Source organism: Neorhizobium tunisiense, assembly GCF_039631515.1.
GTDB lineage: Bacteria > Pseudomonadota > Alphaproteobacteria > Rhizobiales > Rhizobiaceae > Neorhizobium.
Map to the genome: position 1 here is coordinate 1 of NZ_JBDIUU010000009.1, position 55,846 is coordinate 55,846.

Here is a 55,846-nt window from a genome sequence, read left to right on the forward strand (position 1 = left end):
GAGAAGGTCGGTCTGGCGGGCGATTTCCTGGACGATCGAGATCTTCTCGGCGATCGTGCGCATCGCGCCGACGGCACGGCCGACGGCCTGGCCGGATGCTTCCGCGTCACGGGACGACTGGCGGGCGATCTTCTCCGTCTGGGCGGCGTTGTCGGCGTTCTGCTTGATGTTCGCCGCCATCTGTTCCATCGAGGCGGACGCTTCTTCTGCCGAAGAGGCCTGTTCGGTGGCGCCTTGGCTCAGCTGCTCCGAGCTTGCCGAAAGTTCCTGGCTGCCCGAGGAGACGTTGTCGGATGCGGCAAGTGCATCACCGACGACGCCGCGCAGGCGTTCGATCATCGTGTTGACGTAGCCGAGCAGTTCGCCGATCTCGTCCTTGCTGGTGATCGAGGCAAACTTGGTCAGGTCACCGTCGGCGACGTTCTGCACTGCCGTCACCGCATTGCGCAGACCCCTGTTGATCGAAAGGGCGATCCAGAGGGCCGCCAGCACGGCGATCAGGAAGGCGGCGCTCGCGACCGAGATCATGATCAGGCGGGTCTGAGCGTAATCCAGATCGGTCTGTTTGTTGGCATCGTCGAGTCTACCTTCTTCGAGTTTGACCACGTCGGTGAGCAAATTGTCGATCTCGTTGGTGACCGCGCGGGCCTCATTGTTGGAAACATGCAGCGCCGTGGCTGCGTCTCCGCCGAGCATGGCGTTGCGGATGCGGTCGTCCTGCTTGCGGAACTCCGCCGTGAAGCCGGCAAGCTTCGCCCACAGAACCTTGCCCTGCTCGGTTGCACGGGCTTCAACCGCCTTGAGCGTCTCGTCGAACGCGCGGCGAGCTTCATCGCCCTTTGCGATATATCCCTGCATCTCGCCGGGGTTCGCCGCCAGGAGCAGGTTCTTCTGCTGACGGATCTGCTGGAGCTGCTCGTTGTTCAGGTTCTGGGCCAGTTTCAGACGCAGGGCCGGCCCCTGCAGCACATTCTCGAGCGTGTCGTTCAGGTTGCCAAGGCTGAGGATGCCGTAGGCTGCGGTCGCCAGCAGCATGATGATGATGAAACCGAATGCTGAAGCCAGCTTAAGCTTGATTGAAGCGTGCATTTTTTGAATCCATCGAAAGGGTGGTCAACCGTGGGAAGCCCCGGTCGCGGAATGGTCGTGTTGCGCGGAGAAGATTGCCTGGAGATTGGGGAGGATGATGAACTCCGCCCCTCGCTTGACGAGGCAATCGATGAAATCCGGCCGCCAGCGCATGCCCACGCTCGGCGGCGGTTCGCCGGCGGCGCGGAGTAGCGTGGTGACCTCATGCACTTTATCTGTACGGATACCGGCAAGAACCGGTTCGCCGCCGATGTTGATCACGATGACGATGATCCGGCTGTCGATCGTCGGTTTCGTCGCTTCCATGCCGAATGCAAGCCGGATATCGGCAAGCGGAATGACCTTGCCGCGGAAGTTGATGACGCTGCCGACGAAGGCTTTTGCGCCAGGAACCATGGTCTCGGGCAGGAGATCGAGGATCTCCTGTACGCTCACGGCTTCCAGCGCGAACATCTCGCCGGCGATGTCGAATGTCAGGACTTCCAGCTCGTCGCGGCCGCCCCAGAGGTTTTCGGAGATCTTTCTGACTGCTTCGTTCATCCGGCCGCGCGCAGATGCGCCTCCTGTTGTTGTCCTTCCGCCACGAGATGGCCGACGTCGAGGATCAGCGCCACGTCTCCGTCGCCGAGAATGGTCGCACCCGAGAAGGTGGCGACGTCATGGTGCAGTTTCGACATTCCCTTGATGACCGTCTGGTGATCGCCGATGATCTGGTCGACGACCAGGCCCACCCGTTCGGAACCCGTCGAGATGACGACGACCTTCTGGAAGGGATCGGGCTTGGTGCCGGTGCGGAAGAGGTCGCGAAGCCTGAGGAACGGCACCAGACTGTCGCGCAGCGAGATGAAGCTGCGGCCGCGCGAGCGCATGTCTTCTTCGATCGGGAGCTCGAGGCATTCCTCGACTGCCGAAAGCGGAATGACATAGCGGCCGTCACCGACCCGCACGAGCAGTCCGTCGATGATCGCGAGCGTCAGCGGGATGGCGAGCGAAATCTCGGAACCCTTGCCAACGTGGCTCGCAACGTTGATCGTGCCGCGCAGCGCGTCGATCGTCCGCTTCACCACATCCATGCCGACACCGCGGCCGGAGAGGTTGGTGACTGTCTGGGCCGTCGAGAAGCCGGGCTGGAAGATCAGCTGGTAGAGCTCCTGGTCGGTGAGGTTGGCGTTGGGTGCGATCAGACCGGAGGATTCCGCCTTGGCGCGCACCCGCTCCTTGTTGATGCCGCGGCCGTCGTCCTTGATGGTGATGATCACTTCGCCGGCCTGCTGGCGGGCGGAAAGCAGGATGTGACCTGCCTCCGATTTGCCGGCGGCGAGGCGTTCCTCGGGCGTTTCGAGACCGTGGTCGCAGGAGTTGCGCACCAGATGCACCAGCGGATCGGCCAGCCGTTCGATGACGCTCTTGTCGACTTCCGTGCTTTCGCCCTCGGTCACCAGTTCGATCGTCTTGCCGGTTTCATGGGCCAGATCATGCACCAGCCGGCGGAAGCGGCTGAAGAGATGGGCGACTGGCACCATGCGCAGGATCATCATCGTATCGCGCAGCTCGCCGGAAAGGCGTTCCACATCTTCCGAGACGGCCCGCAGCTGCAGGTCGCCGCTGCCGCCTGCAAGCTGGCTGAGGCGCGACTGGGCGATGACGAGCTCGCCGACCCTGTCCATCAGCTCGTCGAGCTTTTCGGCGGGGACGCGGACGTTTTCGGAGGCCTTGTTCTGCTTTGCGTCGACAGGTGCCGGAGCTGTCGGCGCAGGTGGAGCGGCCGGTGCCGTTGCAACGGCCTGTGGTGCCACGGCAGGTCGGGCTTCGGCAGCCGGGGCTTCGGCTTTGGCCGGCGTCCTGGCGGCGAGCGGAGGCTCCACCGTGACGACGTCGAGCTGCATCTCGTCCATGACGAAGATGAACACGTCGTCGATCGCCGAACGTGGCTGGGTGGTAAGAAGCTCGACTTCCCAGGAGATATAAAGATCGGTTGGGGCGAGAAGTTCGAGCGACGGGATGGCGGACCGGTCTGCCACGATCTCGCACTCGCCGAGCTCGCGCAGTTCGTCGAGAAGCGGCAGCGGATTGGTGCCGTTTGCCATCGCGTTCTGCGGCAGGCTGAAGCGGATCTTGAAGTGGTTCCGGCCCGCTGCAGCCTTGACGGGGCTGGCCTCGCCCGGGTTGTTGGCGCCATCGACGGCGGCCCGCAGATTGGCGAGGAGCGCTTCGCCCGTCGCCTCATGGTCGCCATTCGGCGTGTCGACCAGGGCACGCATGTGATCCTTGGCTTCCAGAACCGCGGTGACCAGTTCCCGGGTTGCCGGAACCTCGCCCTTGCGGACGCGGTCGAAGGCCGTCTCGCAGTGATGGGTGAAAGCGGCAAGGGCATCGAAGCCGAACATGGCTCCCGATCCCTTCAACGTGTGGAGGCCGCGGAAGACCGCGTCCACCTGATCCTTGTCGCCGAGGTTCACGTTCAGGTCGAGAAGCCCTGCTTCGATCTGTTCCAGAAGCTCGGCCGCTTCTGTCCTGAAAACCGCGATAGGATCGGGAAAGCTCATCTGCCAAGTACCTTCCGGACGATCTTGACCAGGCTTTCCGGGTCAAATGGTTTGGTGAGCCAGCCGGTGGCACCGGCGGCCTTGGCTTCCTGCTTGATGTCGTTGTCGGACTCCGTCGTCAGGAAGATGACCGGAACGCCCATATGGGCCGGCATCTTGCGCAGTTCGCGGATCATCGTCAGGCCGTCCATGTTCGGCATGTTGAGATCGGTGACGATCAGGTCGAACTGGCTGGTCTTGAGCTTGGCGATACCGTCCAGTCCATCGACTGCCTCGGTGATCTGATACCCGGCATTGCTGAGGGCGACGCGCGTCGTCAGCCGGATGCTGGCGGAATCATCGACTGTTAAGATGCTGGCGCTCATTGAATACCCCCTTGATGAAGCCAGAATTTCAGGTCTTCAGCAGACATCCCTTCGAGGAAGCCGCTGCGCTTCAGGACATCGAGCGTCGAACCGCTGGCGGGACGGGCCAACGCGATGCGCTTTCCGGCTGTATCGGCATAAATGCGAGCCGCTTCCATGAGCTGGATAAAGCTGGTGTCCACTTGGCAGTCATCGTCGAGTTCGATGGTTGCGGACGCGGTCCCGTCGAGAAATTGCAGTATTTCCTGCTGGACAGTGGTGATCGCGCGAACGGTCAGGTTCTGCGGCAGGCGAAGGCAATCTTCTTTAACATCGGAAGCAGGCATTCTTACCTCAACGTAATTCCGAAAGAACTGAAATAGCTGGCCGAATTTGGACTTGCATCGTTAATGGTGAGTTAATCGGTCATGGCGATTTTTTGCGAAACAATACTTATAGGTTGTATTTCGCCTCGCCGAGGAACGGAAAAATTAACCACAAGTCGCAAATGAGAACGAGTATTCCGTCAGAATTAACCCCTGGGCGCTCACAGTATCTCTCGCACAGGACAAACCGTATCGGCAATCTGCCGGTGCGGGTCGTTCCAGAACAATACAGACGAGTCATCGTCGCTATCTTCAGCAGGCAGAGGTCCCGCGGGACCTGAAAGGTGAGGCAAAGTGGCTGTCAGGGCATCCATTTTCGACATCGCGAGTAGTTCAACGGGCGTTGTTGCCTTCGTCGACCGGATGGAAACGGCGCGGTCACGTATCGAGGAACGCTTTCTCGATGGCGGGGCGGCGCTCCTGTCGATCCTTGACGTGCTGAACAAGCTGATCAGCTCCCTCGACCAGTTGACCGGTTCGCTGGATGAAGGAACGGCAAACGCCACGATGGCCGAACTGAAGAGCACGGTCGAGCGGCTGTCGCACCTGACCAGGCTCGAATCCGGACGACAGATCGGCTTCCAGGAAATCGCCTGCGCGGAGCGCAAGCTCCGGCCCCAGATCGAAGAGATGCAGGAGACGCTGCGCTATCTGCGCACCTTCGCCGTGACCGCCAAGATCACCGGTGCCGGCATTGCCGATTTCGCCGGCTTCGCAGAGGAAATTCTCGCAAGGATCCAGGAGGGCTCGCGCCAGGTCAACGATCTGGCCGGCAAGCTGAGCACCCTCGGTCACGGTCTCGGACCGGTGATGGTCAAGGGAAAGGCGATCCTGGCGAGCTACGATCAAACGGTGCCGCAGATCGTCGTCGGCCTCTCCAACGGCGCGGCGGAGATCGGCAAGCACCGCAAGCTGCTCGTCGAGCGCGCCGCAAGGGTACGTACCGTCGCAAGCGGCATCCAGTCGAAGCTCGCCTCGACGCTGTCGGCCATGCAGGTCGGCGATATCACCCGCCAGCGCATCGAACATTGCCAATCGAGCCTGCGCATCCTGTCCGATTATCTGGAGTCGCCTGCTGCCGCCAGACTGACCGGCGACCAGCGCGAAAGCCTGTCGCTGACCATCCGCAAGCTTGTGTCGCTGCAGCTCAATCAATCAATCTCCGACTTCGATCGCGATACCGCAAAGATCGTTGCCATCGTCGCAAGCTTCCGGTCCGATCTGTCGCAGATCGAGGCGCTGCGCGCGACGATGACCGATGCCGACAGCGGCGACAACGACAATGCGATCCGGCAGCTCGAGAGCGGCGTGGCCGCAGCTCGCGGTGCCGTGCGCGAAATCGAGGAGGTTGCCCACCACGCCGGCGAGCTCAGCCGGTCGACCAGCGATACCGTCCGCGAACTTCTCGACGGCATCGGCATCGTCAAGGTCGTGCGCACCGACATCCATTATATGGCGCTCAACACCAACCTCCGTTGCGGCAAGATCGGTGAGGAGGGCAGGGCGATCAACGTCGTGACCGCCGAACTGCGCAACTTCGCGGCGTTGCTCGACGAGACGGCCGAAAAGATCCTGGTCGAACTCCAGACGCTCGAAATCGCGGCCAACAAGCTGACTGGCGTACATGGCGAAGAGAGCGAGCAAAGCCTCGACCAGCGTCTGGAAAACGCGCTCGAAAACATCCGAGCCGTTGGCGACCGGATGGATGCCCAGATGCTGGCGCTCGGCGATCAGAGCAAGACGGCGGTCAGCGAAATGGACATCTCGCTCGCCCGGCTGAACTTCAACGCCGAACTCGGCGAGGTGCTGCGCTCCTGCGCCAATGAGATGGAACTCGATGAGGACGTCTTCGAAGCGCCGGGTCTCGAAGAGGCGCTTGCGGACGTCGGCGGCCGCATTGCCCGCCTTTATACAATGGTGAGCGAACGCGAGCTGCATGCGGCACTGCTCGGCACCGAGCCGCCGGTGGAAGCCGCTGCCGTCACGACCACAATGTCTGACGACGATATCGACGACGCCCTGTTCTGATCGGCCAGCACCTGCGGGAGCCGGTTGAATGCTGCATTCGGCGGCTTACCCTGCTAAGATAAAGCGGATAGGGCGCCCTTGACCTTTGGGCGCACCTGGGTCATGTGACCGCCTTTGCCGACGCAGCGCTTGGAATACGGGACGAACCCCGCAAGTGCTCTAGAAGAGAAACAAAATGAGCAAGCCAACATCCTCGGCGCCCTCCCAGCGCATGCTTCGCGTTGGCGAACAGGTCCGCGCCGCCATAACCCAGGTCCTGCAGCGCGGCGAAGTGCGCGACGACTTGATCGAGAAGACCGTGATCTCCGTATCCGAAGTGCGCATGTCGACGGACCTCAAGATCGCCACGGCCTACGTGACACCCCTCGGCCTGCCGGATCACGCGGCGGTCATCGAGGCGCTGAACCGCAACGCCAAATATATTCGCGGCCGTATCGGCGGCCAGCTCCGGCAGATGAAATACATGCCGGAAGTCCGCTTCCGCGACGATACCAGCTTCGACAACTACAAGAAGATCGATGAGCTGCTGCGCTCGCCGGAGGTCCAGCGAGATCTTGAAGGCGACAGTGAAGACAAAGAATAATCAAGAGAACGCATGTCCAAACCCCGCAAACCAAAGGGCCGCCCGATTTCCGGCTGGCTGATCCTCGACAAGCCGGTTGATTTCGGCTCGACCGAAGCCGTCTCCAAGATCAAGTGGCTGTTCAACGCCCAGAAGGCCGGGCACGCCGGCACCCTTGATCCGCTCGCCTCCGGCATGCTGCCGATTGCACTCGGCGATGCGACCAAGACGGTGCCTTACGTCATGGACGGCCGCAAGATCTATGAATTCGCCGTCAGCTGGGGCGAAGAGCGCTCGACCGACGACCTCGAAGGCGAAGTCACGGCTTCGTCGGACACGCGTCCCGACGAACAGTCGATCCGCGATCTGCTGCCGAAATATACAGGCACGATCAGCCAGATCCCGCCGCAGTTCTCGGCGATCAAGATCGCCGGCGAACGGGCCTATGACCTCGCTCGCGACGGCGAAACGGTCGATATCCCTTCCCGTGAAGTGGAGATCTTCCGGCTGACGCTGCTCGGCGTCACTGCGGACAAGGCGCATTTCGAGGTGGAGTGCGGCAAGGGCACCTATGTGCGCGCGCTCGCCCGCGATTTCGGCCGCGATCTTGGCTGCTTCGGCCATATTTCCGAACTGCGCCGCACCTTCGTCGCGCCGTTCGCCGAGGAAAAGATGGTGCCGCTCGCAGATCTCGTGGCGCTTGAGGAGATCGAGGATCGCGACGAACGCCTGGCGGCGCTCGATGAGTTCCTGATCGATACCGCCGAGGCGCTGTCCAGCCTGCCGCATCTGCCCGTCACAGACGATCAGGCGCATAGGCTGAAAATGGGCAATCCGGTCATCCTGCGCGGCCGCGATGCGCCGCTTGCGGAGGCCGAGGCCTATGCGACGGTACGTGGCAAGCTGATTGCCATCGGCGAGATCGGCCAGGGCGAATTCCGGCCGAAGCGGGTCTTCGGCTGAGCAGAACATCGCTCTTCCAATCCGGGCATGAATAGTTTATAGGCAGCGCCAGCAAGAAGGCGGCCTCTGGCGTTCATTTTGCTTTCATGGCCAATGCTGGACGACATCCCGGCCTTTGGCGTCCCTGTTTCCTCTCAAAAGAAAGGACATCCGATGTCGATCACTGCCGAGCGTAAGACTGCGCTGATCAAGGAATATGCAACTGTCGAAGGCGACACCGGTTCTCCGGAAGTCCAGGTTGCGATCCTGACCGAGCGCATCAACAACCTGACCGAACATTTCAAGGGCCACAAGAAGGACAACCACTCCCGTCGTGGCCTGCTGACGATGGTTTCGAGCCGCCGCTCGCTTCTTGACTATCTCAAGAAGAAGGACGAAGGCCGCTACACCAAGCTGATCACCAGCCTGGGTATTCGCCGCTGATAAATCTTCCGGCGGGCCTGGAGACAGTGCCCGCCGGACGCCTTTTCGGGCATAGGCCCGACAACGATATGCTGGCGCCCCGCTATAAAGACTTGCGTGGCGAACTCCCGGCGGACCCGGATGGGCCGGATCTGCCAAACAAACCGTTGACCTGTCATGGGGCAGGATTGCCGGATGCTTTCGGCCAAAGCCCTCGGGGCTTTAGCCGCGGCTCCTTTTGAGGATGCCGATGATGAAAAGCCTCCCGTTGTCTTGCCCATGATGTGTCACATTGATTGCGGTCGACTGTGCGCTGCGCCCGATATCGGCGATGCGTGTGCTCCCGCATTGAAGGACAAGACATGTTCAATACACATTCCGTCGAAATCGAATGGGCAGGCCGCCCGCTGAAGCTGGAAACGGGCAAGATCGCCCGCCAGGCTGACGGCGCGGTACTGGCCACCTACGGCGAGACCGTCGTTCTCGCTACCGTCGTTTCCGCCAAGGCTCCGAAGCCTGGCCAGGATTTCTTCCCGCTCACCGTCAACTACCAGGAAAAGACCTACGCCGCCGGCAAGATCCCGGGCGGCTATTTCAAGCGCGAAGGTCGTCCGTCGGAAAAGGAAACACTGGTTTCCCGCCTGATCGACCGTCCGATCCGCCCGCTCTTCCCGGAAGGTTACAAGAACGATACCCAGGTCGTCGTCACCGTCGTCCAGCATGACCTTGAAAACGATCCGGACGTGTTGTCGATGGTTGCGGCCTCGGCTGCGCTGACGCTCTCCGGCGTTCCCTTCATGGGCCCGGTCGGCGGCGCCCGCGTCGGTTACATCAACGGCGAATACGTTCTGAACCCGCATCTCGACGAGATGGACGAGTCGGTCCTCGATCTCGTCGTTGCCGGTACCGGCGATGCCGTCCTGATGGTTGAATCCGAAGCCAAGGAACTCAACGAAGACATCATGCTCGGCGCCGTCATGTTCGGCCACCGCGGTTTCCAGCCGGTCATCGACGCGATCATCAAGCTCGCCGAAGTTGCCGCCAAGGAACCGCGCGAGTTCGAACCGGAAGATTATTCTGAACTCGAAGCCGAAATGCTGCAGCATTTCGAAGCCGAGCTGCGCGAAGGCTACAAGATCACCCAGAAGGCTGACCGTTACGCAGCCGTCGACGCCGTCAAGGCCAAGGTCAAGGCCCACTTCTTCCCCGAGGGCGTCGAGCCGAAGTACAGCGCCGAAGTCATCGGCGCCGTCTTCAAGCACCTGCAGGCCAAGATCGTTCGTTGGAACATTCTTGATACCAAGAGCCGTATCGACGGTCGTGACCTCGAGACCGTCCGCCCGATCGTCTCGGAAGTCGGCATCCTGCCGCGCACCCACGGCTCGGCCCTCTTCACCCGCGGCGAGACCCAGGCGATCGTTGTTGCCACGCTCGGCACCGGCGAAGACGAACAGTACGTCGACAGCCTGACCGGCATGTACAAGGAACGCTTCCTGCTGCATTACAACTTCCCGCCCTACTCGGTCGGTGAAACCGGTCGCATGGGCTCCCCGGGCCGCCGCGAAATCGGCCATGGCAAGCTCGCATGGCGCGCCATCCGTCCGATGCTGCCGACGGTTGAGCAGTTCCCCTACACGCTGCGCGTCGTTTCCGAGATCACCGAGTCCAACGGCTCGTCCTCGATGGCGACCGTCTGCGGCACCTCGCTCGCTCTGATGGACGCCGGCGTACCGCTGGCCAAGCCGGTTGCCGGTATCGCCATGGGCCTCATCCTCGAAGGTGAACGTTTCGCCGTTCTCTCCGACATCCTCGGCGACGAAGACCACCTCGGCGACATGGACTTCAAGGTTGCCGGCACCAACGACGGCATCACCTCGCTGCAGATGGACATCAAGATCGCCGGCATCACCGAAGAGATCATGAAGGTCGCGCTCAGCCAGGCGCAGGGCGGCCGCAAGCACATCCTCGGCGAAATGGCGAATGCTCTTTCCGAGAGCCGCGGCCAGCTCGGCGAATTCGCACCGCGCATCGAAGTGATGAACATCCCGGTCGACAAGATCCGCGAAGTCATCGGTTCGGGCGGCAAGGTCATCCGCGAAATCGTCGAAAAGACCGGCGCCAAGATCAACATCGAGGACGACGGCACCGTCAAGATCGCCTCGTCTTCCGGCAAGGAAATCGAAGCGGCCCGCAAGTGGATCCACTCGATCGTCGCGGAACCGGAAGTCGGCGCCATCTATGAAGGCACGGTCGTCAAGACCGCCGATTTCGGTGCGTTCGTGAACTTCTTCGGCGCCCGCGACGGCCTCGTGCACATCTCGCAGCTCGCTTCCGAGCGTGTTGCCAAGACCCAGGACGTCGTCAAGGAAGGCGACAAGGTCTGGGTCAAGCTGATGGGCTTCGATGAGCGCGGCAAGGTTCGCCTGTCGATGAAGGTCGTCGACCAGGCCACCGGCCAGGAAGTCAAGAAGGCTGAAGGCGAAGCCGCCGAATAAGGCTTCTCCCCTTCCGAGACATCGAGGCGCGGAAGCTCTTCCGCGCCTTTTGTTTATCTGCTGTTACGAGACGAACCCACGAGACGAACCATGAGCCGAGACGCCCTCAAGACCCTGTTCCACCCCTTCGACACCGGCGCCGTTCCCACGCCCGGCGAAGGTGAGCGTGTGCTCTTCCTCGGCGCAGAAGGCGGAAATGCCTTGCCTGAAGGGTTTGCAGCCGAGATCACCGCGGTGCAGCCGTTCCGGCCGCTGTTCCGGACCTTGCGCGAGGGCGCCTATCCCGAGGCCGAGGGCGAAGGTTATGACGTGGGGCTGGTGCTCTGCGGTAAACATCGCGGCGAGAACGAGAACCGCGTGGCCGAGGCTCTGGAGCGCGTCAGAACCGGCGGCGTGGTCATTGTGGCCGGCGGCAAGGAGGACGGCATCCAGCCGCTCCGCAACACGCTGCTGAAGCTCGGCATCGAACTCGACTACACGCCGAAATACCACGGCGTCGCGATATGGTTCGCCAGGCCCGCCAATGCCGATGCAGCGATCAAGGCGTTGAAAAAATCGACCGTGGTGATCGACGCCCGGTTCGAGGCCGCACCCGGCATGTTTTCCCACGATCGTGTCGATGCGGGCTCCGAACTGCTCGCCGGCCGCCTGCCGACCGACTTCGACGGCAACGCCGCCGACTTCGGCGCCGGCTGGGGTTATCTGTCTGTGATGCTGGCGGAAAAGTCGAAGCGCGTGAACCGCATCGATCTTTTCGAGGCCGACCATCAGGCGTTGGAATTTGCCAAGCGCAACATCGCGCGCAACTGCCCGGACCTCAACGCCCGCTTCTATTGGCAGGATCTCGGCGCCGAGCCGCCAAAGGAAAAATACGACCTCGTCATCATGAACCCGCCCTTCCACGAGGCGCAGGCAGCTGACCCGGAGCTCGGCAAGACGATGATCCGCACCGCCGCCGCGGCGCTCAAGAACGGCGGTCGCCTGATGCTGGTAGCCAATCGCGGCCTGACCTACGAACCGGTGCTGGCCGAAGGTTTCCGCGAGAGCGGCGAAACTTGCCGCAATGCCCGCTTCAAGGTTCTATGGGCGAAGAAGTAGTCGCTAAAGGAACGATATGCTCGATCGAGCCCCGATTGTCATAGCTGACGCAGGGCCGTTGATTCGCCTCGCAGCGGCGGGTCTTCTGGATGCGATGCGACTCACCAATCGAAAAATCGTCATCGTCTATGAGGACGGCGCTGTTCCGAATCTCATAGCGGCAGCAACGGTTCCGATGACGCTTGTGACGACGCGCGCCTTCGTCAGAGAAATCGAAGAGCGTGGCTACAATCTCGATGCGGTTCAGGCGCTGGAAGCTGTTCCATACAATCTGAAGCCCGCCATACGCACCGTTATCGATGCGAACAGCGGGCCTTCAGAAAGCTTTCCCAGATAGGACTTATTCCGAATCCGCGTTCCGCAGCCGGTCGAGGCTCGGCAGCGACGTGATGTTGTAGCCGGCGTCCACATAGTGGATTTCCCCGGTCACGCCGCGGGAGAGATCGGAAAGCAGGTAGAGGGCCGAGCCGCCGATGTCTTCGATGGTCGCGGTGCGACGTAGCGGTGCGTTCTTCTGGTTCCAGGAATAGATCGCCCGGGCGTCGGAAATGCCGGCACCCGCAAGCGTGCGAACCGGGCCTGCCGAGATGGCGTTGACGCGGATGTCGCGCGGGCCGTAGTCGGCGGCAAGATAACGAACGGAACTTTCCAGCGCCGCCTTGGCGACACCCATGACGTTGTAGTTCGGGATCACCCGCATCGAGCCGCCATAGGTCAGCGTCAGGATCGCGCCGCCATCGATCATCAGGTCCGCCGCCCGTTTGGCGATTTCCGTGAAGGAGAAGCAGGAGATCACCATCGTGCGGCTGAAATTCTCGCGCGTCGTGTCGGCGTAGAGGCCCTTCAGCTCGTTCTTGTCGGAAAAGCCGATGGCGTGCACCACGAAGTCGAGCTTGCCCCAGCGTTCCTTGATCGCCGCGAAAGTAGCGTCCACCGAGGCAATGTCCTCGACATCGCAGGGGACAACGAAATCCGAATTGACCTCAGCGGCGAGTGGTTTCACCCGCTTGCCAAGCGCATCGCCTTGGTAGGTGAAGGCAAGCTCGGCCCCCTGCGCTGCAACGGCTTTCGATATCCCCCAGGCAATAGAGTGATTGTTGGCGACCCCCATGATCAGGCCGCGTTTCCCCTGCATGATTCCGGTCATGGATTTACCCGTTAAAGCGCTGGAAGACGAGCGTGGCGTTGGTGCCGCCGAACCCGAAGGAATTGGAAAGGACCGTGTCGATCTTGGCGTCGTCGATGCGCTTGCGCACGATCGGAACGCCTTCGAATTCCGGGTCCAGGTTCTCGATATGGGCGCTTTCGCCGATGAAGCGTTCCTGCATCATCAGAAGGCCGTAGATCGATTCCTGCACGCCGGCGCCGCCAAGCGAATGGCCAGTCAGCGACTTGGTCGACTGGATATGCGGGATCTTGTCCCCGAAAACGGTGCGGATCGCACCGATTTCCTTGCTGTCTCCCACCGGCGTCGAGGTGCCGTGGGTGTTGATGTAGTCGACATCGCCCTTCACGGTCGCCAGCGCCTGGCGCATGCAGCGGACAGCGCCTTCGCCCGAGGGGGCAACCATGTCGTAACCGTCCGAGGTCGCGCCGTAGCCGACGATTTCCGCATAAATCTTGGCGCCGCGAGCTTTCGCATGCTCGAGTTCTTCGAGAACCAGAACGCCGGCACCGCCGGCGATGACGAAACCGTCGCGGTCGACGTCATAGGCGCGCGAAGCCTTGTCGGGATTGTTGTTGTACTTGGTCGACATCGCCCCCATGGCGTCGAACAGGTTCGACATCGTCCAGTCGAGGTCCTCGTGGCCGCCGGCGAACATCACGTCCTGCTTGCCCCACTGGATCATCTCGGCGGCGTTGCCGATGCAATGCGCCGAGGTCGAGCAGGCGGACGAGATCGAATAGTTGACGCCGTGGATCTTGAACCAGGTGGCGAGCGTCGCCGATGCCGTGGACGACATCGCCTTCGGCACGGCGAAGGGACCGATGCGCTTCGGGCTGTTGTTCTTGATGGTGATCTCGGCGGCTTCGATCAGCGTGCGGGTGGACGGGCCGCCCGAGCCCATGATGATGCCGGTGCGTTCATTCTCGCCGATATCCTTGTCCTCAAGGCCGGAATCGGCGATCGCCTGTTTCATGGCGACGTGGTTCCAGGCGCCGCCCTGGCTGAGGAAGCGCATGGCGCGGCGGTCGACCAGCTCGGTCGGATCGAGCGTCGGCCGGCCCCAGACCTGGCACTTGAAGCCGTGCTCGGCGAAATCGGGAGAGAAGGAAATGCCGGACTTTGCCTGACGCAAGGATTCGGTGACTTCGGCGGCGTCGCTCCCGATCGAGGATACGATACCGAGACCCGTTACAACTACCCGTCTCATCTCATCAAAACCTTTTCTGCTTGTACTTCTTTGGCCGCGAAGCAGGATCAGGCGGCCTTTTCCTTCGACAGGCCTACACGAAGGTCTGTCGCCTGGTAAATGGTTTCGCCATCCGCCTTGAGCCAGCCGTCAGCGGTGCCAAGCACCAGACGACCGCGCATGACGCGCTTGAAGTCGATGCCATACTCGAGCAGCTTGGTGTCCGGGCGGATCATGCCCTTGAACTTCACTTCGCCGGTCGACAAAGCCATGCCGCGTCCGGGCTCGCCGAGCCAGCCGAGGAAAAAGCCGGTCAACTGCCACATGCCGTCAAGGCCAAGGCAACCCGGCATGATGGGATTGCCTTCGAAATGGCAGGGGAAATACCAGTCGTCGGGCTTAACGTCGTATTCGGCGCGAAGATAACCCTTGTCGAACGCCCCGCCTGTTTCCGAAATGTCGGTGATGCGGTGGACCATCAGCATCGGCGGCAGCGGAAGCTGCGCATTGCCGGGTCCGAACAGCTCGCCGTGGGCGCAAGAGAGAAGTTCTTCGTAAGAGAAGCTGGACTGCCTGGGTGCCATAAATTTCCGTTCCCCCCGTTGAACCTTAGACCTTTTGTTTCAGCAGCTTTAGTGCAAGATCGGTCGGAATTGAAGCGTAACGATGAACTTGCGCTCCGCCTGGGGATGGCAGCCGAGCCACTGGAACATGCGTTTGTTCTGGTCCGCATATAGGAAGCTAAAGACGCAAACCAGAGGCTTGTGATGGAAATTGCGCGTTTTTGGCCTTCTCGCGGCCGGTATCCTCCAGAAACTATTGAAAGTGTTCGCCGTAAAAGTTATATCGAAAAGTCAAGATACCTGATATGGGCGCAAAACGGCAGGAGCTGACGGGCAATATGGCAGAAGCCGTTACGGACATCGAGACGAGACTGCGCCATTGCGGCCTGCGTCCGACGCGGCAGCGCGTTGCGCTTGCCGACCTGCTGTTCGCCAAGGGTGACCGCCACCTGACCGTCGAGGAACTGCACGAGGAAGCCACCTTCGCCGGCGTGCACGTCTCGCTTGCGACCGTTTACAACACCCTGCATCAGTTTACCGAGGCCGGCCTCATCCGCGTGCTGGCGGTCGAAAGCGCCAGGACCTATTTCGACACCAACATTTCCGACCATCACCACTTCTTCATCGAGGGCCGCAACCAGGTGCTCGATATTCCAGTCAGCAACCTGGAGATCGGCAACCTGCCGGAAGCGCCGGAAGGCATGGAAATCGCCCATGTGGACGTGATCATCCGCCTGCGCGAAAAGAAGAGCTGACGCGCCTACTCTTTCCCTTTGTTTCCCCTCATAGCCTCGTCCTGCTCCCGCCCGGGCCGTGGCCTGTAGCGCGGCAATGTCCAGCCGTAGTGGATCGCGCCGCCGCGCAGGCCGAAGGCAAGCGCGGCACCCAGCCCCGAACTCGCGTAGAGCGGGAGACCGAGTGCATTTGCCGCAGTAAACCCGCAGGCGCCCGCGAGTGCTGCGGTGATGTAGATTTCCGGCCTCAGCAGCACCGAGGGTTCGTTGGCCAGAAGATCGCGCAGGATCCCGCCGAAGGCAGCCGTCAGCGCCCCGGTGACGATTGCGATCGTCGGCGATCCCGTGGCGGCAAGCCCTTTTGCCGCGCCGAGCACGCTATAGGCGGCAAGCCCTACCGCATCGAACCAGATCAGCAGGCGATAGCGCCATTCCACCCTATGCGCGGTGCAGAAGACGAAAGCACCGGCAATCACGCAAATCAGGATATAAGTCGGATCGAGCACCCAGAAGACCGGCATTCGTCCAAGGATAATGTCTCTGAGCGTGCCGCCTCCGAGCCCGGTGACCGCCGCGAAGAACAGGAAGCCGACGAGGTCGAGCTGTTTTCGCGAGGCGGCAAGCGCGCCGGTCGCGGCAAAAAGCGCGATACCGGCATAGTCGAGGATCATCAGCAGTGACATGTCAGACCTTGTGATCCAGCGTCGCGCAAGTGCAGGACGTTAGCATAACCGCCGATCGTCGCGTGCGTCACCCTTCGATGCGTGCCGTGAACAGATGAATTTGCAGAGGTCGACCTGTGAAAAAGCTCTTGATCATTGTCGTGCAGGCGCTCGTCCTGGTGTTTGCGCCGACGCTTGCTTTCGCTCAGCAGCCGCAGCGTTTCAGCGATCCGGAAATCTACGAGAAGGACTACTTCCGCAAGGAGTGCAAGACCGCCGGTTTCGAACCGGGCTTCATCAAGCGTTTCGACATCAACAACGACGGCATGATCGACCTCGTTTCCAACCAGTCCGAAGTAACCTGCGACGGGGTCAAGGGTCCGCGCTGCACCAGCGAAGGCTGCCCCTACAATTTCTATGTCCAGATCAAGGAAGGCGGCTACGTCATGGTCGCCACGGCCCAGCTTTATCAATACGATTTCGTTCAGTATTTCGGCAACATGGTCTTCGAATTGACCATGCATCCCCGCTTCTGCGGTCGCAAAGACGCCGCGCCGTGCGAGATGCGCGTCAGGGTGCGCGGCCTTGATTTCAATATCCTGTCGAAGAAGTAGAGCGGCCCTGGAGAAGGTTCATCCGGGAAAGATCTCGCCGATCCGCCCGGCGAGGTAATAGGCGGTCAGGCTCATCCATTCGCGGGCCGCGGTCGTGGCCAGCTGTGCATTCAGCGCCGGCTGGGTGAAATCCAGCGACGAGCGGACGATGCCGCTGGTGCGGTAATCGACCGGCCAGGGCGTGACCTTGATCCCGGCCGCCCGGAACAGGGCCATCGATCGCGGCATATGGAAGGCGGAGGTGATCAGCAGGCAGTTGTCGAGCCCTCGGGCCTTCAGAAGCTCGGCCGTATTCAACGTATTCTCATAGGTCGTACGGGACGCGTTCTCCTTCACCAGCCGATCGGCCGGGATGCCGAAGGCGGAGAAGAACCGTTCCGAAGCCTGGGCTTCGCCTTCGTAGGCGCCGCTGATCGAGCCGTCGCCGCCTGATATCACGATGCGTGCTTCCGGATGATTGCGTGCAAGCCGCAGCGCCTCCACGAACCTGTCGGCGGCCTGGTTGAGTTCGATGCCGCCACGCGCGGTCGTCACCTCGTTTTCGAGCACGCCACCAAGCACGATCATGCAGGATACCGCCTGCGGCTCCTGGGCGGGCTTCGGAAAACGATCTTCCAGCGCTTGCAGCGCCACCGTGCCCGTCGTCGTAAAAAGCGTCAGGAACAGCACCAGCGTGGTTAGGAATGCGGCAAACCCGCCGAGCCTGCGCCAGCCGGCGAAGACCAGAACTGCGGCGAGGGCGGAGAGGAGAAAACTGATCGAGAGAGGCTGGGCAAACACCCAGAAGAGCTTGGAAAGCAGGAACATCGATGTCCTTCGGAACGATCAGGCGCGGCGGCGGGCGGAGACGATCGGCTGCTGGAAATGCAGGTGCAGCGGGCGCGGCAGAAGCGCCGTCGCCAATGCCACCGCAAGGGCCAGAACCGAAACGATCCAGAGCGCATGACTGCCCGCATATTTCGTCAAAAAAGCGCCCGTCACGGCACCGCATGCCATTCCGGTCCAGGGAACCGTCTGGATCAGCCAGCCGGTCGGATTGCGGTCGCCGATCAGCCAGCGGCCGATGCCGCGGCCGAAGCGGGAAAGCGCGCCCGTCACATAGGTAAGCCCGATCGGCAGCCCTTCGATATGCTCGACAGTCGCGTTGATCATGCCCATCGACAGCACGACCAGATAAAATTGCAGCCGCGGAAAACCGGCCGTGGGGACCATGGAAGCGGCAGCCAGGAGGAGCGAGACGCCCGAGAGCACCACGAAGGTGCGGCGCGCCGAGACCGTGTAGGCGAGCACGATGCCGAGCGCGTTGCCGAGGATGAAGACCCAAAGCGCGATGAAGAGGATGATCGCATGGCTATAGTTGCCGTCGGCAAAGGCGATGGCTGCGCGGGTCGTGTTGCCGGTCATGAAGGAGACGAAGTCGCCCGAGAGAAGCAGGCCCACTGCATCCGTCATCCCCGCCACGAAGGAAATCGCGGCAACCAGCACAAGACCCGTCATGGTCCGTCGCCTGCGGATGATGCGTCTTCGTCTTTCCCTGGTCATGGAGCCCTTTCCTCCGCGTAGAACTGCGCGAATCGCGCCCCGAGGCGTTGATCTAAGACAATGCCGGACAACTAGACAAGAAATCGCAAATCGCGCGCCGAAGCGAGTCCTACCGCGCGTGCAACCAAGCCTCGATGCCTTGTGCCGCGGCCCGGCCCGTGGCAAGGCATGCGGTCAGCAGGTAGCCGCCCGTCGGGGCCTCCCAGTCCAGCATTTCTCCTGCGGCGAACAGGCCCGGAAGCGGCTTCAGCATGTAGTTTTCGTCAAGATCGCTCCAGGCGATGCCGCCGGCTGACGAGATCGCTTCCGCGATCGGCCGCGGACGGACAACCGGGATCGGCAAAGCCTTGATCAGCCGCGCCAATTCCTCCGACGCCACGCGGTTGGCATCCGGAAGGAGTTCGCGAAGCAGTGCGGCCTTCACGCCCTCCAGCCCGGCGCCCTTGCGGAGGCGGTTGGAGAAACTCGCCTTGGCATTCTGCCGGGCAAGGTCGCGGGCGAGCCGTTCCGGTGTGCGGCCTGGTGCGAGATCGACCGTCAATGCGGCCTGCCCTTGGGCGAAAAGTCGGTCCCGAAGGGCTGCGGAATGGGCATAGACGAGGCTGCCTTCGATCCCGTGTTTCGAGACCACGAATTCGCCCTGGAACGTGCCGGCGTCTGAGGTTGTGGAAACTGATTTCAGCGGCCCGCCGGCGAAACGTTCGCAAAACGCCTCGCTCCAGGCGACATCGAAACCGCAATTGGCCGGCTTCGGATCGATGACTTCAACGCCCTTGGCGCTCAGCCACGGCACCCAGGCGGCATCCGATCCAAGCCGGGGCCAGCTGGCGCCTCCCAGCGCCACGAGGGCAGCATCGGGCTCGACAATGACCGGCCCTTCCGGCGTTTCGAACCGATAGCCGTTTTCGGCAAACCCCACCCAGCGATGTCGTGTTTTGAGCGCCACCCCCTGAGCCTCCAGGCGCCGCAGCCAGGCGCGCAGCAAGGGCGAAGCCTTCATGACTGTTGGAAACACGCGACCGGAGGTCCCGACGAAGGTTTCCGTGCCGAGGCCCGCCGCCCAGGCCCGAACGTCGTCCGGCGCGAATGCGTCGAGGGCAGGGCGCAGTCGAGCGGAGGCACTTCCGAATCGCGCCGCGAACTTTGAAAAGTCCTCCGAATGTGTGATGTTCAGCCCAGATTTGCCGGCAAGCAGGAATTTCCGCCCGAAGGTCGGCATCGCCTCGTAGACCGTCACGGCATGGCCGGCAGCGGAGAGAACCTCCGCTGCCATCAGCCCTGCCGGGCCGCCGCCAATGATCGCGATCTGCTTCGTCATGATCTCCGGTTACGGCAGATCAGTCCGCTTTGCCATAGCCCCCGGCCGTCGGTGTTTGCACTGTCACCGCTTCGCCGGCCTCGATGATCGTCTGGGCGCAGCCGCCAAGCTCTTCGAGCGTGCCGTCGAGGCGCCGCACCGTGGTCTTGCCGAGCTCGCCGGTTTCGCCACCGGCAAGCCCGTGCGGCTTGATCGTCCGGTGCGAGGAGAGGATGGCGCAGTCCATCTTTTCGAGGAAGCGGATCGTCCGCTTCGTTCCGTTGCCGGCCGAGAACTTGCCCCTGCCGCCGGAGTTTTCGCGGATGTGGAAGTCCTCGAGCAGCACCGGATAACGGGTCTCCAGGATCTCGGGGTCGGTGAGGCGGGAATTGGTCATGTGCACATGCACCGCATCCGTGCCCTCGAAACCGGTCCCGTCATTGAAGATACCGGCCGGCGAACCGGAGCACAGCGTCTCGTAATACTGGTAGGTCGCGTTGCCGAAGGTGAGGTTGTTCATCGAACCCTGGCTTGCCGCCATCGCGCCGAGTGCGCCGAACAGCGCATTGGTCACATGCTGGCTGGTCTCGACATTGCCGGCGACAACAGCCGCCGGATATTGCGGTTTCAGCATCGAGCCTTCCGGCACGATGATGCGGATCGGCCGCAGGCATCCCGCATTCATCGGAATGGAACTCTCGACCATGACGCGGAAGACATAGAGCACAGCCGCCCGGGTGACCGGTTCGGGGGCGTTGAAATTGTTCTTTTTCTGCGGGCTGGTGCCGGTGAAATCGACGGTCGCTTCGCGCTTGGCCTTGTCGACGGTGATCTTCACCTGGATCACGCTGCCCTGGTCGGTCGGGTAGGAGAATTCGGAATTGCCGAGTTTCTCGATCACCCGGCGCACGCTCTCTTCCGCGTTGTCCTGCACATGGCCCATATAGGCCTGCACCACGTCGAGACCGAACTGCGCGATCATCTTGCGCATTTCGTGCACGCCCTTTTCGTTGGCGGCGATCTGGGCGCGCAGGTCCGCGACATTCTGGGCGACGTTGCGGGCCGGGTAGGGGTGGTTGGAGAGGAGATCGGTGATGCCGGCCTCGTCGAACCTGCCGCGATCCACCAGCAGCACGTTGTCGAACAGCACGCCTTCCTCGTCCACGGTTGTCGCCAGCGGCGTCATCGAGCCCGGCGCGGTGCCGCCGACATCGGCGTGATGGCCGCGCGAGGCGACGTAGAAGAGAATGTCCTTGCCCTCGGCATCGAACACCGGCGTCACGACGGTGATATCCGGTAGGTGCGTGCCGCCATTATAGGGCGCGTTCAGCGCAAACACGTCGCCGGGGCGGATCCTGCCCTGGTTCTGGGCGATGACGCTTTCAACCGAGCGGTCCATGGAGCCGAGATGCACCGGCATATGCGGGGCGTTGGCCACCAGCGCACCATCCGCGTCGAAGACCGCGCAGGAGAAGTCCAGCCGTTCCTTGATGTTGACCGAGGAGGCGGTGTTCTGCAGGGTCACGCCCATCTGTTCGGCGATCGACATGAAGAGGTTGTTGAACACTTCGAGCAGCACCGGATCGGCCTGGGTGCCGATCGGCTTGGCGCGGGAAAGTTCGGCAACGCGCCTCAGCACGACATGGTTCAGCCTGGTGATCTCGAAAGCCCAGCCGTCCTCGACGACGATCGTCTGATGCGGCTCGACGATCAGGCAGGGGCCGCTGGCCCGCGCGCCCGGCTTGATATCGGCTCGGACGTAGACCGGCGCCTCGCGCCATGCGCCGCCGGAGAAGAACTTTGTCTGTTCCGCCGCGGTCGGTGCCCTGTCGTCCGTCGCGAATTCCGGCTCGTCGGAATCGGCGCCGCCGCCGATTGCCTCGACCTCATAAGCCTCGAAAATGATCTCGCGGTTCTCGAAGATGAAGCCGAACTGCTTCCTGTGCGCCGTCTCGAAGGCGACCGTCATCTCTGCCGCATCGGCAAGAGTGACGGGCAGGGTCGTATCCGTGCCCTGGTAGCGCAGATGGGCGCGATGAAGCACCTCGGTTTCGGAGGCGGTTACGCCCTGCGACGCCATTTCCTCCAGCACGCTGGCGGTCAGGTCATCGCGGATGGCTCCAAGCGTTTCCAGCGCGGCCGCAAGCTCGTGCGAGACCGTGCGCTGGCGGGTGGCGCGGATATCCGCAAGGCCCATGCCATAGGCCGAAAGGATGCCCGAAAACGGGTGGATCATCACGGTCGAGATGCCGAGCGCGTCTGCCGTCAGGCAGGCATGCTGGCCGCCGGCGCCGCCGAAACAGGTCAGCACGTAATGAGTGACATCGTAGCCGCGCTGGACGCTGATCTTCTTGACCGCATTCGCCATGTTCTCGACGGCGATCGCCAGGAACCCGTCGGCCACTTCTTCCGGCGAACGGCCGTCGCCGATCACCTTGGCCATATCCTCGAAGGCGGCACGCACGGCATCCGCATCGAGCGGCTGGTCGCGGTTGGGGCCGAAGATTGCCGGGAAGAGTTTTGGCGAGAGCTTGCCGAGCATGACGTTTGCGTCGGTCACGGTCAGCGGACCACCGCGGCGATAGGCCTTCGGGCCGGGATTGGCGCCGGCGGAATCCGGACCCACGCGAAAACGGCCGTTCTCGAAATGCAGGATCGAACCGCCGCCGGCGGCAACCGTATGGATCGACATCATCGGCGCCCGCATGCGCACGCCGGCAACTTCGGTCTCGAAGGAGCGTTCCAGTTCGCCGTCATAGTGGGAAACGTCGGTGGACGTGCCGCCCATGTCGAAGCCGACCATCCGGTTGAAGCCGGCGAGCCGCGACGTTTCGACCGCGCCGACCACGCCGCCGGCGGGGCCGGAGAGGATCGCATCCTTGCCCTGGAACAGCCGCGCCGCGGTCAACCCGCCGGAGGACTGCATGAACATCAGCTGCGCGCCATTCTTATCGGCGGCGTCCAGCCCGGTGCCGAGTTCGCCGGCAACCTGCTCCACGTAGCGGCGCAGGATCGGCGAGAGATAGGCATCGACGACCGTGGTATCGCCACGCCCGACCAGCTTGATCAGCGGCGAGACCTCGTGGCTCACCGAGACCTGGGTAAAGCCGATCTCGCGGGCGATCTGCGCCACCAGCTGTTCGTGAGCCGGGTAACGATAGGCGTGCATGAAGACGATGGCGACGGCACGGAAACCGGCATCATACTGTTCCTGCAGCTGGCCGCGGATCGTCCCCTCATCCGGCGCCGCCTCGATCGTGCCGTCAGCCCGAACCCGTTCGTCCACCTCGACCACGTGCCTGTAGAGCAGTTCCGGCTTGATGATTTTCTTGGCAAAGATGTCGGCGCGGGCCTGGTAGCCGATTGCCAGCGCATCCCGGAAGCCGCGCGTGGTGACGAGCAGCGTGTGCTCGCCCTTGCGCTCCAGCAGCGCATTGGTAGCAACTGTCGTACCCATCTTCACCGCGCCGATCGCATCGGCGGGGATGGCGGCCCCGGTCGGCACGCCGAGGAGCTCGCGGATGCCCTGCACGGCCGCGTCGCGGTAGGCTTCCGGATTTTCGGACAGGACCTTATGGGCGACGAGTGATCCGTCCGGCTTCCGGCCCACGATATCGGTGAACGTGCCGCCGCGATCGATCCAGAAATCCCACTTAGCCTCGGTCATAGTCCGCCCCTCAAATCAAATTGCGTGCCCTAACGAAAACATTTCGTCGATAAAACGTCAATGATTAGTTGACAGGAAAATGCACATTGAAGCATCATGCTTGCTGAACGGGCAGGAAGCCGCCAAGAGCTCCACCCGGATAACCGGCAACCGAGGGGAGCCGACCATGCCGTTTTCGAGATCCTGTAACGGGAGGGCCACCCATGTCCACCGTTGATCCCCGCCACAGCATATTCCCGGATTGGCTCCGGAAGGTGCTGGATGGACTTTATCTGTTTTCCGGCTATCTCGCCGGGCTTTTTCTCGTCGCCATTTTCCTGATCATGCTGGGGCTTTCGGCCGGGCGCCCGCTCGATGTCGACGTGCCGTCCGGTGACGATTTCGCTTCCTGGTGCATGGCCGCAAGCGCCTTCCTCGGCCTCGCCCACACGTTCCGCTCCGGCGAGATGATCCGTGTCGGGTTGCTGGTCGAGCGTTTCAAGGGGCGTTCGCGGCAGGTCATTGAAATTGCCGCCCTGGCCCTGGGCACGGTCGCCGCGGTTTATTTCGCCTGGTTCGCCTATGACATGACGAAGACTTCCTGGCAGTTCAACGACCTGTCGCAGGGCGTCATCGCGGTGCCCTTGTGGATTCCGCAGCTCGGTTTCTGCGGCGGCCTGATCATCCTCGCGATCGCCTTTGTCGACGAACTCCTCCATGTGCTGTTCGGCGGCTCGCCGCGTTATGAGAAACCGGAGCCGCAGACGGCCGAGGAAGTCATCGAGCGCGCCATGCAGAGCGGGGCGTGATCCATGAGCACGATCGAACTCGTTGAAATCGCCGGCATCGTTCTTGTCGCCCTTCTGGCGCTGCTGGCCGGCGGGGTGTGGATCGGCATTTCGTTGCTGATCTGCGGCTTTATCGCCATGCTCTTCGTGCCCGGCATCCCGATCGGCGCCGTGCTTGCTACCAATTCCTGGAGTGGCGGCGCATCCTGGTCGCTGGCGGCCCTGCCTCTGTTCGTCTGGATGGGGGAAATCCTGTTCAGGACCCGGCTTTCGGAAGAGATGTTCCGTGGCCTGGCTCCCTGGCTCGGCTGGCTGCCCGGCCGCCTCATGCATGTCAACGTGCTCGGCTGCGGCCTGTTCGGCTCGATCTCGGGCTCGTCGGCCGCCACCACCGCCATGATCGCCAAGATCGCCCTGCCGGAATTGAAGAAGCGCGGTTACGACGAGATGGTCAGCCTCGGTTCTCTCGCCGGCGCCGGCACGCTCGGCATCCTCATCCCGCCGTCGATCACCATGGTCGTTTATGCTGTCGCGGCGAATGTATCGATCATCCAGATCTTCCTCGCCGGCTTCCTGCCGAGCGTCATTGTCATGGTGCTTTATTCCGGCTACATCATCGTCTGGTCGCTTCTGAACCCGGACAAGCAGCCGCCCGCACCGCCAAAGATGAGCTTCATGGAGAAGCTTAGGGAATCGGCCAATCTCATTCCCGTCACGCTGCTCATCGTGCTCGTCTTCGCGACCCTCATCCTCGGCTGGGCGACGGCGACGGAATGCGCGGCCTGGGGCGTGCTCGGTTCGCTTGCCATCGCCGCCTGGTCGCGGACGCTGACGGTGAAAGCCTTCTGGGACAGCGTCATGGGCGCCACCCGGCTCACCTGCATGATCATGCTGATCCTGACCGGCGCAGGCTTCATGTCGATCGCCATGGGTTATACCGGCATTCCGAACGCGCTCGCCGCCTGGGTCGACAGCTTCAACCTCAGCCCCTATGCGCTTATCGCGGTGCTGACGGTCATGTATATCCTGCTCGGGGCAGCGCTCGACGGGCTGTCGATGATCGTGCTGACCACGATCGTGGTGTTGCCGATGGTCCAGCAGGCCGGCTTCGACCTCGTCTGGTTCGGCATCTTCCTGGTGCTGATCGTCGAGATGGCGGAAGTCTCGCCGCCGGTGGGCTTCAACCTCTTCGTGCTGCAGACGATGAGCGGTCGCGACAGCCTGACCGTCGCCCGCGCCTCGCTGCCGTTCTTCTTCCTGCTTGTGGCGACAGTCGCCATCATCACGGTCTTCCCGGAAATCGTGATGGTTCTGCCGAAAATGGCATTCCCGGGCTAACCAGAGTGACAAAAGGGGACTGATATGAAAAGGATGCTTTCCAATCTCGTGCGCACCGGCCTTGCCGGCGCAGCGCTGCTTGCCGCCGGCGGCGCGGCCTTCGCCCAGACCGCCTGGGTCCTGCCGTCTGCCTATCCGCCGGCCAATTACCACGTCCAGAACCTCAGCCAGTTTGCCTCGGACGTGGATGCCGCCAGCAAGGGCGCTCTCAAGATCACCATTCATCCCAACGCTTCGCTCTTCAAGGCGCCGGACATCAAGCGCGCCGTCCAGACCGGCCAGGCACAGGCCGGCGAAGTGCTGATCTCGCTGCATGAGAATGAAAACCCGGTCTTCGGCATCGACGTCGTGCCGTTCCTGGCAACCAGCTTCGACGCATCGAAGAAGCTCTATGCCGCATCCAAGCCGGCAATCGAAAAGGCGCTCGACGCCCAAGGCCTCAAGCTCCTCTATGCGACGCCGTGGCCGCCGCAGGGCATCTTCACCAAGAAGGACGTCAACAGCACGGCGGATCTCAAGGGCCTGAAATGGCGCGCCTACAACGTCGGCACGTCGCGCATCGCCGATCTCGTCGGTGCCCAGCCGGTCACCGTCCAGGCGGCCGAACTGCCGCAGGCGCTTGCAACCGGCGTCATCGATGGCCTGATGACCTCGAGCGCCACCGGCGTCGATAGCAAGATCTGGGAATCGCTGACCCACTATTACGATACCCAGGCCTGGATCCCGAAGAACGTCATCTTCGTCAACAAGGCCGCCTTCGCAGCGCTCGATCCGGCTGTCCAGAAGGCCGTCACCGATGCGGCGGCTGCCGCGGAGACCCGCGGCTGGGCGCTCGGTGCCGAAAAGACCGCCGCCTACATGGAAACCCTCAAGAAGAACGGCATGAAGGTTCTCGAACCGAGCGCCGATCTCAAGAAGGGTCTGGCCGATGTCGGCGCCAAGCTGACCGAGGATTGGTCGAAGAAGGCCGGCGCTGACGGCGCCGCCATTCTGGACGCCTACAAGAAGATGTGATTTGAGGAGCGCCGCAGGCATCCGCCTGCGGCGCGCTCATTCCGGGAGGAAAAATCATGGCATCGGAAAAGAGTGAATTCGGCCCGATCGTATCCTCCGGGCACCTGGCGAGCGGCGCATTGCCGGCGCTCTCCGAGATCGAATTCGGCATGATCATGCTGAACCACGCCTTCGGCCGCTGGATGGTCCGCTGCATGTCGGCGACCGGCGTGCCGGATCTGTCGCCGATCGATATCCTCGTGCTGCACAACATCAACAGCCGCAACAAGGCCAAGACGCTGGCCGATATCGCGCTGGTCCTCAACATCGAGGATACGCATGTGGTGACCTACGCGCTGAAGAAGCTCGAGCGCCTGAAGCTGATCAAGTCCGGCCGCCGCGGCAAGGAAAAGCTGGTCATGGTGACGGAAGCGGGCGCCGAAGCCTGCAAGCGCTATGCGGCGGTGCGCGAGGAACTGCTGGTCAAATCGGTACTGGCCACCGAGGTTTCGGGCGAAACCCTGTCGGCCATGGCGGCCCGCCTGCGCGCCCTGTCCGGCCACTACGACCAGGCAGCCCGGGCGGCGGCTTCGCTTTAGGAAAACAGCGCATCCATCAGCGGATGGGCAGGATCCTCCATGCCGTCGAGGATGGTGAAGTGATGCTTGTCGGGCTCTTCGACGGCGTCGGTCTCAGCCCCCAGCCCCTTCCAGATGCTGGCAAGCAGGGCGTTCTGGCGGATGAATTCGGCGCGCTCGCCGGCCCCCACCCAGCAGGTCACCCGCGCCCCCGGCAGCGGTTCCAGCAGGGCCGGGCTTTCCCGGTAGGCTTCTTCGGCGTCGATCTGCTGCTTTTCATTCATCTTCGTCTTCATGATCGGCCGCAGATCGTGCACGCCGGAGAGTGAAACCGTGCTGACGATGCGGCTGCGCACTGCTTCCGGCAGCGGAGAGGTGGCCGAGATCATCCGCGTCACGAGATGGCCGCCGGCCGAATGGCCGATCAGCCGGATCGGTCCTGCTACTTCCTTTGCAGCAGCCTCGATCGCCTTGCCGATTTCCAGCGTGATGCCTGAAATGCGGTTTTCCGGGGCGAGCGTGTACATCGGCATGGCGACGGCATAACCGCGCTCCACCGAACCCCTGGCGAACTGCGACCAGTAGCTGTTGTCGAGCCCGATCCAGAAGCCCCCGTGGACGAACACCACGAGGCCGGCCGGTTCGGTTTCGGGCAGGAAAAGGTCGAAACGATTGCGCGGTTTTTCGCCATAGGAAAGGCCGAGCCTGGCGCGGCCGGCTGTGGCGAGCGCCTCGCGATAAAGTCGTGCCGGTTCCACCCATGCTGCCGGCCAGCGGTCGCCCTGGGGAATGTTGATGCCGTTGGCATAGGCATTGTCCCAGTCGCTAATCCGATGACGCATCTTCACTTTCCCTTCGATATGGCCTGATTTCGAGCGTCATACTGGCACCGCATCAGCCCGCTTGGAAGCCGCTCAAGCGCCAAAAATGGCGGTCGGGGAAAATTATTATAAACTTAAAATTTCTCTTGCAACCGAGGGAAAGCAGTGCTTTTCTGATTGAAAGGCAAAAAGCCGCTCGAAAAAAAAACGCTTGGGAACGAAAATATGCTGGGACCGTCAGGCCATCTGGATACGTTTGCCCGCGACAATCTTCCGCCGCCGGATCAGTGGCCGGAAATCAGGCTTGATGGCTTCGATTATCCGGAATGGATGAATGCGGGGGTCGAGCTCACCGACCGCATGGTCGAGCGCGGCTTCGGCGACCATACCGCCCTTATCGGCAACGGCCGCCGCCGCACCTACAAGGAACTGTCCGACTGGACGAACCGCATCGCTCGTGCCTTGACTGAGGATTACGGCCTGAAGCCCGGCAACCGGGTGCTGATCCGCTCCGCCAACAACCCGGCCATGGTCGCCTGCTGGCTGGCGGCGACCAAGGCCGGCGCCGTCGTCGTCAATACCATGCCGATGCTGCGCTCCGGCGAACTCGCCAAGATCATCGACAAGGCGGAGATCTCGATCGCGCTCTGCGATACGCGGCTGATGGACGAACTGGTCGCCTGCGCCAAGGAAAGCCGTTTCCTGAAACAGGTGATCGGTTTTGACGGCACGGCCAACCATGATGCCGAGCTCGATCGTGCGGCGCTCAACAAGCCGGTGCGTTTCGAAGCAGTGAAAACCGGCCGCGACGACGTGGCCCTGCTCGGCTTCACCTCCGGCTCGACCGGCGTGCCGAAGGCGACGATGCATTTCCACCGCGATATCCTGATCATCGCCGATGCCTATGCGAAGGAAGTGCTGGACGTGACGCCGGACGACGTGTTCGTCGGTTCGCCGCCACTCGCCTTCACCTTCGGGCTCGGTGGCCTCGCGGTCTTCCCTCTGCGTTTTGGGGCCGCCGCGACGCTGCTCGAACAGGCCACGCCGCCCAAGATGATCGAGATCATCGAGACCTACAAGGCGACGATCAGCTTCACCGCGCCGACCGCTTATCGCGCCATGCTGGCGGCGATGGATGCCGGCGCCGACCTGTCCTCGCTGCGCATTGCCGTTTCCGCCGGCGAGACGCTGCCCGGCCCCGTCTTCGACGAATGGGTGAGGAAAACCGGCAAGCCGATCCTCGACGGCATCGGCGCAACCGAAATGCTGCATATCTTCATCTCGAACCGGCTCGGCGATTCCAAACCGGCCTGCACCGGCAAGCCGCTCACCGGCTACGAGGCGATCGTCGTTGACGACGACATGAACGAGGTACCGCGCGGCACGATCGGCAGGCTGGCGGTCAAGGGACCGATCGGCTGCCGTTACCTCGCCGACGACCGCCAGAAGGAATACGTCAGGGACGGCTGGAACCTGACGGGCGACAGTTTTGTCGAGGACGATGACGGTTATTTCCACTTCGCCGCCCGCTCCGACGACATGATCGTCTCGGCCGGCTACAACATCGCCGGCCCGGAAGTGGAAGCTGCGCTTCTGAAGCATGATGCCGTGCTGGAATGCGCCGTTATCGGTGCATCTGACGAGGCGCGGGGCACGATCGTCGAGGCACATGTGGTGCTGGCGAAAGGCTTCGAGGCAAGCGACTTGCTCGTCAAGCTTCTGCAGGATCACGTCAAGGCGGTGATCGCGCCTTACAAATATCCGCGCTCTGTCGTCTTCACCGATGCGCTGCCGAAGACCGAATCCGGCAAGATCCAGCGCTTCCGCCTGAAGCAGAAACCCTCGGCGTAACCATAGTGAATAACGGTTGAATTTCGCCGTATATCCAGAGTGGAAGTTTCCACGCAAATGTGGAAGACAAAGAAGACCCGGCGGATCTCCAAGTCCGTCGAAGGCATCGGGAACGACACAAAAACAAACGGGAGTTCGTCACATGAAGAAAATGCTTGCTGCAGCCACTTTGGCGCTGAGCATGAGCACCACCGGCATGGCTTTCGCCGAGCCTTTGAAGATCGGCATGATCACCACGCTTTCGGGCGGTGGCGCCGGTCTTGGCATCGATACGCGCGACGGCTTCATGCTGGCGATCAAGAATGCCGGCAACAAGGACATCACCGTCGTCACCGAAGACGATGCACAGAAGCCGGAACTGGCCGTGCAGATCGCCGACAAGATGATCCAGAGCGACAAGGTCGACATCCTCACCGGCATCGTCTGGTCGAACCTGCTTATGGCGGTTGCTCCGAGCGCCGTGGCGCAGGGCAAGTTCTACGTCTCGACCAACGCCGCGCCTGCAGCACTTGCCGGCGCCAATTGCAACAAGTTCTATTTCAATGCCGCCTACCAGAACGACAACCTTCATGAAGCCATGGGCGAATATGCTAACAAGGGCTACAAGAAGATGTTCATCCTCGCCCCGAACTATCCGGCCGGCAAGGATTCGCTGACCGGCTTCAAGCGTTATTACAAGGGCCAGCTCGCCGCCGAAGTCTACACCCAGGTCGGCCAGACCGACTATGCCGCCGAAATCGCCCAGATGCGTGCATCCGGCGCCGACGGCATCTTCGTCTTCCTGCCCGGCGGCATGGGCATCGCCTTCATGAAGCAGTTCGCCCAGTCGGGCGTCAAAATCCCGGTCATGGGCCCGGGCTTCTCCTTCAGTCAGGACGTCCTGCCGGCGATCGGCGACGCGGCGGTCGGCGCCAAGGCATCCGGCCAGTGGGCTCCGGACTTCGACAACGCCGCAAGCAAGAAGTTCCTGGCGGATTTCCAGAAGGAATATAACCGCCTGCCGTCCATCTACGCCGTCCAGGCCTATGACGCCGCCCAGCTCATCGTTGCCGCGGCTTCCAAGGCCAGCGTCAAGAACGCCGATGCCTTCGGTGCCGAGCTGAAGAAGGCCGACATCCAGTCGCCGCGTGGAAAATTTAAGTTCAACACCAACCAGCATCCGATCCAGGACATCTACCTGACGGAAGTGATCAAGCAGAACGGCGTCATCACCAACAAGACGGTGGAGAAGATCTTCGCCGATCATGGCGATGCCTATGCCAAAGACTGCAAGATCTAAGGTCCGCCGGTGACTTTGGCACTTGCTCTGGAGCAGTTGCTCAACGGCCTGCAGCTCGGCGTCATGTTGTTTCTCATGGCTGCCGGGCTGACGCTGATCTTCGGCGTCATGGGTCTGATCAACCTCGCTCACGGCTCGCTCTACATGGTCGGCGCATTCGCCTGCGCCACCGTGGCGGCGTGGACCGGTTCGTTCTGGATCGGCCTGATCGCCAGCCTCGCCGCGGCTGCCGCCGCCGGGGCGGTGGTCGAGCTCGTGGTGATCCGCCGGCTCTACGACCGCGATCACCTCGACCAGGTGCTCGCCACCTTCGCGCTGATCCTGATGTTTTCGGAAGGCACGCGCTGGATGTTCGGTTCCTTCCCGCTCTATCTCGATATTCCTCCCTTGCTGCAGGGCGCAGTCGCGCTGCCCGGCGGTACCGAATATCCGGTCTATCGCCTGGCGATCATCCTCGCCGGCGCGATCGTCGCCTTCGGCCTCTATCTGCTGATCTCCCGGACGCGGCTCGGCATGCGCATCCGCGCCGGTGAAAGCGACCGCGAGATGATCGGCGCACTCGGCGTCGATATCCGCACGCTCTACACAGTCGTCTTCGCCCTCGGCGCGGCCCTGGCGGGCCTCGCCGGCGCCATGGTCGGCGCGCTACAGTCGGTGCAGGTCGGCATGGGCGAACCGGTGTTGATCCTCGCCTTCGTGGTCATCGTCATCGGCGGTATCGGCTCGATCAAGGGGGCGCTTTTGGGCGCGCTGCTGGTCGGGGTTACGGATACGATGGGGCGTTTCCTTTTGCCAAAAATCCTGGCGCTGTTCGTTGCCCCGGCACAGGCAGGCATGATCGGCGGCGCGGTGGCCTCGATGCTGATCTATATCGTCATGGCGGTCATTCTCGCGGTCAAGCCGCGCGGCCTCTTCCCCGCGGCGCATGCGTGAGATCATGATCGTGACCCGCGAAAACCTCATCAACCTCATTCTGGCGGCCCTGCTGCTCGCCGTCCCCTTTGCGGCGGACGCGCTGGGCCAGCCGTTCTACATCACGCTCGCGACCCGCATCGCCATCCTGGCGCTCGCTGCGACCGGCCTCAATCTGGCGTTGGGCCTCGGCGGCCTCGTCTCCTTCGGCCACGCCGCCTTTTTCGGCATCGGGGGCTACGTCGCCGGTATTCTTGCGGCCCACGCCTTTTCCAGCGATCCGCTGCTGTTCGGCCTGTCCGGCACGAAACAGATGTGGGTCATCTGGATCGTCGCGGTGATCCTCTCGGCCCTCGTCGGCCTGGCGATCGGCGCGATCAGCCTCAGGACCTCGGGCGTCTATTTCATCATGATCACCCTCGCCTTCGCGCAGATGGTCTATTATTTCGCGATCTCCTGGCCCGCCTATGGCGGCGAGGACGGGCTGTCGATCCTCGTCCGCAATCAGTTCCCCGGCGTCAACACCATGCGGCCGCTGACCTTCTTCCTGATCTGCTATGTCGTCCTCTTGCTGGCGCTCGGCCTCTTCGCGCTCATCCGCGCCTCGCGCTTCGGCACGGCGTTGCAGGCCGCACGCCAGAACGAGGTGCGCGTCGCGACCGTCGGCATCCAGCCCTATCGCATCAGGCTGACCGGTTTTGCGATCTCGGCGGCGGTCACCGGCCTCGCCGGCGCCCTGTTTGCCGATCTCAACCGCTTCGTCAGCCCGTCCATGCTCTCCTGGCACATGTCGGGCGAACTGATCGTGCTGATCATCCTCGGCGGCACCGGCCGGCTGTTCGGGCCCTTGGCCGGCGCCGCACTCTACGTGATCTTCGAATATGCGCTCGGTGGCCTCACCGAACGCTGGCAGTTTTTCCTCGGCCTCATCCTCCTCGTCGTCGTGCTGTTTGCGCGGGGCGGTCTCCTCGGGCTCGTTGCCGGAAAGGCCAAACATGGTTGAGCCGGTTCTAGAAATCTCCAATCTCGTCAAGAATTTCGGCGCGCTCCGGGCAACCGACGGCGTGACGCTCGACCTGCGCCCCGGCGAGATCCACGCCCTGATCGGCCCGAACGGCGCCGGCAAGTCGACGCTCATCCACCAGATCTGCGGCACGCTCCGGCAGGATAGCGGCACGATCCGTTTCGCAGGGCAGGATATCGGCTCGCTCGGGGTTGCCGAACGCGCCCGCCTTGGGCTTGGTCGCACCTTCCAGGTCTCGTCGATTGCGCCGGATTTTTCCGGCCTGCACAACGTCATGCTGGCGGTGCAGGCGAAGCAGGGTTCGAGCTTCCGGTTCTTCAAGCCTGTCATGCGCGACAGGTCGCTGATCGACACAGCGATGGCCATGCTGGAACGCGTCGGGCTGACGGCTCGCGCCCGCATCCCCGCCGCCGAGCTTTCCCATGGTGAACGCCGGCAGCTCGAAATCGCCATGGCGCTGGCGCTCGGCTCGAAAGCCTTCCTGCTGGATGAACCGATGGCCGGCATGGGACCGGAAGGCTCGAAGTCGCTGACCCGCTTCCTTGATACGCTGCGGCAAGAGGCGCCGATCCTGCTGGTCGAGCACGATATGGACGCGGTCTTCGCACTCGCCGACCGGATATCCGTTCTCGTCTACGGCCGCATCATCGCGACGGGGACGGTCGAGGAAATCCGCCGTGACCCGACCGTGCGCACCGCCTATCTTGGAGACCATGCCTGATGCTGCTCGATGTGACGAAGATCGAAGCATTCTACGGCGCCAGCCAGGCGCTTTTCGGCGTCGACCTGTCGGTCGCCGAAGGCGAGGCCGTCGCCCTGATGGGCCGCAACGGCATGGGCAAGACGACCACCATCCGCGCCGTCTGCAATCTCAACCCGCCACGGTCAGGCGCGGTGAAGATCGGCGGCACGGATACGAAGGGCAGGCGCCCGCACCATGTCGCCAGGCTCGGCATCGGCCTGGTTCCGGAGGGCCGCCGCTGTTTCCCGAACCTGACGGTGCACGAGAACCTCATCGCTGCCGCGCGGCCCGGCCAATGGACGCTGGAACGCGTCAACGAGCTGTTCCCCCGGCTTGAGGAGCGGCATGCGCAGATGGCAAGGTCGCTCTCCGGCGGCGAGCAGCAGATGTTGGCGATCGGCCGCGCCCTGATGACCAATCCGCGACTTCTCATTCTCGACGAGGCGACCGAGGGCTTGGCGCCGGTCATCCGCCAGGATATCTGGAAGGCGATCAGGCGGCTGAAAGCCGAGGGTTTGTCGATCCTCGTCGTGGATAAGACACTTTCGGAGCTTTTGCCGGTTGCGGACCGGTGTGTCATCCTTGAAAACGGAAGAAGCGCCTGGAGCGGCAGGCCCGCGGACCTGACGACGGAACTGCAGGATCGATATCTCGGGGTATAGGCATGGAAGCGGAAGCGGCAAGCGCCGACCTGGAACTGATCGCCCATGGCCCGCATGGGAAAAACAAGCCTGAGACGCGGCTGTGGCTGCGCATGCTTTCCACCACCAAGCTGATCACCACGGAAATCCGCCGCCGGCTCCGCACCGAGTTCGGCGCGACGCTTCCCCAGTTCGATCTGATGGCGCAGCTCTACCGCGAAGCGGATGGCTTGCGGCTCGGCGAGCTTTCCAAGCGCACCATGGTGACGAACGGCAACGTGACCGGGCTGGTGGAGCGGCTGGAGACGGACGGTTTCGTGCAGCGGGTCACGCCGGACGGAGACCGCCGTGTCACCGTCGCCAAGCTGACGCCCGCCGGTACCGAGCTTTTTGTCGCCATGGCCGCCGCCCATGAGGGCTGGCTGCGCGATATCATGGCCGATGTGGACCCGGCGATGATCGCCTCATTGTGGTCGGAGATCGGTGCGGTGAAAGCTTCTGCCAGCAACCACCTTTCCGGCAGCGCCTTCGAATAGTAAGGCTCGTTTCAGGGCACAACAATTCGGGGTTAAGAGATGGCAGACCTGCAGGCGATCGTCGAGGAGATCCACGAGAAGCTGACGCCGCGGCTCGGCGAAGGCAAGGTGGCCGACTACATCCCGCAACTCGCCCATGTGGATCCGAAGAAATTCGGCATGACCATTGTCACCGTAGACGGCGAGGTGCACAAGGTCGGCGATTGCGACGAGCCCTTTTCGATCCAGAGCGTCTCGAAGGTCTTCACCCTGACCCTGGCCCTCGGCAAGCACGGCGAGACCACTTGGAACCGCGTCGGCCGCGAGCCCTCAGGTTCGGCCTTCAATTCGATCGTCCAGCTCGAACATGAGGAGGGCAAGCCGCGCAATCCCTTCATCAACGCCGGCGCCATCGCCGTCAGTGATCTGGTCCTTGCCGGACATACGCCGCGCGAGGCGATCGGCGAGATCGTCCGCTTCGTACGTTATCTGGCCGATGACGATGCGATCGCCATCGATCCGGAAGTGGCCAAGTCCGAGCAGGCGACGGGTTTCCGCAATTTTGCGCTCGCCAATTTCATGCGGTCGTTCAACAAGCTCGATCATCCGGTCGAACATGTGCTCGGCGTCTATTTTCATCATTGCGCGCTCGCCATGACCTGCACCCAGCTCGCCAGGTCCGCACTTTTCCTCGCCGCCTCTGGCCGCAATCCGCTCACAGGGCATACGGTCGTTTCGAAGCAGCGGGCGAGGCGCATCAACGCGCTGATGCTCACCTGCGGCCACTATGACGGGTCCGGGGACTTCGCTTACCGCGTCGGCCTGCCCGGCAAGAGCGGTGTCGGCGGCGGCATTATGGCGGTTGCGCCGGGCAAGGCTTCCGTCGCCGTCTGGTCGCCGGGCCTCAACCAGAACGGCAACTCGCTGCTCGGCTCGCTGGCGCTGGAAATGCTGGCCACCAGAACCGGCTGGTCGGTGTTCGGCCAATAAAAAAAGCCCGACCGAAGCCGGGCTTTTGAGTTTATTGGCAGCGTTGTAATCAATCCTCGCTGGCTGCCATTTGCGAGAGCACATTGCCGCGCCCGCGGAAGCGCAGGATGAGCGGCAGGATGAGCGCGGTTGCCGCCAGGGCCAGCAGTACCGCGGAGATCGGCGATTGCACGAGCGTCGTCACGTCCCCCTGGCTGATCGCCAGCGCACGGCGAAGCTGCTGTTCCGCCAGTGGTCCAAGGATCAGGCCGACGATGACCGGCGCGATCGGATAATCGAAGACGCGCATCACATAGGCGACCAGCCCGAAGACCAGCAGCATGCCGAGTTCGAACACCGAGGGGTTGGCGCCGATCGTGCCGAGCGTGGCGAACACCAGGATGCCTGCGTAGAGCCACGGCTTCGGAATGGTCAGCAGCTTCACCCACAGGCCGACGAGCGGCAGGTTGAGGACGAGCAGCATCAGGTTGGCGATCAGAAGCGATGCGATCAGGCCCCAGACGAGCTGCGGATTGGTCGCAAACAAAAGCGGACCGGGCTGCAGGCCGTATTGCTGGAAGCCGGCGAGCATGATCGCCGCAGTCGCTGAGGTCGGCAGGCCGAGCGTCAAGAGCGGCACCAGCGTGCCGGCGGCGGAGGCATTGTTGGCGGCTTCCGGACCGGCGACGCCTTCGATCGCGCCATTGCCGAATTCTTCCGGATGTTTGGAAAGCTTCTTTTCCGTCGCATAGGACAGGAAGGTGCCGATCTCGGCGCCGCCGGCCGGCATCGCGCCGATCGGAAAGCCGATCACCGTGCCGCGAAGCCACGCCTTCCAGGACCGTGCCCAGTCATGAGCCGTCATCCAGACAGAGCCCCTGATCGCTTCGATCTTGTCCGGTGCCGATGCGCCCTGGGCAGCGATGAAGAGTGTCTCGCCGATCGCGAACATGGCGACCGCCATCGTCGTTACCTCGATGCCGTCGAGCAGGTCCGGAACGCCGAAGGAAAGCCGGTTCTGGCCGGTCAGCTGGTCGATGCCGACGAGCGAAAGGGCAAGGCCGATAAAGAGCGACGTGAGGCCGCGCAGCGTCGAATTGCCGAAGGCCGACGAGACGGTGACGAAGGCCAGAACCATCAGCGCGAAATATTCGCGCGGACCGAAGACCAGCGCCAGCTTGACGATGTAGGGCGCGATGAAGGCAAGCGCGAGCGTTGCGATCAGGCCGGCGACGAACGAACCGATCGCGGCCGTCGCCAGTGCCGGGCCGCCGCGTCCTGCCCGGGCCATCTTGTTGCCCTCGAGCGCGGTGACGATCGAGGCGCTTTCGCCGGGCGTGTTCAGGAGGATCGAGGTGGTCGAACCGCCATACATGCCGCCATAGTAGATACCGGCGAACATGATCAGCGAGCCCGTTGCATCGAGCTGGTAGGTGACCGGCAGGAGCAGGGCGACCGTCGTCGCCGGACCGATGCCCGGAAGCACGCCGACCATTGTGCCGAGCGTCACGCCGATCAGCGCGTAGATGAGGTTCATCGGCTCCATGGCCGACGCCAGACCCTGAAGAAGGAATTCGAATGTGCTCATGATCTTACTCTCAAGGGCCGATCACTGGATCAGGTGTTCCAGCGGACCTGCCGGAAGCGAAAGTTGCAGGACACCGGCAAACAGCCACCAGATGGCGAGACAGATGACGATGCCGACCGGAATGCTGATCCACAGCCTGCGGGCGCCGAAGCCCGCCGCGGCGAGGCCGAACAGCGTGCCTGTGGCGATCGAGAAACCGGCGATCCGAATGAGGGCCATCTGCGCTACCAGGCCCGCGACGACCCAGACAACAGGTCCGATCTCCTGCTTTTCCCGCGCTGGAAAATCGCGGCGAAACGCGGCGAAGACGGTCCAGATCGCAAGCCCGATCAGTGCGAAGGCGATCCAGTTCGGAACGGTGGCGGGCCCGACCTGGCTATAACCGCCCATATCCCGCAGCCGGTCGACATCCAGGAAGATGACGGCAGCGACGGCAACGAGGATGGCGGCAATAACAAGCGCCGCCCAATCGGGGCGGCGCTGCTCGGTGGTCGTTTTGTTGGTGTCGAGGCTCATTTGACCAGTCCGATATCCTTCAGGATGGTTTCAGTCGCGGCGATATCCTTGGCAAGCTGCGCTTCGAATTCCGGGCCGGAGAGATAGGTGTCGATCCAGCCCTTGGTCTTCAGGCTGTCCTGCCAGGTCTTGGACTTTGCGAGCTTTTCGACGTCGGCGGTCACGGCCTTCTTCTGCTCGGGGGTGAGACCGGGAGCGGCGGCGACCATGCGCCAGTTCTGGATCACGACGTCAAGGCCGGATTCCTTCAGCGTCGGGGCATTGATGCCTTCGATTTTCTTGTCGGCGGAGATGGCGAGCAGACGCAACGCGCCGGCCTTGATCTGGCCTTCGAACTCGCCGTAGGACGAGATGCCGGCCGTGACCTGGCCGCCGAGGATGGCGGCGAGTGCTTCGCCGCCGCCGGAAAACGCAATGTAGTTGACCTTGGTCGGGTCAACGCCGGCAGCCTTTGCGATCAAACCGGCCGTGATGTGGTCCGTGCCGCCGGCCGAACCGCCGCCCCAGGAAACCGCGCCCGGGTTTGCCTTCAGCTTGGCGACGAGGTCGGCAACCGTCTTGATCTCGGAGGCGGCCGGGACGACGATGACTTCATATTCGCCGGTGAGGCGGGCGATCGGGGTGACGTCCTTCAGGGTAACCGGCGACTTGTTGGTCAGGATGGCGCCGACCATGACGTAACCGCCGACCATCAGGGCGTTTGCATTGCCCTTCTGCTGGCTGGCGAACTGGGCGATGCCGATCGTGCCGCCGGCGCCCGGAACGTTCATGACCTGCACCTTGCCGGAGATTTTCTCGGTCTGCAAAGCGGTCTGCATGGTGCGGGCGGTCTGGTCCCAGCCGCCGCCCGGCGCTGCCGGAGCCATGATCGAATAATCGGCCGCAGCGGCCGGAAGTGCGATTGCGCCCGCGAGAAGGGAAGCAAGGAAGAAATGTTTCAAGGGTCGATCCTCCGTTGGCGTCTTGATCCGACGCGAAATGTTTATTCTGACGAAACCAGGGAGAAGCGAAAGACCAGGCGGGAGCCGCCGGTCCGATGTCCTCCCATCGTGAATCGGGTCCCCGCCTCCACGGGGGCCGAATGCCCTAAGCCAGCATATGAAGCTGACATGTACCTGACATTTTTCGCTGTCTGACGATTTGGCAAGGGGTTTCGGCCTGCAGCTGCCGAATTTTATGGCTATTGCAGCCGAAGGACCTCGTTCCAGCGGGAAATCAGCCGCGCGCGCTTCACCTGGTCGAGATAGACCATCAGCCCGAGGCTGACGGGTACGGGCTTCAATTGCCCGCCGAGCATCTCCCTGAGCGTCGTCGCGGTGTTGTTGCCGGCAACTTCCGGGCTGACGGCCGGGATCTGCAGTTCCCGGGCCATGATCGTCTGGCCTTCCTTCGACATGAAGAATTCCAGATAACGCTTGCCGAGATCCGGAGCGGCGGCGGCCTGCGGCACCAGGCCGATGCGCGACATCACAACCGTATAGTCCTTCGGCAGCACGATACCCACATCCGGATGGCGCGAAGCCCAGTCGGCGGCATAGGAACCGAGAATATTGTAACCGAGCAGGAATCGTCCGTCCGCCACGCGTTCCAAAATCCCCTGGCTGGTCGAGTAGAGTTTCACGCCCGCAGCACCCATGGCCCGGATCACCGACCAGATATCACCGAACTGCTCCTGGTCGCGCGCCATGAACAGGAAACCGACGCCGGAACGTTCGATGTCATAGGTGCCGATCCGGCCGTAGACCGCATCGCCCCGCTTCTGCAGGAATTCGACCAGTTCCGCCCGGGTCGAAGGCGGGGCGACATCCTTGAAACTCGGTTTGTGGTAGACGAACACGGCCGGCTCGAAGGTCAGTGCATAGGCGGTATTGCGCCAGTTGGCCCAGCCCGGCCATTGCCCGCTCATTGGCAGGTCGCTGCGCTGGGCGTAGCCGTCATTGGCGAGCTTCACCTGCAGGTCCATGGCGGAGGAAAAGGCAAAGTCGGCGGTCTTGTTGCCGGCATCCGTTTCCCGGACGATCCGGTCGTAGATCTCGCCGGTCAGCATGTCCTCGTAGCGCACCGCCACGTCCGGGTTGGCCGCCTGGAAACCGGCGATCATCGGCTTGGCGAGCGGCTCGTCGAGCGAGGAATAGACCGTCAGCATCGGCGCGTCGTCCCGCCCGGAAAGCGCCCGAAACAGCGTCGTATCCGCCGCGGCGAGGCCGGGCGAAAGGGCAAGACAGAGGAATGGAAAAAGCAGCCTTTTCATAAGGCCACAATGCCCCACCGGGGCGGTCGCGACAAGCCGACCGGCAGGTCCGTAACATTCTCGCCACAGGGGCCTCAATGCAGCTCCTGCCCGCTTGTTTTCCGATGCCGTGCCATTACCTGTGGGCGGTCTTTTCACGCCGGAAGACCCGGCGTCCCCCTTCGTCAACAAAGGTCTCGCGCCATGTCGCTCACACTCTACGATATCACGGTGCCGGTCTTCATCCGCGCTTTCGGCAACCTCACGGAAATCCTCAAGAAAGGCGAAGCCTTCGCCGACGAGAAGGGCCTTGCCCACAAGGAACTGCTGGAAACCCGGCTGGTCCACGACATGTACCCGCTAACCGCCCAGATCCAGCGCGCCAGCGACACGGCGAAATTCGTGCCGGTTCGCGTCGGGCAGATCGAAAACATCCCGATGGCCGACGAAGAAGTCACCTTCGCCGACCTGCACGCCCGCATCGAAAAGACCGTGGCCTTCCTCCAGAGCGTCGATCCGGCCAGCATGGCGGACCGCGAAGACGCCGAAGTGATCATCAAGACCCGCGGCGGCGAGACGAAGTTCACCGGCAAGAGCTATGTTCTCGGCTTTGCGCTGCCGAACTTCTATTTCCACGTTACCACCGCCTATGCGATCCTGCGCCATAAGGGCGTTCCGATCGGCAAGATGGATTATATCGGCCGTTCGCAGTAACCACTGTAGCGGCTCCTCAGTGACATCGCCGCTTCCGCGTTTATAATCGCCTGCGGAAGCGGGGAGATTTCGTGCGTATTCTTCTGGTCGAGGACAATCAGGCGCTGGCCGAGGGGCTGTCGACGATCCTGCGCGGCAGCGGTTATGCCGTCGATGCGGTCGCCGATGGCGCTTCCGCCGAGGCAGTCGCTGCCGCCGAAGCCTATGACCTCGTCATATTGGACCTGAACCTGCCGGAAATGGACGGGCTCGACGTGCTGCGCGCCATGCGGGCGAGGGCCAACAAGGCGGCCGTGATGATCCTGACCGCGCGCGGCACGCCCGAGGAGCGGGTGAAGGGGCTCGATCTCGGTGCCGACGACTACATGATCAAGCCGTTCGACATCTCGGAATTCGAGGCGCGCATCCGCGTGCTGCTGCGCCGTCAGGCGGGCCTCAGGAGCTCGATCGTCCATTATGGCGGCGTCACCTTCGACCTCAATTCGCGGACCTTTTCCAGCCAGGGCGTGCCGCTCGACCTGCCCGCACGCGAGGTGGCGCTCCTCGAATTGCTATTCCTCCGCGCCGGCAAGGTGGTCTCCAAGGACGCGATCATGGCGTCGCTGACCGGCTTCGACGACGACCTTTCCGCCAATGCCATCGAGCAGTATGTGAGCCGCCTGCGCCGGCGTCTCGCCACGCACGGGCTCACGGTGAAGACGGCTCGCGGCATCGGTTATTATCTCGAAACCACGGCGCCGACGGCATGACATCCGTCTCTCACGGCGACCAACCCATACCGCCGATTGCAGCCTATTCCCTGCGCCGCCGGCTGCTCGCCTGGCTTCTCGTCTCGACGGCGGTGATCGGCACGATCGCCATGATCGACACCTGGGACGAGGCGGTCGATACGGCAAACGAGGTGTCCGACCGGGTGCTGGCCGGCTCGGCACTGGCGATCGCCGAGCGGGTCATCGTCGCCGAAGACGGCTCGCTCGAAGTCGACATCCCCTATGTGGCTCTGGAAATGTTGACATCGGCGGCGCAGGACCGGGTCTTCTACCGCGTCGACGGGCCGCCCGGAAAATTCATCACCGGCTACCAGACGCTACCGTCGATCCCCCGCCGGGAAGGTCAGGCGGCCGCTTTCGAGAATGCCACGTTTCGCGGCGAGCCGATCCGTGTCGCCGCACTCGCCCGCTCCGCCTCCACGGGTATCAATTCCGTGCCCTTCACGGTGACCGTGGCGGAAACCACCATCGCCCGCCAGCAGTTGACGCAGACGATCCTGATCCGCTCGGCGCTGCGCCTGCTGTTCATGATCGTCGGCGCCGCGATCATCGTCTGGGTGGCGGTCACGCTGTCGCTGCGGCCGCTCTACCGTTTCAGCGAGGCGATCGCCGAACGCAGCCCGGACGATCTTCACCCGATCAGCGAGCGGGTGCCGAATGAGGTGCAGGGCCTCGTCGATACGGTCAATTCCTTCATGGTGCGGCTGGAAAGCGCGCTGGAGGCGCTCCGGCATTTCACCGGCAATGCCAGCCACCAGCTGCGCACGCCGCTCACGATCATCAGAACTCAGCTGGCGCTCGCCGACCGGGGGACCGAACTTGCTGAGGTGAAGGAAGCCGCCCGCAAGGCGGACGAGGCGGTGGCGGATGCCGAGCGCATTCTCGCCCAGCTTCTGCTGATGGCGAAGATCGACGCGGCCACCCGCTCCGCCTCGATGCGGCGGGTCGATCTGACCGCGCTGGCGCGGGGGGCTACGGCTGACAGCGTGCCCCTTGCCGCCGATGCCGGCATCGATCTCGGTTTCGAGGGGGAGGGGGAAATCATGGTCTCCGCCGAACCGCTGCTGATTGGCGAACTGATGAAGAACCTGATCGGCAATGCGCTGCTTTACGCCGGAAACGGCGCCGAGGTGACGGTTCGCGTCAAGTCGGAAGACGGCGTCGCGGTGCTTGAAGTGGAAGACGACGGCCCGGGCATCCCGCCGGAAAAGCGGGCTTCGGTGCTCAAACGTTTCGAACGCGGAGACCGCTCCGACAAGCTCGGCACCGGCCTCGGCCTGCCGATCGTCGAGGAGATCGCCCGCCTGCACGGTGCGGCGATGACCCTCGCGGAGGGTCGCGAGGGTAGGGGTTTGAAGGTCGAGATCAGGTTTTCGGTGGCCGGCTAAGCACTAGGGGCGGCACACACAGATCTCCCCCCTTGCGGGGGAGATGTCATCGGAGATGACAGAGGAGGGTGGTGCAGCGAATTCGACGGGTGTGGAATATGCGGACCCCCCTCTGCCTGCCGGCATCTCCCCCGCAAGGGGGGAGAACGGCCGCCGCGGCGTCCCTATTCCTGATGGACCTTCGAACCGCCGATCCAGGTGCTCTTCATGCCGAGATTATCGGTCAACAACACGAAATCTGCATCGAACCCGGGCTTCAGCGCCCCCTTGCGGTCGGCAAGGTAAGCCGCTTCCGCCGGATAGGTGGATGCCATGCGCAACGCCTCCTCGACCGGCAGGTCGAGCGCCTGATGGGCAAACCGCACCGAGGAGATCATGTCGATATTGGCGCCGGCGAGCGTCCCATCGGCGAGCGTCAGGCGCCCGTCCCGGCGCAGGATCTCGCGGCCGTTCAGCGTAAAACTCTTCATGTCGGTGCCGATGGTCGACATTGCGTCGGTAACAATGAAGATCCTGCCCGGACCGTTCTTGGCCCGCAGCGCGACGGCCATCGCCGCCGGATGGACATGGATGCCGTCCGCGATGATCCCGACGTAGAGCGAGCCGATATCGAGCGCCGCGCCGACGACGCCCGGCTGGCGATGGCCGAGCGGGCTCATGGCATTGAAGAGATGGGTGACGGTGCGAACGCCCGCCTCGGCATAGGTCTTGGCTGTCTCGTAGGTCGTGTCGGTGTGGCCGAGACTGACCATGAAGCCCGCCTGCGCCAGCCGTGCCGCCTGTTCCACGGTCACAGTCTCCGGCGCGATGGTGATCATCATCGCGTCGAACACCTGGTGGCACGAGAGCATCAGCTCGATGTCTCTCTCCTCCATCGGCCGGATCAGCTTCGGATCATGCGCACCCTTGCGCGCCACCGAAAGATGCGGGCCTTCGAGATGCAGGCCAAGAAAGCCCGGCACGCCTTCCGTCTTCGCCCGCTTGCCGGCCTCGACCGTCCTGGACGTGATCTCATAGGTATCGGTGATCAGCGTCGGCAGGAGGGCCGTCGTGCCGAACTTGGCGTGGGCTGCGCAGATCTGCCTGAGACCGGCCACCGTCGGCTCCTCGTTCAACAGCACGCCGCCGCCGCCATTCACCTGCAGGTCGATGAAACCCGGCACGATCAGTCCGCCTCCGGCATCCATCCGCTCTATGCCCTCCGGCAGCGTGGCCGTCGATTGGATTGCCTCTATCTTGCCGCCCGCAAAGACAAGTGCGGCATCTTCATGCCATAAGCTGCCGTCGAAAATGCGGGCGCCGGTAATGGCCTTCGCGGTGCTCATAACGTCTCGGTCACCTTCTTGAGCGCGACGGGCGCATCCGGGTTGAAACCCTTGGCGCGCGACCAGGCTTCGACGAAACCGTAGAAGGGCAGGATGAGCGTCAGTGCATCGGTGATCGGGTGGCCGGTTGCCACGAAGGGCAGCTTGCGAGCGGCCTTGACCTTGTCGGAGGTCGCAAAGGCAAGCGCGCCCTTGGCCGAGAGGCTGTCGGCGATCTCGACGGCCGAGGCTTCGGCCGCGTCGCGCGCCGCGAACGTCACGACCGGAAAACGTTTTTCGACCAACGCGACCGGCCCGTGCAGCACTTCCGCCGCCGAATAGGCCTCCGCATGCATGTTGGAGGTTTCCTTGAACTTCAGCGCCGCCTCGCTGGCAATCGCCAGCGCCGGGCCGCGGCCGAGCATGTAGAGGGATTCCGCATCGTCCAGCTCGTTCGCAAGCGCGCTCCAGTCGAGCTTGATCGCCTTTTCGAAATGCGCCGGCAGGTCGCGGATGGCGGCCTTGAGCGCCTCGTCGCCAACCCATTCCGATAGCAGCGCAAGGCCGGCAACGATCGAGTTGACGAAGGATTTCGTCGCGGCGACGGCGAGTTCCGGTCCGGCATTGATGTTGATCGCGTAGGCCGAAGCGCTGGCGATCGGCGAGGGCAGCGTATTGGTGAGCGCGACGGTGACGGCGCCGGCCTTGGTCGCGGCCTCTGTCATCGCGACGATGTCCGGGCTCTTGCCGGATTGGGAAATGGCGATCGCCGCACCGCCGTCGAGCTTCAGGTTAGCGCCATAGATCGAAGCGAGCGACGGCCCGAGCGAGGCGACCGGCCGGCCGGCCGTCAGTTCGACCGCATATTTGATGAAGGTCGCCGCATGGTCGGAGGAACCGCGCGCGATGGTGATCAGGAAGGCCGGGTCTTTTTCGCGCAGCGCGCGGCCGGCGGCGGCAAGCTCAACCGCCGAGCCGTCGAGCAGGCGTGCGGCGGCTTCCGGTATCTCGTCGATCTCTTTGCGCATGTTCGTCATATTGGTCAGCATAACATCGTCCTCGAAGGTCAGTTTTCGCCGAGCGAAAGCTCGGCCACGAAATCATAGGCATCGCCGCGATAGAGCGAGCGGGTGAGCTCCACCACCCGGCCGGACGCCAGGTAGGAAACCCGCTCGATCGACAGCCCGGCGGAGCCGACCGGCACGGCCAACAATCCCGCATCCGGGTTTTTCATATTGCAGGCCGATATCCGCTGTATGGCGCGCACCGGCCTGGCATCCTTTTTTTCAAGCTCGACATAAAGCGAACTGGTCACCGCCGAAGGATCGGGCAGAAAATCGGCGGAAATGCTGGCGCGCTCGATCGCAAGCGGCATGTCGTTGCCGAGCCGCAGACGGCCGAGCCGCGCGACCTTCTCGCCCGGCGCCAGGCCGAGCATCATCATCTCTTCCGGCGAAGGGTGGAACAGCCCGCGTTCCAGCCATTCGGATCGCGTCACCAGGCCGCGCCGCGCCATGTCCTCGGTAAACGAAGTGAGCCGGGTCAACGGCTGCTCGACGCGCGACATCGGCTTGACCACGAACGTGCCGGACCCATGCCTGCGGGTAAGCAATCCGTCCTTGACGAGATCGTCGACCGCCTTGCGCACCGTGACGCGGCTGACATTGGCATAGTCGGCTAGGTCGCGTTCGGCCGGCAGCGCATCGCCATGGCCGAGCTTGCCGGAACGGATCGCGTCTTCCAGGCTCTGGCGCAGCTTTCGGTAAAGCGGCCCGGTGCCGGCTGATTGCAGGCCGTCGAGCGGCAGGATGGCGGCGAGCGTCTGGTTCATGCGCGAAGCTCCGCCCGCGCACCATAGGTCTTGACGGCAAGCGCCACCGCGCCGGTCAGCGCATCGGCAAGCGGTTCGGAAAGCCGGGCGCGATGCCGTTCGGCCAGATATTCAGGATAGAGCGGCGCAAGCCCGCCGAGCAGGCAGAGCCGGCCCTGGCCCCCGGTGATCCCGTTGACGGCATCAAGCGCCTCGTCGATGCCGGTTGCCCCGGTCTTGAGGATCCGAATCGCCGCCTCGTCGCCCTGCCGCGCAAACTCGAACACCTTTGGAGTGTGACGTCCGAAATCGCCTGGCTTTGCCAGCCGCGCGAAATCGACGACCTTTTCAGGGTTGTTGTCGAACTCGGCGAGAACGGCCTTCGACAGGCCGGACATCGGATGGATGTTGTCATAGGCGAGCAGGCTTTCCTGAAGTACAAGCTGGCCGAGCCGGGCGCCGCTGCCGAGATCGCTCACCTGGAAGCCCCAGCCGGCGACCGAATGAAGCCTGCCTTCATGCCGGGCGATATAGACCGTTCCGGTGCCGACGATGCCGATTGCGCCGTCCTCGTCGCCGATTGCGCCCTGCAGCGCGATCACGCCGTCGGAGACGATATCCGACTGCTGGAAGGGCAACCGCGCCTGCACGTAACTCACCGCATCACCAACATTGTTGCCGGCAAGGCCTAGAACGGCGGAGGTGGCGGAAAGGTCAGACTCCAACCCGGCTTCCGCAAAGGCGAGGCGAGAGGCCTCGGCGATATGTTTGAGGGCCGTATCGGGATCGGTCAGGATATTGGAAGCACCGCTCTTGCCGCGGCCAAGGATGGCGCCATTTCCGTCAGCCAATGCCGCACGGCAACTCGTTCCACCACCGTCAATTCCGATAAAATAGGCCGCCATAGGTACCTCCGGGTCAAATAATACCAAAAAAGTACCAATATCCAAGCATGATTTTCAAAAATCCCAAGCGGCAGCGTTCAGCTGTTTGAATATACTCCCTTATTTCCAGGGTCTTTGGCTGAAATTATCGATCCGTTCATAAAAGTTAATTTTCCTTCTGGACAATTGGTATTTTTTTGGCATCATTTTGGGCGAGAGGGAGAAACCGGATGAGCACAACTGCCACCGAAGCGAGACATGGGAAGGCTGAAGGGCTCGACACGCTCTCATCGGCCGAAATCCTCGCGCTTCTGGCGTCCGGCCAGCAGGCTGCGGCAAAAACCGTCGATCATGCCATTCCCGCAATCGCGAAAGCCGCCGATCTCGTCGCTGTGGCTTTGAAGTCAGACGGCAAGGTGGTCTATGCGGGCGCCGGCAGTGCCGGTCTGGTGGCGATGGCCGATGCCATGGAACTGCCCGGCACCTACGGTATTCCGCCGGAGCGTATCGCCATCCTGTTCGCAGGTGGCCTTTCAAGGGTAGCCGATCTGCCGGGCGGACCGGAGGACGACGTCTCGCTCGGCGAACGTGACGCCGATATCATCGATGCGGCGGATTGCGTCATCTGCGTTTCCGCGAGCGGTTCGACACCCTACACGGTCGCCGTCGCCGAGACCGCCAAACGCCGTGGCGCCAAACTCGTGGCCATGGCCAACAATGCCGGCGCAAAACTGTTCGCAGGTGCCGATGCGGCGATCCTGCTCGAAACGCCGCCGGAAGTCGTCGCCGGTTCCACCCGCATGGGTGCCGCCACGGCCCAGAAGATCGCCTTCAACATGCTGTCGACGCTGACAGCCGTCAAACTCGGCCACGTGCATGACGGCCATATGGTCAATCTGCGTGCCGATAACGGCAAGCTGCGCATCCGCGCCGCCCGCATGGTGGCCGATATCGCCGGCATCGGTTTCGACGAGGCGCGTGACTGGATCGAGACTGCTGAAGGTTCGGTGAAAGTCGCGGTGCTGCTCGCGGCCGGTGCGGCCGATGTTGAGGCTGCGAAGACTTTGCTTGCCCGTTCGGACGATGTGCTGCGCGCCGCACTTGCCGATTTGCAGGCGTCCAAGAGTTCCATGAAACGCGCCTGAAAGGCGCATATAAAAGGGAGAACATCATGACACGCATATTGAAAAGCATTCTTTTTGCCACGACCGTACTCGCACCGGCGGGCTTTGTTGCCACCGGAGCGTCCGCTCAGACCGCTAACCTCACCATCGAGAGCTGGCGCAACGACGACCTGCCGATCTGGCAGCAGAAGATCATTCCCGCCTTCGAAGCCAAGAACCCGGGCATCAAGGTAACCTTCGCGCCGATGGCACCGACGGAATACAATTCCGCCGTCAACGCCAAGCTCGAAGCCGGCACCGCCGGCGATCTCATCACCTGCCGCCCGTTCGACCTTTCGCTCGCCATGTTCCAGAAGGGCCAGCTCGCCTCGCTGAACGACCTGCCGGGCATTTCCAACTTCTCCGACGTCGGCAAGTCCGCCTGGAGCACCGACGACGGCAAGACCACCTTCTGCGTGCCGATGGCCTCGGTCATCCACGGCTTCATCTACAACAAGAAGGCCTTTACGGATGTGGGCGTCCAGGTCCCGAAGACCGAGGACGAGTTCTTCGCGGTCCTCGAAAAATTCAAGAAGGACGGCAAGTACATCCCGCTCGCCATGGGCACCAAGGACCAGTGGGAATCCGCCACCATGGGCTATTACAATATCGGCCCGAACTACTGGAAGGGCGAGGACGGCCGCAAGGCGCTGATCGCAGGCAAGGAAAAGCTGACCGACGCCGCCTGGGTCGAGCCTTACAAGACGCTTGCCAAGTGGAAGCCCTATCTCGGCGACGGTTTCGAAGCCCAGACCTATCCGGACAGCCAGAACCTCTTCACGCTCGGCCGCGCCGCCATCTATCCGGCCGGCTCCTGGGAAATCGCGCCGTTCAAGGCGCAGGCCGATTTCGAAATGGGCGCCTTCCCGCCGCCGGTGAAGAAGGCAGGCGATACCTGCTACATTTCCGACCATAACGACATCGGCATCGGCCTTAACGCCAAGGGCAAGAACCTCGAAGCCGCCAAGAAATTCCTGTCCTGGGTCGCTTCGCCGGAATTCGCCGATCTTTATGCCAACGCCGCACCAGGCTTTTTCAGCCTGAACTCGACGCCGGTGAAGATGACTGACACGCTTGCCCAGGAATTTGTCTCCTGGCGCCAGAACTGCAAGCCGACGATCCGCCCGAGTGCGGCCATCGTCGGCCGCGGCCAGCCGAACCTCGACCTCGAAATGTGGCGCGTCTCGGCCAACGTGATCAACGGCACGCAAACCCCGGAACAGGCCGCTGCCGAAACCCAGAAGGGTCTCGACAGCTGGTACAAGCCGGCGAAGTAAGGCAGTCTCAAAAGACCCTCTCTGGCCTGCCGGCCATCTCCCCCACAAGGTGGGAGAAAACTCGCCGAGCCCGATCGTCCTTGCCGAAACGGTGAGGCAGGTAGTCCCTCCCCCTTGTGGGGAGGGGTTGGGGAGGGGTCTTTTTGTTTAAGCGAAACCTCCCGCGAGGGAGCGTCATTCCCCATACAAACCATCCGGAACCCAGACCCATGAGCGATACCGAAATTGCCGATATCGAAACGGTCCCGGTGAAACGCCCGACCCGCTGGCATATCGCCGTTTTCCTGGCGCCGGCCTTCCTCGTCTATACGGCGGTGATGATCCTGCCGCTGATCGAGACGCTGCGGTTGTCGCTGTTCAACATGGTCGAGGGCCAGCTCGCCTTCGTTGGCCTCAACAATTTCAGGACCCTGTTCAGCGACCCTCGGCTGTCGGCCGATTTCTGGAATGCGCTGCGCAACAACGTCGTCTTCTTCATCATCCACATGGCTGTGCAGAACCCGGTCGGCATCGCGATCGCCGCCATGCTGTCGCTGCCCGGCCTGCGGTTCGCCGCCTTCTACCGTTCCGCGATCTTCGTGCCGACGCTGCTCTCCTTCGTCATCGTCGGTTTCATCTGGAAGCTCATCCTGTCGCCGATCTGGGGCATCGCGCCGAGCCTGATGGATCTCGTCGGCCTGAAATGGGCCTTCGCGCCCTGGCTCGGCAAGGCCGAAACCGCGCTGATCGCCGTCTCGCTGATCTCCGTCTGGCAGTATGTCGGCATCCCGATGATGCTGATCTATGCGGCGCTCTTGAACATCCCGGACGAGGTGCTGGAAGCCGCCGAATGCGACGGCATCACTGGCTGGAGCCAGTTCTGGAAGATCAAGCTGCCGCTGATCCTGCCTTCGATCGGCATCGTCTCGGTTCTGACCTTCGTCGGCAATTTCAACGCCTTCGACCTGATCTACACCGTGCAGGGCGCGCTTGCCGGTCCCAACGGCTCGACCGACATTCTCGGCACGCTGCTTTACCGCACCTTCTTCGGTTTCCAGAACCAGATGGGCGACCGGTCCATGGGTGCGACCATCGCCGCGGTGATGTTCCTGATCATCCTCGCCGGCGTCGCGCTCTATCTTTTCGTCATCCAGCGGCGCATGCGCCGCTACCAGTTCTGAGAGGAGCGAAAGACATGTCGAAAGCCCGCTCCGCCCCCGTCCGTGCCGCCTTCATCCACCTGGCGCTGATCGCCTATACGCTAGTGGCGCTGTTTCCGGTGTTCCTGACGCTGGTCAACTCATTCAAGAGCCGCAGCGCAATCTTCAGCCAGCCGATGGCCCTGCCGACACCCTCGACCTTCAGTTTGATCGGTTACCAGACCGTGTTGAGCCAGGGCAATTTCGTCGGCTATTTCCAGAACAGCCTGATCGTGACGGTCGCCTCGATCGCGCTCGTCCTCTTGTTCGGAGCCATGGCAGCCTTCGCGCTCTCCGAATACCGCTTCCGCGGCAACACGCTGATGGGCCTTTATCTCGCGCTCGGCATCATGATCCCGATAAGGTTGGGCACAGTGGCGATCCTGCAAGGGATGGTCGCCGCCGGCCTCGTCAACACGCTGACCTCGCTGATCCTTGTCTACACGGCTCAAGGCCTGCCGCTTGCGATCTTCATCCTGTCGGAATTCATGCGCACCGTCTCGGACGACCTGAAGAGCGCCGGCCGCATCGACGGCCTGTCCGAATATGCGATCTTCTTCCGCCTCGTCCTGCCGCTGGTGCGTCCCGCCATGGCGACGGTCGCGGTTTTCACCATGATCCCGATCTGGAACGACCTCTGGTTCCCGCTGATCCTGGCGCCCGGGGAGGGCACCAAGACGGTAACACTCGGTGCCCAGATGTTCATCGGCCAGTTCGTCACCAACTGGAATGCGGTGCTCTCGGCCCTGTCGCTTGCAATCCTGCCGGTCATGGTTCTCTACGTCATCTTCTCGCGGCAACTGATCCGGGGGATCACGTCGGGGGCGGTGAAGTGATGGGTCTGAAATCCACAGAATCGTTGCTCCCCCTCATCCGCCTGCCGGCACCTTCTCCCCGCGGGGGAGAAGAGATATGCCGCGCCGTCTCCGTCATCCTCTCCCCTCGGGGAGAGGGTGGCCGAGCGAAGCGGAGGTCGGGTGAGGGGGCTGCACGGCACGCCGCCAAAGGAAAAAGCCAATGACCTCCACCCGCCCCATCCGCGTCCTGGTCGCCGGCCTCGGCAACATGGGCAAAAGCCACGCGGTCGCCTATCATGAGAACCCGGGTTTCGAGATCGTCGGCCTCGTCAACCGCTCCAAGCGCGACCTGCCGGCCGGGCTCGAAGCCTATCCGTTCTTCACGGATTTCGAGCAGGCACTGAAGGAGACCACACCGGACCTCTGCTCGATAAACACCTATTCCGATACCCATGCGGACTATGCGGTCATGGCTTTCGAGGCCGGCTGCGACGTCTTCGTCGAAAAGCCGCTGGCCACCACCGTGGCTGACGCCGAGCGTGTCGTGGCTGCGGCCAAGAAGCACAGCCGCAAGCTGGTGGTGGGTTATATCCTCCGCCATCATCCTTCGTGGATGCGGCTGATCGAGGAAGCCCGCAAGCTGGGTCCGCCTTACGTCTTCCGCATGAATCTCAACCAGCAGTCCTCGGGCGCCAAGTGGGACGTCCACAAGGCGCTGATGCAGACCACCTCGCCGATTGTCGATTGCGGGGTGCACTACGTCGATGTCTGGTGCCAGATCACCGATGCCAAGGCCGTCGAAGTCCGCGGCATGGGCCTCCGAATGACCAATGAAGTCGCGCTGGACATGTACAATTACGGCCACATGCAGGTCCTGTTCGAGGACGGTTCGGTCGGCTGGTACGAGGCAGGCTGGGGGCCGATGATGTCGGAAATGGCCTTCTTCGTGAAGGACGTGATGTCGCCCAAGGGCTCGGTCTCGATCCTCGTCGACGCCAAGGCGAAGTCCGACGACATCGATACGCACACCAAGACCTCGGTCATCCGCGTTCATTCGGCCGAAACCGGCCCGGACGGCCAGTTCGTCCGGCGCGACGAGGATCTCGCCATGACCGGCGAGCCAGATCACCAGAAACTCTGCGACCTCGAACAGGCCTATGTGCTGAAGGCCATTCGCGAAAATATCGATCTCACCCGGCACATGGACGACGCCGTCCAGTCGCTGCGCATCTGCCTTGCGGCGGACGAGAGCGTGCGCACCGGCGCGCCCGTCCGCCTGTAAAAGCCTATTTTTAAGGAAAACGCCCTTGGGTTCGCTTCAACTGAAATCCATCCGCAAGGCCTTCGGCAGCAACGAGGTGCTGAAAGGCATCGACCTCGAGGTCAAGGACGGCGAGTTCGTGATCTTCGTCGGCCCGTCCGGCTGCGGCAAGTCCACGCTGCTGCGGGTCATCGCCGGCCTCGAGGACGCCACGTCTGGTTCGATCCGCATCGACGGCCAGGAAATGGCGACCACACCGCCCGCCAAGCGCGGCATAGCCATGGTCTTCCAGTCCTATGCGCTTTATCCGCACCTGACGGTCAAGGACAATATGGGCCTAGGCCTCAAGCAGGCCGGCACGGAAAAGGGAGAGATCGACACCCGCGTCGCGAAGGCCTCCGGCATGCTGTCGCTCGATCCCTATCTTGCCCGCCGCCCGGCGGAACTCTCCGGCGGCCAGCGCCAGCGCGTCGCGATCGGCCGCGCCATCGTCCGTGAACCGAAACTGTTCCTGTTCGACGAACCGCTCTCGAACCTCGATGCGGCTTTGCGCGTCCAGACCCGCCTGGAGATCGCCGGCCTGCACCGGCGTCTGAAGGCGACGATGATCTATGTCACCCACGACCAGGTCGAGGCGATGACGCTTGCCGACAAGATCGTCGTGCTGAATGCCGGCGCAATCGAGCAGATCGGCTCGCCGATGGAGCTCTACAACAAGCCGGCCAATGTCTTCGTCGCAGGCTTCATCGGCTCGCCGCAGATGAATTTCATCCCGGCCGAAAAGCTCGGCCAATTGGGCGCCAAGACGATCGGCGTTCGCCCCGAACATGTCGCCCTGTCACGCGAAAGCGGCGACTGGAAGGGCAAGGTCATCCATGTCGAACATCTCGGCGCCGACACGATCGTCTATCTGGAAACGGAAGCGACCGGCCTTCTGACCGTGCGCCTGTTCGGCGAACATGCCTATGCACCTGACGACGTCGTGTTCGCGACACCGGACAGGGCGAGCCTGCACCGCTTCGACGCCAACGACCGCGCCATCATCTGAGGGCTTTGTTTACTCGCAGTTCCGGACGGAAAACCGCTACGCACTTTTCCTGGAATTGCTTTAGTCGTTACTCGCGAGCAGCTTGGCACCGCCGGCGGCCTGGACGGCACGGCTGCCGAACCGGATACCGGCCCTGAGGCAGGCTTCTTCCGGCTCCCCATCCAGCCAGGCATCGATGAAGCCGGCATTAAAGGCATCGCCGGCGCCGGTCGTGTCGATCACCGGCACGGTTTCCGCCGGCGCATGCAGCATCCGCCCGTTCGACATCAGCCAGGCGCCTTCAGCACCACCCTTCAGCAGAACCAGCGGAAAAGTGAGCGACAGCTTGGCGAGCACAACTTCCGGATCGGCCGAACCGGTGATCGCTTCGGCCTCTTCGAGATTGGGCAGGAACAGGTCGACGCCCTCGCAGGCCTTGAGCAGGCCGCGGTCGTAGATCAGCGTCGCATCCCAGCTCGGATCGAGCGACACGGTCAGGCCTTTTTCCTTGGCGCGGGAGACGAGATCCGGGATCTCGTGCAGCGTCGCATATTCGGCGATGTGGAGGTGACCGGCTTCCTCCCAGTCGAGAGCCGCTTCGAGCGTCGCAGGAAGTGCCGGCCCGGCGCGGCGGGTGAGGAAAGCTCGGTCCTGGCCGACAACGGCCGCGACCGTCACCTGCGGCCCCGCATCTTGCGCATGTTCGATGAAACGCAGATCGACGCCGCTATCCCGGATCTGCTCCCCGACGCCTGATGACAGCGAGTCCGTGCCGAGCCGGGCGGCAAGCGCCACCTTGCGGCCGGCATGGGCGAGATGGGCGGCCGCGATGAAGCCGCCGCCGCCGGCCGCGATCTCCATGCCGCCGGCATAAATCTCACGCCCGAGCACCGGCAAATGGCCGAGGCCTGTGAAAATCAGGTCACAATAAATCCGCCCGATGCTGAGCACCGCGGATCTGGTCTCTGCATGCGTCATCATGAACGGCCCAGAAATCTCTCTGTGCTGGCATCGAAGAGGTAGAGGTCGCCGGGGGCGGCTTCGCAGGTGAGCGTACTTCCGACGGCCGGCACGAATTTTTCGCGCACGGTCGCGATGATCGGGGTGTCGGCCACATCCAGGTGCACCAGTGTTTCCGGTCCCAAGGGTTCGACGGCGGAGACCGTTCCGGTCACGGTAAAACCGCTGCTGCCGGTGACCGTCGCATGCGCGATCAGGTCGTGCGGGCGCACGCCGATCAGGATATCGCCGGCCGGTGCCATCTCCACGCCCGACCCATTCCGGCGGCCGCGGACGAGATTCATCGACGGGCTGCCGATGAAGCGGGCGGTGAACACGTCGACCGGGGCATCGTAGAGCTCCGAGGGCGTACCGACCTGCAGGATGACGCCGTCCTTCATCACCACGATCCGGTCGGCCATGGTCATGGCCTCGATCTGGTCGTGGGTGACATAGACGGTGGTGGTCTTCAGCTTCTGGTGCAGCCGCTTGATCTCGATGCGCATCTGGGCGCGAAGCTGTGCGTCGAGGTTGGAAAGCGGCTCGTCGAACAGGAAGGCGGACGGATCGCGCACCATGGCGCGGCCGATCGCGACACGCTGGCGCTGGCCGCCGGAAAGCGCGGCCGGGCGACGGTCGAGCAGGGCTTCGAGGCCGAGTATCTTGCCGGCCGCCTCGATCCGCTTGTCCTTCTCGGCCTTGCTGAGCTTCGAGGTATAAAGGCCGAAACCGATGTTCTGGCGCACGGTCATATGCGGGTAGATCGCATAGTTCTGGAACACCATGGCTATGTTGCGCTGCTTCGGCTCGCGCTCGTTGACCACTTCCGAGCCGATCTTCAGCGTGCCGCCGGAAATCTCCTCCAGGCCCGCGATCATCCGCAAAGTCGTCGACTTGCCGCAGCCGGAAGGGCCGACGAAGACGACGAATTCGCCATCGGCGATCTGCAAATCGATGCCCTTGACGGCCTCGACCTTGCCGTAGCGCTTCACCAGTTTTTCAAGTTCGATCGTCGCCATCAGCGGGCTCCCGTCAGGGCGGTGAATTTCTGGTTTAGTTCGGCCGCGGCCTTTGCTTCATGGTCCGCAGCCTTTTTGGCTCCGGCCTCGAAGGCGGCGAGCTTGTCGCGATAGGCCGTTATCGCAGCCTTCATCGGCTCAGGCG

The 55,846-nt window shown here is 62.8% G+C and carries 55 protein-coding genes (1 of these 55 cut by a window edge); 30 read left to right on the forward strand and 25 right to left on the reverse strand.

Going from position 1 to position 55,846, the window contains the following annotated elements; genetic code table 11:
• The 5 genes from ABCW43_RS23010 to ABCW43_RS23030 form a co-directional block, all read right to left on the reverse strand.
• Positions 1–1,089: methyl-accepting chemotaxis protein (locus ABCW43_RS23010; protein WP_345928777.1), on the reverse strand; the 1,089-nt coding region annotated here is incomplete at its 3' end.
• Between the two features lie 24 nt (positions 1,090–1,113).
• On the reverse strand, positions 1,114–1,629 hold the full coding sequence (locus ABCW43_RS23015) for a chemotaxis protein CheW (RefSeq protein WP_345928779.1): 516 nt from the start codon (positions 1,627–1,629) through the stop codon (positions 1,114–1,116).
• Entirely contained in the window at positions 1,626–3,635 is a 2,010-nt protein-coding gene (locus ABCW43_RS23020) for a chemotaxis protein CheA (protein ID WP_345928781.1), read from the reverse strand. Before ABCW43_RS23020 ends, ABCW43_RS23015 begins: the two co-directional genes overlap by 4 nt.
• Positions 3,632–4,000, reverse strand: a complete 369-nt coding sequence (locus ABCW43_RS23025; RefSeq protein WP_345928783.1) for a response regulator — start codon at positions 3,998–4,000, stop codon at positions 3,632–3,634. Before ABCW43_RS23025 ends, ABCW43_RS23020 begins: the two co-directional genes overlap by 4 nt.
• Positions 3,997–4,326, reverse strand: a complete 330-nt coding sequence (locus tag ABCW43_RS23030; RefSeq protein ID WP_345928785.1) for a hypothetical protein — start codon at positions 4,324–4,326, stop codon at positions 3,997–3,999. The genes ABCW43_RS23025 and ABCW43_RS23030 overlap by 4 nt, the downstream gene beginning before the upstream one ends.
• 333 nt (positions 4,327–4,659) lie before the next feature.
• Here ABCW43_RS23030 and ABCW43_RS23035 point away from each other — a divergent pair, with 333 nt between their 5' ends.
• From ABCW43_RS23035 to ABCW43_RS23065, 7 genes are all read left to right on the forward strand, one after another.
• Positions 4,660–6,393: a methyl-accepting chemotaxis protein gene (locus ABCW43_RS23035; RefSeq protein ID WP_345928787.1), complete on the forward strand. Its 1,734-nt coding sequence runs from the start codon at positions 4,660–4,662 to the stop codon at positions 6,391–6,393.
• A gap of 175 nt (positions 6,394–6,568) precedes the next feature.
• Positions 6,569–6,976, forward strand: coding sequence for a 30S ribosome-binding factor RbfA (rbfA, locus tag ABCW43_RS23040; RefSeq protein WP_345928789.1), 408 nt, complete (start codon positions 6,569–6,571; stop codon positions 6,974–6,976).
• Between the two features lie 12 nt (positions 6,977–6,988).
• Positions 6,989–7,918, forward strand: coding sequence for a tRNA pseudouridine(55) synthase TruB (truB, locus tag ABCW43_RS23045; protein WP_345928791.1), 930 nt, complete (start codon positions 6,989–6,991; stop codon positions 7,916–7,918).
• A 153-nt stretch (positions 7,919–8,071) separates the two neighbouring features.
• Positions 8,072–8,341 carry a 30S ribosomal protein S15 gene (gene rpsO, locus ABCW43_RS23050; protein WP_007762572.1) on the forward strand — a complete coding sequence of 90 codons (270 nt, stop codon included), beginning with the start codon at positions 8,072–8,074 and terminating at the stop codon, positions 8,339–8,341.
• Positions 8,342–8,682: 341 nt separating this feature from the next.
• Positions 8,683–10,815: a polyribonucleotide nucleotidyltransferase gene (gene pnp / locus ABCW43_RS23055; protein WP_345928795.1), complete on the forward strand. Its 2,133-nt coding sequence runs from the start codon at positions 8,683–8,685 to the stop codon at positions 10,813–10,815.
• A gap of 90 nt (positions 10,816–10,905) precedes the next feature.
• Positions 10,906–11,913, forward strand: coding sequence for a class I SAM-dependent methyltransferase (locus ABCW43_RS23060; protein ID WP_345928797.1), 1,008 nt, complete (start codon positions 10,906–10,908; stop codon positions 11,911–11,913).
• A gap of 16 nt (positions 11,914–11,929) precedes the next feature.
• Positions 11,930–12,250 carry a hypothetical protein gene (locus ABCW43_RS23065; RefSeq protein ID WP_345928799.1) on the forward strand — a complete coding sequence of 107 codons (321 nt, stop codon included), beginning with the start codon at positions 11,930–11,932 and terminating at the stop codon, positions 12,248–12,250.
• Between the two features lie 3 nt (positions 12,251–12,253).
• Here ABCW43_RS23065 and fabI read toward each other — a convergent pair whose 3' ends face one another.
• Genes fabI through fabA form a run of 3 tightly spaced genes read right to left on the reverse strand, consistent with a single transcriptional unit; the run spans position 12,254 to position 14,851 of the window.
• Positions 12,254–13,060: an enoyl-ACP reductase FabI gene (fabI, locus tag ABCW43_RS23070; RefSeq protein ID WP_046602823.1), complete on the reverse strand. Its 807-nt coding sequence runs from the start codon at positions 13,058–13,060 to the stop codon at positions 12,254–12,256.
• A gap of 4 nt (positions 13,061–13,064) precedes the next feature.
• Entirely contained in the window at positions 13,065–14,288 is a 1,224-nt protein-coding gene (fabB, locus tag ABCW43_RS23075) for a beta-ketoacyl-ACP synthase I (protein ID WP_345928803.1), read from the reverse strand.
• Positions 14,289–14,335: 47 nt separating this feature from the next.
• Complete coding sequence (gene fabA, locus ABCW43_RS23080; protein WP_037080143.1) at positions 14,336–14,851, reverse strand: 3-hydroxyacyl-[acyl-carrier-protein] dehydratase FabA; 516 nt, start codon at positions 14,849–14,851, stop codon at positions 14,336–14,338.
• Positions 14,852–15,168: 317 nt separating this feature from the next.
• Here fabA and irrA point away from each other — a divergent pair, with 317 nt between their 5' ends.
• A complete protein-coding gene (irrA, locus tag ABCW43_RS23085) occupies positions 15,169–15,585 on the forward strand; it encodes an iron response transcriptional regulator IrrA (RefSeq protein WP_345929390.1) in 417 nt (138 codons plus the stop codon).
• A gap of 5 nt (positions 15,586–15,590) precedes the next feature.
• Here the strand turns inward: irrA and ABCW43_RS23090 are convergent, their stop codons facing one another.
• A complete protein-coding gene (locus ABCW43_RS23090; RefSeq protein ID WP_046637907.1) occupies positions 15,591–16,247 on the reverse strand; it encodes a trimeric intracellular cation channel family protein in 657 nt (218 codons plus the stop codon).
• A gap of 116 nt (positions 16,248–16,363) precedes the next feature.
• Here ABCW43_RS23090 and ABCW43_RS23095 point away from each other — a divergent pair, with 116 nt between their 5' ends.
• Positions 16,364–16,840: a hypothetical protein gene (locus ABCW43_RS23095; protein WP_345928808.1), complete on the forward strand. Its 477-nt coding sequence runs from the start codon at positions 16,364–16,366 to the stop codon at positions 16,838–16,840.
• 18 nt (positions 16,841–16,858) lie between these two features.
• Here ABCW43_RS23095 and ABCW43_RS23100 read toward each other — a convergent pair whose 3' ends face one another.
• The 4 genes from ABCW43_RS23100 to ABCW43_RS23115 all read right to left on the reverse strand — a co-directional run bounded on the left by ABCW43_RS23100 (position 16,859) and on the right by ABCW43_RS23115 (position 23,346).
• Entirely contained in the window at positions 16,859–17,647 is a 789-nt protein-coding gene (locus ABCW43_RS23100; protein WP_345928810.1) for a YdcF family protein, read from the reverse strand.
• Between the two features lie 18 nt (positions 17,648–17,665).
• Positions 17,666–18,382 carry a YoaK family protein gene (locus tag ABCW43_RS23105; RefSeq protein ID WP_345928812.1) on the reverse strand — a complete coding sequence of 239 codons (717 nt, stop codon included), beginning with the start codon at positions 18,380–18,382 and terminating at the stop codon, positions 17,666–17,668.
• A gap of 109 nt (positions 18,383–18,491) precedes the next feature.
• Positions 18,492–19,703: a BaiN/RdsA family NAD(P)/FAD-dependent oxidoreductase gene (locus ABCW43_RS23110; RefSeq protein ID WP_345929392.1), complete on the reverse strand. Its 1,212-nt coding sequence runs from the start codon at positions 19,701–19,703 to the stop codon at positions 18,492–18,494.
• A gap of 16 nt (positions 19,704–19,719) precedes the next feature.
• A complete protein-coding gene (locus tag ABCW43_RS23115) occupies positions 19,720–23,346 on the reverse strand; it encodes a hydantoinase B/oxoprolinase family protein (RefSeq protein ID WP_345928814.1) in 3,627 nt (1,208 codons plus the stop codon).
• Positions 23,347–23,549: 203 nt separating this feature from the next.
• Between ABCW43_RS23115 and ABCW43_RS23120 the strand changes: the two genes are divergently transcribed.
• The 4 genes from ABCW43_RS23120 to ABCW43_RS23135 are packed head-to-tail and all read left to right on the forward strand — an operon-like array spanning position 23,550 to position 27,043.
• Positions 23,550–24,134, forward strand: a complete 585-nt coding sequence (locus tag ABCW43_RS23120; protein WP_345928815.1) for a TRAP transporter small permease — start codon at positions 23,550–23,552, stop codon at positions 24,132–24,134.
• 3 nt (positions 24,135–24,137) lie between these two features.
• Positions 24,138–25,451, forward strand: coding sequence for a TRAP transporter large permease (locus ABCW43_RS23125; protein WP_345928817.1), 1,314 nt, complete (start codon positions 24,138–24,140; stop codon positions 25,449–25,451).
• Between the two features lie 33 nt (positions 25,452–25,484).
• Positions 25,485–26,465, forward strand: coding sequence for a TRAP transporter substrate-binding protein (locus tag ABCW43_RS23130; RefSeq protein ID WP_345929393.1), 981 nt, complete (start codon positions 25,485–25,487; stop codon positions 26,463–26,465).
• A gap of 56 nt (positions 26,466–26,521) precedes the next feature.
• Positions 26,522–27,043 carry a winged helix DNA-binding protein gene (locus tag ABCW43_RS23135; RefSeq protein WP_345928819.1) on the forward strand — a complete coding sequence of 174 codons (522 nt, stop codon included), beginning with the start codon at positions 26,522–26,524 and terminating at the stop codon, positions 27,041–27,043.
• Here ABCW43_RS23135 and ABCW43_RS23140 read toward each other — a convergent pair.
• Positions 27,040–27,864, reverse strand: coding sequence for a hormone-sensitive lipase (locus tag ABCW43_RS23140; RefSeq protein WP_345928821.1), 825 nt, complete (start codon positions 27,862–27,864; stop codon positions 27,040–27,042). The two genes, ABCW43_RS23135 and ABCW43_RS23140, sit on opposite strands and share 4 nt — an antisense overlap.
• Positions 27,865–28,068: 204 nt before the next feature.
• On the opposite strand from ABCW43_RS23140, the gene ABCW43_RS23145 reads away from it, so the two are divergent.
• The 8 genes from ABCW43_RS23145 to ABCW43_RS23180 all read left to right on the forward strand — a co-directional run bounded on the left by ABCW43_RS23145 (position 28,069) and on the right by ABCW43_RS23180 (position 35,797).
• Positions 28,069–29,694, forward strand: a complete 1,626-nt coding sequence (locus tag ABCW43_RS23145) for an AMP-binding protein (protein ID WP_345928823.1) — start codon at positions 28,069–28,071, stop codon at positions 29,692–29,694.
• A 142-nt stretch (positions 29,695–29,836) separates the two neighbouring features.
• Positions 29,837–30,973 carry an ABC transporter substrate-binding protein gene (locus tag ABCW43_RS23150; RefSeq protein WP_345928825.1) on the forward strand — a complete coding sequence of 379 codons (1,137 nt, stop codon included), beginning with the start codon at positions 29,837–29,839 and terminating at the stop codon, positions 30,971–30,973.
• Positions 30,974–30,982: 9 nt separating this feature from the next.
• A complete protein-coding gene (locus tag ABCW43_RS23155; RefSeq protein ID WP_345928827.1) occupies positions 30,983–31,906 on the forward strand; it encodes a branched-chain amino acid ABC transporter permease in 924 nt (307 codons plus the stop codon).
• A gap of 4 nt (positions 31,907–31,910) precedes the next feature.
• A complete protein-coding gene (locus ABCW43_RS23160) occupies positions 31,911–32,888 on the forward strand; it encodes a branched-chain amino acid ABC transporter permease (RefSeq protein ID WP_345928829.1) in 978 nt (325 codons plus the stop codon).
• Complete coding sequence (locus ABCW43_RS23165) at positions 32,881–33,630, forward strand: ABC transporter ATP-binding protein (RefSeq protein WP_345928831.1); 750 nt, start codon at positions 32,881–32,883, stop codon at positions 33,628–33,630. The genes ABCW43_RS23160 and ABCW43_RS23165 overlap by 8 nt, the downstream gene beginning before the upstream one ends.
• Entirely contained in the window at positions 33,630–34,313 is a 684-nt protein-coding gene (locus tag ABCW43_RS23170) for an ABC transporter ATP-binding protein (RefSeq protein WP_445738994.1), read from the forward strand. Before ABCW43_RS23165 ends, ABCW43_RS23170 begins: the two co-directional genes overlap by 1 nt.
• 2 nt (positions 34,314–34,315) lie before the next feature.
• A complete protein-coding gene (locus ABCW43_RS23175) occupies positions 34,316–34,828 on the forward strand; it encodes a MarR family winged helix-turn-helix transcriptional regulator (protein WP_037080105.1) in 513 nt (170 codons plus the stop codon).
• Positions 34,829–34,867: 39 nt separating this feature from the next.
• Entirely contained in the window at positions 34,868–35,797 is a 930-nt protein-coding gene (locus ABCW43_RS23180; RefSeq protein WP_345928834.1) for a glutaminase, read from the forward strand.
• Between the two features lie 49 nt (positions 35,798–35,846).
• Here ABCW43_RS23180 and ABCW43_RS23185 read toward each other — a convergent pair whose 3' ends face one another.
• From ABCW43_RS23185 to ABCW43_RS23200, 4 genes are all read right to left on the reverse strand, one after another.
• Complete coding sequence (locus ABCW43_RS23185) at positions 35,847–37,364, reverse strand: tripartite tricarboxylate transporter permease (protein WP_345928836.1); 1,518 nt, start codon at positions 37,362–37,364, stop codon at positions 35,847–35,849.
• Between the two features lie 21 nt (positions 37,365–37,385).
• Entirely contained in the window at positions 37,386–37,880 is a 495-nt protein-coding gene (locus ABCW43_RS23190; RefSeq protein ID WP_345928837.1) for a tripartite tricarboxylate transporter TctB family protein, read from the reverse strand.
• Positions 37,877–38,821, reverse strand: coding sequence for a Bug family tripartite tricarboxylate transporter substrate binding protein (locus ABCW43_RS23195; protein WP_345928840.1), 945 nt, complete (start codon positions 38,819–38,821; stop codon positions 37,877–37,879). The genes ABCW43_RS23190 and ABCW43_RS23195 overlap by 4 nt, the downstream gene beginning before the upstream one ends.
• A gap of 239 nt (positions 38,822–39,060) precedes the next feature.
• Positions 39,061–40,131 (reverse strand): ABC transporter substrate-binding protein, encoded by a 1,071-nt coding sequence (locus tag ABCW43_RS23200; RefSeq protein WP_345928842.1) that lies wholly within the window; start codon positions 40,129–40,131, stop codon positions 39,061–39,063.
• Between the two features lie 183 nt (positions 40,132–40,314).
• Between ABCW43_RS23200 and ABCW43_RS23205 the strand changes: the two genes are divergently transcribed.
• From ABCW43_RS23205 to ABCW43_RS23215, 3 genes are all read left to right on the forward strand, one after another.
• Positions 40,315–40,824, forward strand: coding sequence for a DUF1993 domain-containing protein (locus ABCW43_RS23205; RefSeq protein ID WP_345928844.1), 510 nt, complete (start codon positions 40,315–40,317; stop codon positions 40,822–40,824).
• A gap of 71 nt (positions 40,825–40,895) precedes the next feature.
• Positions 40,896–41,573, forward strand: a complete 678-nt coding sequence (locus tag ABCW43_RS23210) for a response regulator transcription factor (protein WP_345928845.1) — start codon at positions 40,896–40,898, stop codon at positions 41,571–41,573.
• The gene (locus ABCW43_RS23215) at positions 41,570–42,982 is read left to right on the forward strand and encodes a sensor histidine kinase (RefSeq protein WP_345928848.1); all 1,413 of its coding nucleotides are present in this window, start codon (positions 41,570–41,572) and stop codon (positions 42,980–42,982) included. Before ABCW43_RS23210 ends, ABCW43_RS23215 begins: the two co-directional genes overlap by 4 nt.
• A gap of 164 nt (positions 42,983–43,146) precedes the next feature.
• Here the strand turns inward: ABCW43_RS23215 and nagA are convergent, their stop codons facing one another.
• The 4 genes from nagA to ABCW43_RS23235 are packed head-to-tail and all read right to left on the reverse strand — an operon-like array spanning position 43,147 to position 47,001.
• Positions 43,147–44,307 carry an N-acetylglucosamine-6-phosphate deacetylase gene (gene nagA, locus ABCW43_RS23220; RefSeq protein WP_345928850.1) on the reverse strand — a complete coding sequence of 387 codons (1,161 nt, stop codon included), beginning with the start codon at positions 44,305–44,307 and terminating at the stop codon, positions 43,147–43,149.
• Complete coding sequence (locus ABCW43_RS23225) at positions 44,304–45,335, reverse strand: SIS domain-containing protein (protein ID WP_345928851.1); 1,032 nt, start codon at positions 45,333–45,335, stop codon at positions 44,304–44,306. Before ABCW43_RS23225 ends, nagA begins: the two co-directional genes overlap by 4 nt.
• Positions 45,336–45,352: 17 nt before the next feature.
• Positions 45,353–46,117 carry a GntR family transcriptional regulator gene (locus ABCW43_RS23230; RefSeq protein WP_345928853.1) on the reverse strand — a complete coding sequence of 255 codons (765 nt, stop codon included), beginning with the start codon at positions 46,115–46,117 and terminating at the stop codon, positions 45,353–45,355.
• On the reverse strand, positions 46,114–47,001 hold the full coding sequence (locus ABCW43_RS23235; protein WP_345928855.1) for a glucosamine kinase nucleotide-binding domain-containing protein: 888 nt from the start codon (positions 46,999–47,001) through the stop codon (positions 46,114–46,116). Before ABCW43_RS23235 ends, ABCW43_RS23230 begins: the two co-directional genes overlap by 4 nt.
• Positions 47,002–47,210: 209 nt before the next feature.
• Here ABCW43_RS23235 and ABCW43_RS23240 point away from each other — a divergent pair, with 209 nt between their 5' ends.
• The 6 genes from ABCW43_RS23240 to ABCW43_RS23265 all read left to right on the forward strand — a co-directional run bounded on the left by ABCW43_RS23240 (position 47,211) and on the right by ABCW43_RS23265 (position 53,704).
• Positions 47,211–48,125 carry an N-acetylmuramic acid 6-phosphate etherase gene (locus ABCW43_RS23240; protein ID WP_345928857.1) on the forward strand — a complete coding sequence of 305 codons (915 nt, stop codon included), beginning with the start codon at positions 47,211–47,213 and terminating at the stop codon, positions 48,123–48,125.
• A 26-nt stretch (positions 48,126–48,151) separates the two neighbouring features.
• Positions 48,152–49,420, forward strand: coding sequence for an ABC transporter substrate-binding protein (locus ABCW43_RS23245; RefSeq protein ID WP_345928859.1), 1,269 nt, complete (start codon positions 48,152–48,154; stop codon positions 49,418–49,420).
• A 209-nt stretch (positions 49,421–49,629) separates the two neighbouring features.
• Positions 49,630–50,580, forward strand: a complete 951-nt coding sequence (locus ABCW43_RS23250; protein WP_345928861.1) for a carbohydrate ABC transporter permease — start codon at positions 49,630–49,632, stop codon at positions 50,578–50,580.
• A gap of 14 nt (positions 50,581–50,594) precedes the next feature.
• The gene (locus tag ABCW43_RS23255; RefSeq protein WP_113130123.1) at positions 50,595–51,434 is read left to right on the forward strand and encodes a carbohydrate ABC transporter permease; all 840 of its coding nucleotides are present in this window, start codon (positions 50,595–50,597) and stop codon (positions 51,432–51,434) included.
• A gap of 181 nt (positions 51,435–51,615) precedes the next feature.
• Positions 51,616–52,677 carry a Gfo/Idh/MocA family protein gene (locus ABCW43_RS23260; protein WP_345928864.1) on the forward strand — a complete coding sequence of 354 codons (1,062 nt, stop codon included), beginning with the start codon at positions 51,616–51,618 and terminating at the stop codon, positions 52,675–52,677.
• A gap of 25 nt (positions 52,678–52,702) precedes the next feature.
• Complete coding sequence (locus ABCW43_RS23265; protein ID WP_345928866.1) at positions 52,703–53,704, forward strand: ABC transporter ATP-binding protein; 1,002 nt, start codon at positions 52,703–52,705, stop codon at positions 53,702–53,704.
• A gap of 60 nt (positions 53,705–53,764) precedes the next feature.
• Here the strand turns inward: ABCW43_RS23265 and ABCW43_RS23270 are convergent, their stop codons facing one another.
• The 3 genes in view from ABCW43_RS23270 to argH are tightly spaced (each overlapping or abutting the next) and all read right to left on the reverse strand, a layout consistent with a single transcriptional unit that may run on beyond the window.
• A complete protein-coding gene (locus tag ABCW43_RS23270) occupies positions 53,765–54,664 on the reverse strand; it encodes a carbohydrate kinase family protein (RefSeq protein WP_345928868.1) in 900 nt (299 codons plus the stop codon).
• Positions 54,661–55,701, reverse strand: a complete 1,041-nt coding sequence (locus tag ABCW43_RS23275) for an ABC transporter ATP-binding protein (protein WP_345928870.1) — start codon at positions 55,699–55,701, stop codon at positions 54,661–54,663. Before ABCW43_RS23275 ends, ABCW43_RS23270 begins: the two co-directional genes overlap by 4 nt.
• Positions 55,701–55,846 carry the end of an argininosuccinate lyase gene (argH, locus tag ABCW43_RS23280; protein WP_345928872.1) on the reverse strand. Its footprint extends 1,369 nt past the window's final position, so the window shows 146 of its 1,515 coding nt (coding positions 1,370–1,515); the start codon falls outside the window, past its right edge; the stop codon is at positions 55,701–55,703. The genes ABCW43_RS23275 and argH overlap by 1 nt, the downstream gene beginning before the upstream one ends.

Excerpts from the sequence above, each read along its gene's own strand:
- ABCW43_RS23015 (WP_345928779.1), bottom strand. The coding sequence starts at position 1,629 with ATGAACGAAGCAGTCAGAAAGATCTCCGAAAACCTCTGGGGCGGCCGC.
- ABCW43_RS23020 (WP_345928781.1), bottom strand. The coding sequence starts at position 3,635 with ATGAGCTTTCCCGATCCTATCGCGGTTTTCAGGACAGAAGCGGCCGAG.
- ABCW43_RS23025 (WP_345928783.1), bottom strand. The coding sequence starts at position 4,000 with ATGAGCGCCAGCATCTTAACAGTCGATGATTCCGCCAGCATCCGGCTG.
- ABCW43_RS23030 (WP_345928785.1), bottom strand. The coding sequence starts at position 4,326 with ATGCCTGCTTCCGATGTTAAAGAAGATTGCCTTCGCCTGCCGCAGAAC.
- rbfA (WP_345928789.1), top strand. The coding sequence starts at position 6,569 with ATGAGCAAGCCAACATCCTCGGCGCCCTCCCAGCGCATGCTTCGCGTT.
- truB (WP_345928791.1), top strand. The coding sequence starts at position 6,989 with ATGTCCAAACCCCGCAAACCAAAGGGCCGCCCGATTTCCGGCTGGCTG.
- rpsO (WP_007762572.1), top strand. The coding sequence starts at position 8,072 with ATGTCGATCACTGCCGAGCGTAAGACTGCGCTGATCAAGGAATATGCA.
- pnp (WP_345928795.1), top strand. The coding sequence starts at position 8,683 with ATGTTCAATACACATTCCGTCGAAATCGAATGGGCAGGCCGCCCGCTG.
- ABCW43_RS23060 (WP_345928797.1), top strand. The coding sequence starts at position 10,906 with ATGAGCCGAGACGCCCTCAAGACCCTGTTCCACCCCTTCGACACCGGC.
- ABCW43_RS23065 (WP_345928799.1), top strand. The coding sequence starts at position 11,930 with ATGCTCGATCGAGCCCCGATTGTCATAGCTGACGCAGGGCCGTTGATT.
- fabI (WP_046602823.1), bottom strand. The coding sequence starts at position 13,060 with ATGACCGGAATCATGCAGGGGAAACGCGGCCTGATCATGGGGGTCGCC.
- fabB (WP_345928803.1), bottom strand. The coding sequence starts at position 14,288 with ATGAGACGGGTAGTTGTAACGGGTCTCGGTATCGTATCCTCGATCGGG.
- fabA (WP_037080143.1), bottom strand. The coding sequence starts at position 14,851 with ATGGCACCCAGGCAGTCCAGCTTCTCTTACGAAGAACTTCTCTCTTGC.
- irrA (WP_345929390.1), top strand. The coding sequence starts at position 15,169 with ATGGCAGAAGCCGTTACGGACATCGAGACGAGACTGCGCCATTGCGGC.
- ABCW43_RS23090 (WP_046637907.1), bottom strand. The coding sequence starts at position 16,247 with ATGTCACTGCTGATGATCCTCGACTATGCCGGTATCGCGCTTTTTGCC.
- ABCW43_RS23100 (WP_345928810.1), bottom strand. The coding sequence starts at position 17,647 with ATGTTCCTGCTTTCCAAGCTCTTCTGGGTGTTTGCCCAGCCTCTCTCG.
- ABCW43_RS23105 (WP_345928812.1), bottom strand. The coding sequence starts at position 18,382 with ATGACCAGGGAAAGACGAAGACGCATCATCCGCAGGCGACGGACCATG.
- ABCW43_RS23115 (WP_345928814.1), bottom strand. The coding sequence starts at position 23,346 with ATGACCGAGGCTAAGTGGGATTTCTGGATCGATCGCGGCGGCACGTTC.
- ABCW43_RS23120 (WP_345928815.1), top strand. The coding sequence starts at position 23,550 with ATGTCCACCGTTGATCCCCGCCACAGCATATTCCCGGATTGGCTCCGG.
- ABCW43_RS23125 (WP_345928817.1), top strand. The coding sequence starts at position 24,138 with ATGAGCACGATCGAACTCGTTGAAATCGCCGGCATCGTTCTTGTCGCC.
- ABCW43_RS23130 (WP_345929393.1), top strand. The coding sequence starts at position 25,485 with ATGCTTTCCAATCTCGTGCGCACCGGCCTTGCCGGCGCAGCGCTGCTT.
- ABCW43_RS23135 (WP_345928819.1), top strand. The coding sequence starts at position 26,522 with ATGGCATCGGAAAAGAGTGAATTCGGCCCGATCGTATCCTCCGGGCAC.
- ABCW43_RS23140 (WP_345928821.1), bottom strand. The coding sequence starts at position 27,864 with ATGCGTCATCGGATTAGCGACTGGGACAATGCCTATGCCAACGGCATC.
- ABCW43_RS23145 (WP_345928823.1), top strand. The coding sequence starts at position 28,069 with ATGCTGGGACCGTCAGGCCATCTGGATACGTTTGCCCGCGACAATCTT.
- ABCW43_RS23150 (WP_345928825.1), top strand. The coding sequence starts at position 29,837 with ATGAAGAAAATGCTTGCTGCAGCCACTTTGGCGCTGAGCATGAGCACC.
- ABCW43_RS23160 (WP_345928829.1), top strand. The coding sequence starts at position 31,911 with ATGATCGTGACCCGCGAAAACCTCATCAACCTCATTCTGGCGGCCCTG.
- ABCW43_RS23165 (WP_345928831.1), top strand. The coding sequence starts at position 32,881 with ATGGTTGAGCCGGTTCTAGAAATCTCCAATCTCGTCAAGAATTTCGGC.
- ABCW43_RS23170 (WP_445738994.1), top strand. The coding sequence starts at position 33,630 with ATGCTGCTCGATGTGACGAAGATCGAAGCATTCTACGGCGCCAGCCAG.
- ABCW43_RS23175 (WP_037080105.1), top strand. The coding sequence starts at position 34,316 with ATGGAAGCGGAAGCGGCAAGCGCCGACCTGGAACTGATCGCCCATGGC.
- ABCW43_RS23180 (WP_345928834.1), top strand. The coding sequence starts at position 34,868 with ATGGCAGACCTGCAGGCGATCGTCGAGGAGATCCACGAGAAGCTGACG.
- ABCW43_RS23185 (WP_345928836.1), bottom strand. The coding sequence starts at position 37,364 with ATGAGCACATTCGAATTCCTTCTTCAGGGTCTGGCGTCGGCCATGGAG.
- ABCW43_RS23190 (WP_345928837.1), bottom strand. The coding sequence starts at position 37,880 with ATGAGCCTCGACACCAACAAAACGACCACCGAGCAGCGCCGCCCCGAT.
- ABCW43_RS23200 (WP_345928842.1), bottom strand. The coding sequence starts at position 40,131 with ATGAAAAGGCTGCTTTTTCCATTCCTCTGTCTTGCCCTTTCGCCCGGC.
- ABCW43_RS23205 (WP_345928844.1), top strand. The coding sequence starts at position 40,315 with ATGTCGCTCACACTCTACGATATCACGGTGCCGGTCTTCATCCGCGCT.
- ABCW43_RS23215 (WP_345928848.1), top strand. The coding sequence starts at position 41,570 with ATGACATCCGTCTCTCACGGCGACCAACCCATACCGCCGATTGCAGCC.
- nagA (WP_345928850.1), bottom strand. The coding sequence starts at position 44,307 with ATGAGCACCGCGAAGGCCATTACCGGCGCCCGCATTTTCGACGGCAGC.
- ABCW43_RS23225 (WP_345928851.1), bottom strand. The coding sequence starts at position 45,335 with ATGCTGACCAATATGACGAACATGCGCAAAGAGATCGACGAGATACCG.
- ABCW43_RS23230 (WP_345928853.1), bottom strand. The coding sequence starts at position 46,117 with ATGAACCAGACGCTCGCCGCCATCCTGCCGCTCGACGGCCTGCAATCA.
- ABCW43_RS23235 (WP_345928855.1), bottom strand. The coding sequence starts at position 47,001 with ATGGCGGCCTATTTTATCGGAATTGACGGTGGTGGAACGAGTTGCCGT.
- ABCW43_RS23240 (WP_345928857.1), top strand. The coding sequence starts at position 47,211 with ATGAGCACAACTGCCACCGAAGCGAGACATGGGAAGGCTGAAGGGCTC.
- ABCW43_RS23245 (WP_345928859.1), top strand. The coding sequence starts at position 48,152 with ATGACACGCATATTGAAAAGCATTCTTTTTGCCACGACCGTACTCGCA.
- ABCW43_RS23250 (WP_345928861.1), top strand. The coding sequence starts at position 49,630 with ATGAGCGATACCGAAATTGCCGATATCGAAACGGTCCCGGTGAAACGC.
- ABCW43_RS23255 (WP_113130123.1), top strand. The coding sequence starts at position 50,595 with ATGTCGAAAGCCCGCTCCGCCCCCGTCCGTGCCGCCTTCATCCACCTG.
- ABCW43_RS23260 (WP_345928864.1), top strand. The coding sequence starts at position 51,616 with ATGACCTCCACCCGCCCCATCCGCGTCCTGGTCGCCGGCCTCGGCAAC.
- ABCW43_RS23270 (WP_345928868.1), bottom strand. The coding sequence starts at position 54,664 with ATGATGACGCATGCAGAGACCAGATCCGCGGTGCTCAGCATCGGGCGG.
- ABCW43_RS23275 (WP_345928870.1), bottom strand. The coding sequence starts at position 55,701 with ATGGCGACGATCGAACTTGAAAAACTGGTGAAGCGCTACGGCAAGGTC.